The 54,403-nt window shown below is 58.9% G+C and carries 58 protein-coding genes and 1 pseudogene (1 of these 59 only partly in view); 32 read left to right on the plus strand and 27 right to left on the minus strand.

Annotated elements, in window-relative coordinates; all coding sequences use genetic code 11:
* Positions 1–105: 105 nt before the first annotated feature.
* Genes hisC through RGAI101_RS16155 form a run of 3 tightly spaced genes read left to right on the plus strand, consistent with a single transcriptional unit; the run spans position 106 to position 2,868 of the window.
* On the plus strand, positions 106–1,188 hold the full coding sequence (hisC, locus tag RGAI101_RS16145) for a histidinol-phosphate transaminase (RefSeq protein WP_037228544.1): 1,083 nt from the start codon (positions 106–108) through the stop codon (positions 1,186–1,188).
* 1 nt (position 1,189) lies between these two features.
* Positions 1,190–2,110 (plus strand): prephenate/arogenate dehydrogenase family protein, encoded by a 921-nt coding sequence (locus RGAI101_RS16150; protein WP_008226590.1) that lies wholly within the window; start codon positions 1,190–1,192, stop codon positions 2,108–2,110.
* Positions 2,107–2,868, plus strand: a complete 762-nt coding sequence (locus RGAI101_RS16155; protein WP_008226515.1) for an extensin-like domain-containing protein — start codon at positions 2,107–2,109, stop codon at positions 2,866–2,868. The genes RGAI101_RS16150 and RGAI101_RS16155 overlap by 4 nt, the downstream gene beginning before the upstream one ends.
* Positions 2,869–2,870: 2 nt before the next feature.
* Here the strand turns inward: RGAI101_RS16155 and RGAI101_RS16160 are convergent, their stop codons facing one another.
* Positions 2,871–3,875: a DUF2125 domain-containing protein gene (locus tag RGAI101_RS16160; RefSeq protein WP_008228571.1), complete on the minus strand. Its 1,005-nt coding sequence runs from the start codon at positions 3,873–3,875 to the stop codon at positions 2,871–2,873.
* A 70-nt stretch (positions 3,876–3,945) separates the two neighbouring features.
* Between RGAI101_RS16160 and RGAI101_RS16165 the strand changes: the two genes are divergently transcribed.
* The 3 genes from RGAI101_RS16165 (at position 3,946) to RGAI101_RS16175 (ending at position 7,609) form a co-directional block, all read left to right on the plus strand.
* Entirely contained in the window at positions 3,946–4,476 is a 531-nt protein-coding gene (locus RGAI101_RS16165; protein ID WP_008225725.1) for a gamma-glutamylcyclotransferase, read from the plus strand.
* 74 nt (positions 4,477–4,550) lie between these two features.
* Positions 4,551–5,753, plus strand: a complete 1,203-nt coding sequence (locus RGAI101_RS16170) for a hypothetical protein (RefSeq protein ID WP_037228546.1) — start codon at positions 4,551–4,553, stop codon at positions 5,751–5,753.
* 2 nt (positions 5,754–5,755) lie between these two features.
* Entirely contained in the window at positions 5,756–7,609 is a 1,854-nt protein-coding gene (locus RGAI101_RS16175; RefSeq protein WP_037228548.1) for a peptidoglycan -binding protein, read from the plus strand.
* A gap of 2 nt (positions 7,610–7,611) precedes the next feature.
* Here the strand turns inward: RGAI101_RS16175 and RGAI101_RS16180 are convergent, their stop codons facing one another.
* From RGAI101_RS16180 to gloB, 3 genes are all read right to left on the minus strand, one after another.
* Entirely contained in the window at positions 7,612–8,583 is a 972-nt protein-coding gene (locus RGAI101_RS16180; protein ID WP_008228324.1) for a M23 family metallopeptidase, read from the minus strand.
* Positions 8,580–10,901, minus strand: coding sequence for an ATP-dependent Clp protease ATP-binding subunit ClpA (clpA, locus tag RGAI101_RS16185; RefSeq protein WP_008225544.1), 2,322 nt, complete (start codon positions 10,899–10,901; stop codon positions 8,580–8,582). The genes RGAI101_RS16180 and clpA overlap by 4 nt, the downstream gene beginning before the upstream one ends.
* Before the next feature lie 173 nt (positions 10,902–11,074).
* The gene (gloB, locus tag RGAI101_RS16190; RefSeq protein ID WP_008225351.1) at positions 11,075–11,842 is read right to left on the minus strand and encodes a hydroxyacylglutathione hydrolase; all 768 of its coding nucleotides are present in this window, start codon (positions 11,840–11,842) and stop codon (positions 11,075–11,077) included.
* Positions 11,843–12,000: 158 nt separating this feature from the next.
* On the opposite strand from gloB, the gene RGAI101_RS16195 reads away from it, so the two are divergent.
* From RGAI101_RS16195 to RGAI101_RS16225, 7 genes are all read left to right on the plus strand, one after another.
* Positions 12,001–12,747 (plus strand): hypothetical protein, encoded by a 747-nt coding sequence (locus RGAI101_RS16195; protein WP_008226190.1) that lies wholly within the window; start codon positions 12,001–12,003, stop codon positions 12,745–12,747.
* 290 nt (positions 12,748–13,037) lie between these two features.
* Positions 13,038–13,598, plus strand: coding sequence for a F0F1 ATP synthase subunit delta (locus RGAI101_RS16200; protein ID WP_198133708.1), 561 nt, complete (start codon positions 13,038–13,040; stop codon positions 13,596–13,598).
* A complete protein-coding gene (atpA, locus tag RGAI101_RS16205; RefSeq protein ID WP_008227680.1) occupies positions 13,599–15,137 on the plus strand; it encodes a F0F1 ATP synthase subunit alpha in 1,539 nt (512 codons plus the stop codon).
* A 14-nt stretch (positions 15,138–15,151) separates the two neighbouring features.
* Positions 15,152–16,030 carry a F0F1 ATP synthase subunit gamma gene (locus RGAI101_RS16210; RefSeq protein ID WP_008226690.1) on the plus strand — a complete coding sequence of 293 codons (879 nt, stop codon included), beginning with the start codon at positions 15,152–15,154 and terminating at the stop codon, positions 16,028–16,030.
* Between the two features lie 19 nt (positions 16,031–16,049).
* Entirely contained in the window at positions 16,050–17,474 is a 1,425-nt protein-coding gene (atpD, locus tag RGAI101_RS16215) for a F0F1 ATP synthase subunit beta (protein ID WP_037228553.1), read from the plus strand.
* A gap of 12 nt (positions 17,475–17,486) precedes the next feature.
* Positions 17,487–17,924: a F0F1 ATP synthase subunit epsilon gene (locus tag RGAI101_RS16220; RefSeq protein WP_008225390.1), complete on the plus strand. Its 438-nt coding sequence runs from the start codon at positions 17,487–17,489 to the stop codon at positions 17,922–17,924.
* Positions 17,925–18,053: 129 nt separating this feature from the next.
* Positions 18,054–18,395 (plus strand): H-type lectin domain-containing protein, encoded by a 342-nt coding sequence (locus RGAI101_RS16225; protein WP_008227714.1) that lies wholly within the window; start codon positions 18,054–18,056, stop codon positions 18,393–18,395.
* A gap of 18 nt (positions 18,396–18,413) precedes the next feature.
* Here the strand turns inward: RGAI101_RS16225 and RGAI101_RS16230 are convergent, their stop codons facing one another.
* Positions 18,414–19,433, minus strand: coding sequence for a ribose-phosphate pyrophosphokinase (locus tag RGAI101_RS16230; protein WP_008227015.1), 1,020 nt, complete (start codon positions 19,431–19,433; stop codon positions 18,414–18,416).
* 108 nt (positions 19,434–19,541) lie between these two features.
* Between RGAI101_RS16230 and RGAI101_RS16235 the strand changes: the two genes are divergently transcribed.
* Entirely contained in the window at positions 19,542–20,138 is a 597-nt protein-coding gene (locus tag RGAI101_RS16235; RefSeq protein WP_008226239.1) for a 2-hydroxychromene-2-carboxylate isomerase, read from the plus strand.
* Positions 20,135–20,923, plus strand: coding sequence for an alpha/beta fold hydrolase (locus RGAI101_RS16240; RefSeq protein WP_008225079.1), 789 nt, complete (start codon positions 20,135–20,137; stop codon positions 20,921–20,923). Before RGAI101_RS16235 ends, RGAI101_RS16240 begins: the two co-directional genes overlap by 4 nt.
* A 4-nt stretch (positions 20,924–20,927) precedes the next feature.
* On the opposite strand, the gene RGAI101_RS16245 is transcribed toward RGAI101_RS16240, so the two are convergent.
* The 6 genes from RGAI101_RS16245 to RGAI101_RS16270 form a co-directional block, all read right to left on the minus strand.
* Positions 20,928–21,965: a threonine aldolase family protein gene (locus RGAI101_RS16245; RefSeq protein WP_008228230.1), complete on the minus strand. Its 1,038-nt coding sequence runs from the start codon at positions 21,963–21,965 to the stop codon at positions 20,928–20,930.
* A complete protein-coding gene (locus tag RGAI101_RS16250) occupies positions 21,965–22,435 on the minus strand; it encodes a YcgN family cysteine cluster protein (RefSeq protein ID WP_037228557.1) in 471 nt (156 codons plus the stop codon). Before RGAI101_RS16250 ends, RGAI101_RS16245 begins: the two co-directional genes overlap by 1 nt.
* Complete coding sequence (locus RGAI101_RS16255) at positions 22,432–23,364, minus strand: bifunctional riboflavin kinase/FAD synthetase (RefSeq protein WP_008228469.1); 933 nt, start codon at positions 23,362–23,364, stop codon at positions 22,432–22,434. The genes RGAI101_RS16250 and RGAI101_RS16255 overlap by 4 nt, the downstream gene beginning before the upstream one ends.
* A gap of 109 nt (positions 23,365–23,473) precedes the next feature.
* Complete coding sequence (locus RGAI101_RS16260) at positions 23,474–23,917, minus strand: MaoC family dehydratase (protein ID WP_008229038.1); 444 nt, start codon at positions 23,915–23,917, stop codon at positions 23,474–23,476.
* 91 nt (positions 23,918–24,008) lie between these two features.
* Positions 24,009–24,881, minus strand: coding sequence for a TIGR01459 family HAD-type hydrolase (locus RGAI101_RS16265; RefSeq protein WP_037229726.1), 873 nt, complete (start codon positions 24,879–24,881; stop codon positions 24,009–24,011).
* A 119-nt stretch (positions 24,882–25,000) separates the two neighbouring features.
* A complete protein-coding gene (locus RGAI101_RS16270; protein ID WP_008227069.1) occupies positions 25,001–25,573 on the minus strand; it encodes a TetR/AcrR family transcriptional regulator in 573 nt (190 codons plus the stop codon).
* 102 nt (positions 25,574–25,675) lie between these two features.
* Here RGAI101_RS16270 and RGAI101_RS16275 point away from each other — a divergent pair, with 102 nt between their 5' ends.
* Positions 25,676–26,242, plus strand: a complete 567-nt coding sequence (locus RGAI101_RS16275; protein WP_008225909.1) for a carboxymuconolactone decarboxylase family protein — start codon at positions 25,676–25,678, stop codon at positions 26,240–26,242.
* Between the two features lie 95 nt (positions 26,243–26,337).
* On the opposite strand, the gene RGAI101_RS16280 is transcribed toward RGAI101_RS16275, so the two are convergent.
* A complete protein-coding gene (locus RGAI101_RS16280; RefSeq protein WP_008227118.1) occupies positions 26,338–27,258 on the minus strand; it encodes a manganese-dependent inorganic pyrophosphatase in 921 nt (306 codons plus the stop codon).
* A 131-nt stretch (positions 27,259–27,389) separates the two neighbouring features.
* On the opposite strand from RGAI101_RS16280, the gene RGAI101_RS16285 reads away from it, so the two are divergent.
* The 4 genes and pseudogenes from RGAI101_RS16285 to RGAI101_RS16300 all read left to right on the plus strand — a co-directional run bounded on the left by RGAI101_RS16285 (position 27,390) and on the right by RGAI101_RS16300 (position 31,212).
* The gene (locus tag RGAI101_RS16285) at positions 27,390–28,070 is read left to right on the plus strand and encodes a DUF2161 domain-containing phosphodiesterase (RefSeq protein WP_008226228.1); all 681 of its coding nucleotides are present in this window, start codon (positions 27,390–27,392) and stop codon (positions 28,068–28,070) included.
* Between the two features lie 175 nt (positions 28,071–28,245).
* A pseudogene (locus RGAI101_RS16290) lies at positions 28,246–28,532 on the plus strand (co-chaperone GroES).
* A gap of 71 nt (positions 28,533–28,603) precedes the next feature.
* A complete protein-coding gene (gene groL, locus RGAI101_RS16295) occupies positions 28,604–30,253 on the plus strand; it encodes a chaperonin GroEL (protein WP_008227428.1) in 1,650 nt (549 codons plus the stop codon).
* Between the two features lie 110 nt (positions 30,254–30,363).
* Positions 30,364–31,212: a DMT family transporter gene (locus tag RGAI101_RS16300; protein ID WP_008228184.1), complete on the plus strand. Its 849-nt coding sequence runs from the start codon at positions 30,364–30,366 to the stop codon at positions 31,210–31,212.
* On the opposite strand, the gene RGAI101_RS16305 is transcribed toward RGAI101_RS16300, so the two are convergent.
* Positions 31,178–31,630, minus strand: a complete 453-nt coding sequence (locus tag RGAI101_RS16305) for an NUDIX domain-containing protein (protein WP_037228559.1) — start codon at positions 31,628–31,630, stop codon at positions 31,178–31,180. The two genes, RGAI101_RS16300 and RGAI101_RS16305, sit on opposite strands and share 35 nt — an antisense overlap.
* A gap of 71 nt (positions 31,631–31,701) precedes the next feature.
* Between RGAI101_RS16305 and RGAI101_RS16310 the strand changes: the two genes are divergently transcribed.
* Both RGAI101_RS16310 and RGAI101_RS16315 read left to right on the plus strand, forming a co-directional pair.
* Positions 31,702–32,511: an esterase/lipase family protein gene (locus RGAI101_RS16310; RefSeq protein ID WP_008226037.1), complete on the plus strand. Its 810-nt coding sequence runs from the start codon at positions 31,702–31,704 to the stop codon at positions 32,509–32,511.
* Positions 32,498–33,640, plus strand: a complete 1,143-nt coding sequence (locus tag RGAI101_RS16315) for an alpha-D-ribose 1-methylphosphonate 5-triphosphate diphosphatase (RefSeq protein ID WP_008225135.1) — start codon at positions 32,498–32,500, stop codon at positions 33,638–33,640. Before RGAI101_RS16310 ends, RGAI101_RS16315 begins: the two co-directional genes overlap by 14 nt.
* Here the strand turns inward: RGAI101_RS16315 and RGAI101_RS16320 are convergent.
* The 3 genes from RGAI101_RS16320 to RGAI101_RS16330 all read right to left on the minus strand — a co-directional run bounded on the left by RGAI101_RS16320 (position 33,630) and on the right by RGAI101_RS16330 (position 35,485).
* Positions 33,630–34,697, minus strand: coding sequence for a 5-(carboxyamino)imidazole ribonucleotide synthase (locus RGAI101_RS16320; protein WP_008225099.1), 1,068 nt, complete (start codon positions 34,695–34,697; stop codon positions 33,630–33,632). The two genes, RGAI101_RS16315 and RGAI101_RS16320, sit on opposite strands and share 11 nt — an antisense overlap.
* Positions 34,690–35,178, minus strand: coding sequence for a 5-(carboxyamino)imidazole ribonucleotide mutase (gene purE / locus RGAI101_RS16325; RefSeq protein WP_157044690.1), 489 nt, complete (start codon positions 35,176–35,178; stop codon positions 34,690–34,692). Before purE ends, RGAI101_RS16320 begins: the two co-directional genes overlap by 8 nt.
* A gap of 82 nt (positions 35,179–35,260) precedes the next feature.
* Positions 35,261–35,485 (minus strand): YdcH family protein, encoded by a 225-nt coding sequence (locus RGAI101_RS16330; protein WP_008225733.1) that lies wholly within the window; start codon positions 35,483–35,485, stop codon positions 35,261–35,263.
* Positions 35,486–35,649: 164 nt separating this feature from the next.
* Here RGAI101_RS16330 and RGAI101_RS16335 point away from each other — a divergent pair, with 164 nt between their 5' ends.
* From RGAI101_RS16335 to RGAI101_RS16345, 3 genes are all read left to right on the plus strand, one after another.
* Positions 35,650–36,066 (plus strand): Hsp20 family protein, encoded by a 417-nt coding sequence (locus RGAI101_RS16335; RefSeq protein ID WP_037228562.1) that lies wholly within the window; start codon positions 35,650–35,652, stop codon positions 36,064–36,066.
* A 1-nt stretch (position 36,067) separates the two neighbouring features.
* The gene (locus tag RGAI101_RS16340; protein WP_008226841.1) at positions 36,068–36,286 is read left to right on the plus strand and encodes a DUF1150 family protein; all 219 of its coding nucleotides are present in this window, start codon (positions 36,068–36,070) and stop codon (positions 36,284–36,286) included.
* Between the two features lie 103 nt (positions 36,287–36,389).
* Positions 36,390–37,250 carry a glycosyltransferase family 10 domain-containing protein gene (locus RGAI101_RS16345; protein WP_008225922.1) on the plus strand — a complete coding sequence of 287 codons (861 nt, stop codon included), beginning with the start codon at positions 36,390–36,392 and terminating at the stop codon, positions 37,248–37,250.
* A gap of 42 nt (positions 37,251–37,292) precedes the next feature.
* Here the strand turns inward: RGAI101_RS16345 and RGAI101_RS16350 are convergent, their stop codons facing one another.
* Positions 37,293–39,005, minus strand: coding sequence for a bifunctional sulfate adenylyltransferase/adenylylsulfate kinase (locus RGAI101_RS16350; protein WP_008226266.1), 1,713 nt, complete (start codon positions 39,003–39,005; stop codon positions 37,293–37,295).
* 168 nt (positions 39,006–39,173) lie between these two features.
* Positions 39,174–40,178: a thioredoxin-disulfide reductase gene (gene trxB, locus RGAI101_RS16355; RefSeq protein WP_008227772.1), complete on the minus strand. Its 1,005-nt coding sequence runs from the start codon at positions 40,176–40,178 to the stop codon at positions 39,174–39,176.
* A 216-nt stretch (positions 40,179–40,394) separates the two neighbouring features.
* Here trxB and RGAI101_RS16360 point away from each other — a divergent pair, with 216 nt between their 5' ends.
* Entirely contained in the window at positions 40,395–40,895 is a 501-nt protein-coding gene (locus RGAI101_RS16360) for an Lrp/AsnC family transcriptional regulator (protein WP_008226145.1), read from the plus strand.
* Positions 40,896–40,923: 28 nt separating this feature from the next.
* On the opposite strand, the gene RGAI101_RS16365 is transcribed toward RGAI101_RS16360, so the two are convergent.
* The 5 genes from RGAI101_RS16365 to lgt all read right to left on the minus strand — a co-directional run bounded on the left by RGAI101_RS16365 (position 40,924) and on the right by lgt (position 45,058).
* On the minus strand, positions 40,924–41,607 hold the full coding sequence (locus tag RGAI101_RS16365; RefSeq protein ID WP_008229079.1) for a Hint domain-containing protein: 684 nt from the start codon (positions 41,605–41,607) through the stop codon (positions 40,924–40,926).
* A gap of 318 nt (positions 41,608–41,925) precedes the next feature.
* Positions 41,926–42,069 carry a hypothetical protein gene (locus tag RGAI101_RS22185; protein WP_008226226.1) on the minus strand — a complete coding sequence of 48 codons (144 nt, stop codon included), beginning with the start codon at positions 42,067–42,069 and terminating at the stop codon, positions 41,926–41,928.
* A 291-nt stretch (positions 42,070–42,360) separates the two neighbouring features.
* The gene (gene pgeF / locus RGAI101_RS16370; protein WP_008225672.1) at positions 42,361–43,116 is read right to left on the minus strand and encodes a peptidoglycan editing factor PgeF; all 756 of its coding nucleotides are present in this window, start codon (positions 43,114–43,116) and stop codon (positions 42,361–42,363) included.
* A complete protein-coding gene (locus RGAI101_RS16375; protein ID WP_008226039.1) occupies positions 43,113–44,177 on the minus strand; it encodes a class I SAM-dependent methyltransferase in 1,065 nt (354 codons plus the stop codon). The genes pgeF and RGAI101_RS16375 overlap by 4 nt, the downstream gene beginning before the upstream one ends.
* The gene (gene lgt, locus RGAI101_RS16380) at positions 44,174–45,058 is read right to left on the minus strand and encodes a prolipoprotein diacylglyceryl transferase (protein ID WP_037229731.1); all 885 of its coding nucleotides are present in this window, start codon (positions 45,056–45,058) and stop codon (positions 44,174–44,176) included. The genes RGAI101_RS16375 and lgt overlap by 4 nt, the downstream gene beginning before the upstream one ends.
* A 96-nt stretch (positions 45,059–45,154) precedes the next feature.
* On the opposite strand from lgt, the gene RGAI101_RS16385 reads away from it, so the two are divergent.
* The 5 genes from RGAI101_RS16385 to RGAI101_RS16405 all read left to right on the plus strand — a co-directional run bounded on the left by RGAI101_RS16385 (position 45,155) and on the right by RGAI101_RS16405 (position 48,354).
* Positions 45,155–45,397, plus strand: coding sequence for an accessory factor UbiK family protein (locus tag RGAI101_RS16385; protein WP_008226651.1), 243 nt, complete (start codon positions 45,155–45,157; stop codon positions 45,395–45,397).
* A gap of 326 nt (positions 45,398–45,723) precedes the next feature.
* Positions 45,724–46,224 (plus strand): YbjN domain-containing protein, encoded by a 501-nt coding sequence (locus RGAI101_RS16390; RefSeq protein WP_008226158.1) that lies wholly within the window; start codon positions 45,724–45,726, stop codon positions 46,222–46,224.
* 36 nt (positions 46,225–46,260) lie between these two features.
* The gene (gene proC, locus RGAI101_RS16395) at positions 46,261–47,076 is read left to right on the plus strand and encodes a pyrroline-5-carboxylate reductase (protein ID WP_008229446.1); all 816 of its coding nucleotides are present in this window, start codon (positions 46,261–46,263) and stop codon (positions 47,074–47,076) included.
* Complete coding sequence (locus RGAI101_RS16400) at positions 47,069–47,407, plus strand: tRNA-binding protein (protein WP_008228994.1); 339 nt, start codon at positions 47,069–47,071, stop codon at positions 47,405–47,407. The genes proC and RGAI101_RS16400 overlap by 8 nt, the downstream gene beginning before the upstream one ends.
* On the plus strand, positions 47,404–48,354 hold the full coding sequence (locus tag RGAI101_RS16405) for a 2-hydroxyacid dehydrogenase (protein ID WP_008229391.1): 951 nt from the start codon (positions 47,404–47,406) through the stop codon (positions 48,352–48,354). Before RGAI101_RS16400 ends, RGAI101_RS16405 begins: the two co-directional genes overlap by 4 nt.
* Here the strand turns inward: RGAI101_RS16405 and RGAI101_RS16410 are convergent.
* Complete coding sequence (locus tag RGAI101_RS16410; RefSeq protein ID WP_008228937.1) at positions 48,351–48,929, minus strand: thymidine kinase; 579 nt, start codon at positions 48,927–48,929, stop codon at positions 48,351–48,353. The two genes, RGAI101_RS16405 and RGAI101_RS16410, sit on opposite strands and share 4 nt — an antisense overlap.
* A gap of 101 nt (positions 48,930–49,030) precedes the next feature.
* Here RGAI101_RS16410 and arsH point away from each other — a divergent pair, with 101 nt between their 5' ends.
* Positions 49,031–49,750, plus strand: a complete 720-nt coding sequence (gene arsH / locus RGAI101_RS16415) for an arsenical resistance protein ArsH (RefSeq protein ID WP_008227972.1) — start codon at positions 49,031–49,033, stop codon at positions 49,748–49,750.
* A gap of 3 nt (positions 49,751–49,753) precedes the next feature.
* Here the strand turns inward: arsH and RGAI101_RS16420 are convergent, their stop codons facing one another.
* The 3 genes from RGAI101_RS16420 to carB form a co-directional block, all read right to left on the minus strand.
* The gene (locus RGAI101_RS16420; RefSeq protein WP_008225309.1) at positions 49,754–50,878 is read right to left on the minus strand and encodes a beta-ketoacyl-ACP synthase III; all 1,125 of its coding nucleotides are present in this window, start codon (positions 50,876–50,878) and stop codon (positions 49,754–49,756) included.
* A 129-nt stretch (positions 50,879–51,007) separates the two neighbouring features.
* Positions 51,008–52,030: a phosphatase domain-containing protein gene (locus RGAI101_RS16425; RefSeq protein ID WP_008225353.1), complete on the minus strand. Its 1,023-nt coding sequence runs from the start codon at positions 52,028–52,030 to the stop codon at positions 51,008–51,010.
* Between the two features lie 38 nt (positions 52,031–52,068).
* Positions 52,069–54,403, minus strand: partial view of a carbamoyl-phosphate synthase large subunit gene (gene carB, locus RGAI101_RS16430; protein ID WP_008229021.1) — the 3' portion only. 998 nt of this gene lie beyond the right edge of the window; the window shows 2,335 of its 3,333 coding nt (coding positions 999–3,333); its start codon lies off the right edge, out of view — the gene reads right to left on this strand; it ends in the stop codon at positions 52,069–52,071.

The following is a 54,403-nucleotide window of genomic DNA, read 5'->3' on the forward strand; positions in this document are numbered from 1 at the left end:
GCGGCCCCTTTGCGTTTCCACCCTGTGATGTGACGCAGGGTGCAAGATCGCAGTGGCGCTGGCCGTGGCGCGCAGCTAAGGTCCGCCCGACAGGAGACATGACACATGACAACCGCAATTCGCCCCCAATCCGGCATCATGGACATCGCGCTGTATCAAGGCGGGGCGTCCCACGTGGCAGGGCTTGAAAATGTAATCAAGCTCAGCTCGAACGAGAACCCCCTAGGGCCCTCCGAGGCTGCGATGAAGGCGTTTCGCGACGCCTCATATGATCTGCACCGCTATCCGTCGTCTGACCACAGGGGCCTGCGCCACGCCATTGCAAGTGTCCACGGACTGGACCCTGACAGGATCATTTGCGGCGCGGGATCGGACGAAATCATTGCGTTTCTGTGTCAGGCATATTCGGGCGAGGGCACCGAGGTGCTGCACACCGAACACGGCTTTGGCATGTACCGCATTTCGGCGCTGGCCAATGGGGCCACCCCGGTCGAAGTCAAGGAAAACGAACGCGTCACCGATGTGGATGCGCTGTTGGCCGGCTGCACCAAAAAGACCCGGCTGGTGTTCATCGCCAACCCCAACAACCCGACAGGAACGATGATCGGCCTGAGCGAGATCGAGCGTCTGGCAAAGGGTATCCCCAAGCAGGCGATCCTGGTGCTGGACGGGGCCTATGCGGAATATGTCGAAGGGTATGACGGCGGCGCGGCGCTGGTCGAAGCGCATGACAACATCGTCATGACGCGGACGTTTTCAAAGCTGTACGGTCTTGGCGGCTTGCGCGTCGGTTGGGGCTATGGCCCGGCGCACATCATCGATGTGCTGAACCGTGTGCGCGGCCCGTTCAACGTGTCTCAGGCAGGGCTAAACGCCGCCGAAGCGGCAATAAAAGACGTGGCTTACGCCGAACATTGCCGGATCGAAAACGCCCGCTGGCGTACCTGGATGGCGGATGCGCTGGCCGAAATCGGCGTGCCGTCGGATGTGTCTTGCGCCAACTTCATCCTCGCGCGGTTCAAGTCCAAGGCCGAGGCAGAGGCCTGCGATGACTACCTTCAGACCCAGGGGCTGATCGTGCGGCGTGTCGCGGGCTACAAGCTGCCTGCCTGCCTGCGCATTACCGTGGGCGATGAAAGCGCGTGCCGCCGTGTCGTGCATGCGATCCGACAATTCAAAGGCGACTGATATGCCCGTTATCTATGAAAAAGTCGCCCTGATCGGGCTTGGCCTGATCGCGTCTTCGATGTTCTGGAGCATGAAGCGGGCCGGCAACGTCGGGACTGTATCGGGCTTTGCACGCAGTGCCGAAACCCGGGATACCGCCCGCGAGATCGGCCTTTGCGACGAGGTCTGCGATTCCATCGCTAAGACGGTCGAAGACGCCGATCTGGTGGTGCTTTGCGTGCCTGTTGGCGTCATGGGATCGGTCGCGGCCGAAATGGCGGGCTTTCTGAAACCCGGCTGTACCGTCACCGATGTAGGTTCGGTCAAGGCTGACGTGATCACCCAAGTCGGCCCGTTGCTGCCCGAAAACGTGCATTTCATTCCCGCGCATCCACTGGCAGGGACAGAACATTCCGGCCCACGCTCCGGCTTTGCCGAGCTTTTCGACAACCGCTGGTGCCTGCTGGTGCCGGTGCCGGACACCGACGCCGACGCCGTCGCGCGCCTGCGCCGCTTTTGGGAAAGCCTCGGGGCCAATGTCAAGGAAATGGACGCCGAACATCACGATCTGGTCCTAGCCGTCACCAGCCACGCACCGCATCTGATTGCCTACACGATGGTGGGCGTGGCCGATGACCTGCGCCGGGTGACCGATAGCGAAGTGATCAAATATTCAGCGGCGGGTTTTCGCGATTTTACCCGGATTGCGGCCAGTGATCCGACCATGTGGCGCGATGTTTTCCTGACCAACAAGGACGCGACGCTGGAAATTCTGGGCCGCTTCACAGAAGAGCTTTTTGCCCTGCAACGTGCCATCCGCACCGGCGATGGCGACCATCTGCATGCCTACTTTACCCGCACCCGCGCCATCCGTCGCGGCATCATCGAGGCGGGGCAGGATACCGATGCGCCAAACTTTGGGCGCGCGCCCTCCAAGAAATGATCCGCGCCGCGGTGATCTGCATCCTGCTGTCGGGCCCCTTGATGGCAGGGCCTGACAGTTCGTTGCGGCCCGTTGCGCGCCTTGGACCAATGATGCTGGACCCGTCGGGCAGTATCACAGCCACCCCGCGCCGCATTGTGGGTATTCAGGGCAACGGACCGGAGGTTTCGTTGCGTCCGTTCCTGCGCAGCGCAAGTGTCGAATCCGGCGCAACACAGCAACGCCGCCTGCTGGCGAGTGGGGCAGTTTGCGGTGATCTGTCCATTCAGGGCAAGGCAATCGGACGGGTGAAACCCAAGTATGAGGGCTGTGGCGTAGAGGATGCCGTTCAGGTGCAGTCTGTCGCCGGCGTCAGGCTGAGCCAGGCGGCCGTCATGGATTGTGTCACCGCCAAATCGCTGAAGAACTGGATTGAAAAATCAGCCAAACCCGCATTTGACCGGTCCGGAGGGCTGAAAGGGCTACGCGTTGCCGCCCACTACGTCTGCCGAACGCGCAACAACCAACCTGGTGGCAAGATTTCGGAACATGGGCGGGGGCGGGCGATTGACATATCGGGGTTCCAACTGGCCAACGGGGCAGAGGTAACCGTGCTGAAAGGGTGGCATGCCGCCGCAAACGGCAAGACGCTGCGCCGGATGCACAAAGGGGCCTGTGGTCCGTTTGGCACCGTCCTTGGCCCGAATGCGGATCGCTATCATCAGGATCACTTTCATTTCGACACGGCGCGGTATCGCAGCGGATCCTACTGCCGCTAAAGTCAGCGCAAGACTATCCGGGGGGCGCTTCCCAGCGGAATAAACCCCATCGACATGCGCCCGTCTTGCAGGCTGATGGTCAGATCAAGCCCCGTGGTCTGGCCGCTCATCTGTGCCAAAGCGCCCAGCATCTGTTCTGCTTGCGGGCGAACATTGCGCGCCAGATATCCCGACGTTTCGGCCATTTCCAACATCGCCGGCCAGTTTTCAGCCTTCAGCGATATGGTGCCCGTGGCAAGCCCGGCCTCGTCTACGGTTACATTCCCGGTTGCCAACATCTCGACTGCGCCCCAGACGAATTGCGCGCGCTCCAGGTCAATGCTGCGCGGTTGGGGGCGGCGCTGCTCAAGCGCGCGGCGGTCCCAGACGGTGTCAAACCCCACCGTCATGCTGCCGGTAAATGTGTCGAAGGCGAGGGGCCAGTCGGCGGGCAGCCCCAGAAAACCGCGTGGCAACGTGCCGGGGGTCAGCCCCGTCGCATCAATCTGGAAATCGTAAATCGGTGCCTCTGCGGTTTGCTGGATCATTGATATGGCGATGGTATCCGCACCCAGAAGATCGCCAGCAGCCGTGTCTACTTTCCATTCGCCACCGGTCAATACCATGCTTTCCAAAGGTAAGGTTGTGTCCGGGCGCAGGCGCAGATCAGCCTGCGCGTCTTGCGCCGTCAGGGTGGCCCGCAGTCCGGGGCTGGCCAGTGTGATGGGGGTGTCCGGCAGGGTGACGGTGACATAGCCGGGCCAATACGCCGGGGTGGAGACGTCGAATTGGTCCATGCGGACGGCGGTGCCGGTCTCGGGATCGGCCAAGGCGATGTGGGTCAATCGGGTCTGCAACCGCAGGGGAAAGCCACTTTCTTCGATGCTGCCGACATCTGCCTGCCAGCCCTCGGCCCGGCGCGCGTCAAACCACGTGGTACCCGCGCTCTTTAGGCCTGCTGTTGCGATGGCCCACCATCCGCCCCAAAGAAGCGTCAAAACCATGATGACCTTGATCAGCTTGCCCATAACGCTCAAACCCTTATTAACACCCTTGATATAGCCGCTTTAACCAAGCGGGCAATAAAGGACCAGAGTGATGGCGATGTGGGTGTTCGGCTATGGCAGCTTGCTGTGGAAACCGGGATTTGAAGTGGCGGAAAGCGTGATTGGCCGCTTGCCGGGATATGCGCGATCGTTTTGCATGCGTTCTATCCACCACCGCGGATCGGTCGAACAACCGGGTTTGGTCTTGGCGCTTGACGCGGTGACGGGCACCGCATGCGACGGGATCGCGCTGCGGGTGGCTCCGGGGACGGAAGGCCAAACGCTGGAGTATCTGCGCGAGCGCGAGCTGATTTCATCGGCCTATGTGGAAAAAAACCTTGATGTGCAGATGGCCGATGGCCGAACGGTGCAGGCGTTGGTCTATGTGATCGATGCGGAGCACGATCAGTATTGCGGCGGCCTGCCCCTGGAAGAGCAGGCGCAGATCATCGCAAAAGCCGTCGGCGGTATGGGGCCAAATACTGAATATCTGTTCAATACGGCCAGCCATCTGGCGCAAATCGGGCTGCATGATGCATCACTTGAGTGGTTGCACGCCCGCGTAAAGGAACTTTGTAGATAAATCCTTGGCTTATTCGTTAATATTTGGTGTAAGCTGCGGTAACAGAAGCACAAAAGTGTCAGGAGCCACGAGGCATGGCGCAGTCAGACAGAGACGCTAAACCACAGTTTTCCCAGCCGGTGCGGCAGATTACCCTTATGCTGATCGTCCTCGGCCTGACAGGGATGGGCGCGTTTCTGGCGTTGCCAAGCGTGCTGCCGATCTTTGCGGCGAACCCGTATTTGAACGGCGTGATCATCGCCGTGTTTGTCATCGGTGTCATCGCCTGTTTCTATCAGGTGGTGCAACTGATCGGGTCGGTCCGCTGGATCGAAAACTTTGCCGCCGATACGCCGGACCCTGATACGGTTGCCCCGCAACTGCTGGCCCCGCTGGCGTCTTTGCTGCGCACACGTGGCGCGCGGATGCAGGTCAACGCAACGTCGACGCGGTCGATCCTTGATTCCGTTTCCACCCGCATTGACGAGGCCCGTGAAATCACGCGCTACATTGTCAATATGCTGATTTTTCTTGGCCTTTTGGGTACGTTCTATGGTCTGGCCACCACTGTTCCCGCGGTCGTCGAAACCATCCGCAGCCTCGCCCCGCAAGAGGGGGACGGCAGCACGGATATGTTTGCACGCCTGATGACGGGCCTGGAATCCCAGCTGGGCGGGATGGGCGTTGCGTTCGGGTCGTCGCTGCTGGGGCTTGCGGGGTCGCTGGTCGTGGGCTTGCTTGAACTTTTTGCCGGGCATGGTCAGAACCGGTTTTATCAGGAACTCGAAGATTGGCTAAGCTCGATCACGCGGGTCGGCTTTTCATCGGGCGACGATGGCAGTGCCGATCAGAACGCGGTTGGCGGGTTGCTGGATCACATGACCGAACAGATGGATACGCTGACGGGGTTAATCGCGGGATCAACGCAAAGCCAGACAGCGCTGAATGACCGGCTGAATACGCTGGCCACCGCGGTCGAGGCGATGACGGCAAAAAGCGCGCAGGGTGATGCTTCGAATGACAGTCTGGACCGCATCGCACGTGGTCAGGAACGGATGATCGCCGTGCTTGAAGGGCAGGAAGCCAGCGACCAGATTGATGCTGAAAGCCGGATGCGCCTAAGGTCGATCGACGTTCAGATGCTGCGCATTCTCGAAGAAATCTCGGCGGGACGACAAGAGACGATGGCAGAGTTTCGCAAAGACATTTCGCTGTTGGCCAAGGCATTGTCCGCCCCACGCGGCACCGAACCGCGCCGCATGCGCAGCCCACATAAACCAGAGCCTGAGGACATCTAGGCATGGCCCTTTCCCGTCGCTCCGGATCGCGGTTTCAATCCTCAATCTGGCCTGGGTTTGTGGATGCGATGACCGGGCTTTTGCTTGTGTTGATGTTCGTGTTGACCATTTTCATGGTCTTGCAAGCGGTATTGACCCAGCGGATCAACGGCCAGGAGGATGAGCTGAACTCCCTTTCAGGCGAGGTTGCAGCCCTTGCCCAAGCGCTTGGGATGGAACGGCGGAACAGTGCGGATCTTGAAATGCAGGTCGGCGCGCTGAACACATCCTTGACGGCAGCACGGGATCGGGCCACCGAACAGGCATCGCTGATCGCCGCACTGACGGCGACGCGCGACAGTCAGGCCGCCGAACTTGAAAATGCACAGACGCAAATCACCAGTTTCGAAGCACAAGTCGCGACACTCTTGTCGCAACGTGATGATGCAAACGCGCAAATTGCTTCGCTTGTGTCGCAACGCGAGAATGCAGATGCACAAATCGCCGCGCTGTCAGATCAACGTGATGATGCACAGGCACGGGTTGCGACCTTGGAAGATGCCCAAGCCGCGTTGATCAGTGAACAGGATGCGTTGAATCTGGCCCTGGCCGCAGCACGCTCCGAAACGGATGCGCAAGCCGAAGCCGCCCGTTTGGCAGCTGCCCGTCGTGAGGCGTTGGACGCATTGGTTGCGGATCTGCGCGCGCGCAACGAAGATACGCAAGCGCAAGTGGCCGCATTGACCACAGCAGCGGAGGAAGCTGAAACCGCGCTGTCAGAAGCGGAATCCGCTCGGATCGCCGAAGCCGCCGCCGCCGAATTGCTGCGTAACCGGCTTGAGAATGCGGATGCAGAACTGACGGCGATGACCCTGTCGCTTGAGGCGCAACGCAAGGATGCCGAGGATGCGTTAACCTTGTTAGCTGCCGCCCGTGCCGCCGAAAAAGACTTGGACGCCATGCTGGCGGCCGCCCTCGCTGACGTTGGAAAGCTTGAAACCCAGGTCGCGGATCGCGCGGCATTGCGAGAGCAGCTTGCAGAAGCTCTTGCCGCGAAGGTTGCCGCTGAGGCACAGGCTCAAGAGCAACTGACCGATGCGCAAAAAGATGCGCAAAAACAGGCCGCATTGCTGGCCGCTGCTCAATCGGCCTTGTCCCAAGAGACCGCCACGAGTGCGGCAGCGCAGCGCCAGACCGAATTGCTGAACCAGCAGGTCGCGGCCTTGCGCGGGCAATTGGGAGAATTGCAGTCCTTGCTGGATGACGCGGTCGCGCGCGATGCAGTGAAAGAGGTCCAGTTGCAATCGCTTGGGTCGGACCTGAACACCGCCCTTGCCCGCGTTGCCGCCGAAGAACGCCGCCGCGCAGAGCTGGAAGCGGCGGAGCGCAAGCGTCTTGAGGCGGAAACCAAGAACCTTGAACAATATCGTTCGGAATTTTTTGGCCGCTTGCGAGATCTGCTGGGTAATCAGGCAGGGGTCCGCATTGAAGGGGATCGGTTCGTGTTCTCTTCCGAAGTTCTGTTTCCGCCCGGTGCGGCCCAGCTGTCGACCGATGGGCAACGAGAGATCGCAAAGGTGGCTGAAATCCTGCGGAATATCGCCGCAGATATTCCACCTGAAATCGACTGGGTGATCCGGGTGGATGGCCACACGGACAATCAGCCGCTGTCTGGCTTGGGTGCATTTGCCGACAACTGGGAGCTAAGCCAAGCGCGCGCGCTGTCTGTGGTGAAGTACATGATCAACTTTCTGGGGATCGCACCGGACCGTTTGGCCGCCAATGGATTTGGCCAATATCAGCCCGTCGCCGAGGGAGATTCAGAGAGTGCGCGGGCGCAAAACCGTCGGATCGAACTGAAGCTTACGGAAAAATAAGCCTATTCGATTGTTAGTGAAGTCGTCTGGCGGCTGATGATCTGCGTCCCCCGCAGCATCGTGACATCGCCGAGATACTCGCCCGCCGGCCAAGCCTTGCTGCGGCGTTTCTTGCCGATGGCGCGGAATGCCTGTGCCTGGGATTTCGTCAGCGTTACATCGTTTGCAACGATCATTCCGTCGGGACCGGTGATGGACAATCTCAGGATGTCGTCAGGTTGGCTGCCAAAAAGATAACCCCAAACGACCAGGGCAGGGGCATCAGGCATCAGGGAATTCATGGCAGCCGTTCCCGCTTTGATGTCGTCGAATTTGGGGACGGCGTCAGTAAAACCGATTTCAATCAGGCCGCCTGAACGGTAGTCGGGCCTGTCTGTCCATAAATTGCTGTCGCCGGGCGATGCGCAGCTGGTTTTGCCATCGGGATCGAAGGGGTCGACGACCATGCCGTCTTTGCGCACAGATAAATGGACATGCGGAAAGGCCGCTTTGCCTGATTGGCCGACAAACCCCAGCTCTTGACCCGCCGACACGTCCTGTCCGGATTTGACAAGGACAGACCCTTGTTTCAGGTGGCAATATTGGGTTTCCCATCCGTCCCCGTGATCTATGACAACGCCATTGCCGCATTCCTTGCCGTCTACGGTGTCAGCTGCTTCAGTCGAATACCCCGTATCGGCCATGCCATCGCGGATGCCTTTGATGCGGCCGGGGGCGCTGGCCAACACGCGGATGTCTTTCGCAATTTGTGCACGGTTGCGCAATGCAAAGTCGGTGCCTTTGTGGCCATCATAGCTGAGCGTTGAGCAGGTGAAATCAGAGGCGGCAGGCGTTGGGTCACTGTCAACAAATTGCTGAATGTAGCAATCGGTCGTCAGGTCACAGTCTATTGGGGGGGAAAGCAAAAAGACCTCTGCCAGCGCGGGACTGGCAAAGGGCAGGGCGACGGCAAAAACCGCGCCGGTTAGCTTCATTCGGCCGTCAGCAAAGGAGGCTTGTTGCCGGTCAGCTTCGGGTTTTCAGAGCTCAGAACAGTCAGATCAAGCTCGCCTTTCTTGACGCCGACCTTGACGACACCGCCCTTGGCCAACTTGCCGAACAGCAGTTCTTCGGCCAAAGGCTTTTTGATGTGTTCCTGGATGACCCGGCCCAGAGGACGCGCACCCATTTTTTCATCATAGCCTTTGTCGGCAAGCCATTCAGCGGCTTTGGTCGAAAGTTCGATCGTTACGTTCCGATCCATCAACTGTGCTTCCAATTGCAGGACGAATTTCTCGACCACGCGCATGATCACTGCTTTGGGCAGCGGTGCAAAGCTGATGACAGCGTCCAGACGGTTGCGGAATTCCGGCGTGAAGGTCCGTTCGATCGCGGCAGTGTCTTCGCCCGTCCGACGGTCCCGACCGAAACCGATCGCCTCTTTTGCCTGTTCGGACGCCCCAGCGTTTGACGTCATGATCAGAACGACATTACGGAAATCTACCGTCCGACCGTTGTGGTCGGTGAGCTTGCCGTGGTCCATCACCTGCAACAGGATGTTGTAGACGTCGGGATGGGCTTTCTCCATCTCGTCAAGCAGCAAGACGCAATGCGGGTGCTGGTCGACGCCGTCGGTCAACATGCCGCCTTGGTCAAACCCGACATAGCCCGGAGGCGCACCGATCAGACGTGAAACGGCGTGCTTCTCCATGTATTCGGACATGTCAAAGCGCAGAAGTTCGACCCCGAGCGTGTCAGCCAATTGCTTTGCCACTTCGGTTTTACCTACACCAGTCGGACCTGCGAACAGGTAGTTGCCGATGGGCTTCTCGGGTTCGCGCAGACCTGCACGGGCAAGCTTGATCGCCGATGACAGCGCGTCGATTGCAGCATCCTGCCCAAAGACGACCCGCTTGAGCGACGCTTCGAGGTCTTTCAGAACCACGACATCGTCTTTCGACACATTCTTCGGAGGAATGCGCGCGATCTTGGCGACGACGGCTTCAACTTCTTTGGTGCCGATGGTTTTACGGCGCTTGGAGGCTGCGATAAGGTGCTGCGCTGCCCCGGCTTCGTCGATCACATCAATGGCTGAATCCGGCAGTTTACGGTCGTTGATATACCGATGTGCCAGTTCCACGGAGGTGCGGATCGCATCTGCCGTGTATTTAACCGAGTGGTGTTCTTCGAAATAGGGCTTGATCCCGCGCAGGATTTTCACCGCATCTTCAACCGAAGGTTCATTCACGTCGATCTTTTGGAAACGGCGTGCAAGGGCCCGGTCCTTTTCGAAATGCTGGCGGAATTCCTTGTAGGTCGTCGACCCCATGGTCCGCAGCTTCCCGCCCGCTAGTGCAGGTTTCAGCAGGTTGGACGCATCCATTGCGCCGCCCGATGTCGCACCCGCACCAATGACGGTGTGGATTTCATCGATGAACAACACCGCATCCTTGTGCTCTTCCAGTTCGGTCACGACGGCTTTCAGGCGTTCTTCGAAATCACCACGGTACCGTGTGCCTGCCAACAGCGCGCCCATATCGAGCGAGAAGATGGTTGTTTTGGACAGCACTTCGGGTGTCTCGCCCGCGACAATTTTGCGTGCCAGACCTTCGGCAATGGCGGTTTTACCGACACCGGGATCGCCCACCAGAAGCGGGTTGTTCTTGCGGCGGCGGCAAAGCACCTGGATGCAGCGTTCGACTTCGGCATCGCGACCGATCAGCGGGTCGATGTCGCCTTCGCGGGATTTGGCGTTCAGATCCACGCAGTATTTCTCCAGCGCGGATTCCTTCTTGTCACCTTCGGTCACGCCTTGGGCTTCTTCCTCGTGTTCGGGCGCGCCGGAGATCGGGCGCGGCTCACCGAATGCGGGGTCTTTGGCGACGCCGTGGGCGATGAAGTTTACGGCGTCATAGCGGGTCATGTCCTGCTCTTGCAGGAAATAAGCCGCATTGCTTTCGCGTTCCGCAAAGATCGCGACCAGCACGTTGGCACCTGTCACTTCGGTTCGGCCAGAGGACTGCACGTGGATCGCAGCGCGCTGGATGACCCGTTGGAATGCCGCGGTGGGCACCGCTTCCGAGCCGTCGACATCGGTGACGAGGTTGCTCAGGTCTTCGTCGACGAATTCGACCAAGGTCTCGCGGAGTTCCGTCATGTCGACAGAGCAGGCCTTCATAACCTGAACCGCATCTGGTTCATCGATCAGGGCCAGCAATAAATGCTCAAGCGTTGCGAATTCATGACGGCGCGCGTTTGCAAGCGCCAGGGCGGAATGAATTGCTTGTTCTAGTGTAGACGAGAATGAAGGCACGTGCGTGCTCCTTTTCGATCTGTGTCGGTTCGGTATCCCGGTATAGGGTGACCGTCTCCGAACATGGCCTCATAGTATTAGAGTTTGGTTGATCACGGCAAAGCTTCAAGTTTTTTCTGCAATATTATCGTCACAATTATCGTGAACAACAATTTCGGCCATGATTGCGGCGATCAGAAACGGTCTTTGCGCGCGCGGATTTCGGCAAACACATCAGTGTCGGTGGCGTTTTTCATTCCAAGCTGCGTGCGAATACCGGGATCGCCGGGGCGCAGAAACGGATTGGTCTGAAGTTCCGTTACAAGTGTCGAGGGGACCGTCGGCACACCATTCTTTCGCGCCAGATCGATTTCTCTTGAACGAGATATAAGCGCATCGTTCTTGGGATCAACCGTCAGCGCGAATTTTGCGTTCGATTGCGTATATTCATGACCCGAGCAGACTGTGGTGTCTTCGGGCAGCTTCATCAGCTTTTGCATGCTGGACCACATTTGTGCGGCCGTGCCTTCGAACAGGCGGCCGCACCCTAGCGCCATCAGGCTGTCGGCGGTAAAGACGCATTTGGCAGCCGGCACATAAAAGGCGATATGTCCGACCGTATGGCCAGAGACATCCATGACCTGCACCTCATGACCGGCAAACTGGAACGTTTCGCCATCGCTAACAGCATGGTCCAGATCAGGCAGGCGGTGCGCGTCCGCTTTCGCCCCAATGATACGGGCAGGGTGTTCGGTGATTAGGTCAGGCACGCCCTGAATATGGTCCGGGTGATGGTGGGTCAGCCAGATTTCCGTCAGCGTCCAGCCAAGGTCGTCCAGCTTGGCCGAAATCGGGGCCGCTTCCGGCACGTCGATCAGCGCAACTGCGCCGCTGGCCTGGTCGCGCAGCAGAAAGGCGTAATTGTCGGACAGGCAGGGGATGGTCACAAGATCAAATGGCATGGTGGCTCCTGTACGCGTTGATGGGGTTGGTATGACGCTAGCCTGCGCGGCGTTGGCCTGCAAATCGGTTTGTCGGTCTTGGGTCTGTGTCATGTCTCTTTTTCATATGGCGGGTTTGGGTTAACGTTACCTCAGCAACCGGACGAAAGGCGACGCCCATGCATCTTGATGTGCAAGATCTGCGCAACTTTTACTATCGCAGCGCGCTAGGGCGGGCGGCACAGCACGCGTTGCGCAGCCGGATGCTTGAGTTGTGGCCCGAGGCAAAAGGGCAAACCGTTGTCGGGTTCGGCTTTGCCGCGCCGTTGCTGCGGCCTTATCTGGCGGATGCGCGGCGGGTCATGACGTTGATGCCCGGCCCGCAGGGGGTGATGCCCTGGCCTGCGGGCATGGCGAATACTTCGGTGCTGACCGAAGAAACGCTGTGGCCGATCGAGACAGGGCATGTGGACCGGCTGGTGCTGCTGCACGGTCTCGAGACATCCGAGCGGCAAGGCGATCTGCTTGAGGAATGCTGGCGCGTGTTGGGGCCGGGGGGCAGGGCGTTGTTCATCGTGCCGAACCGTGCGGGGCTGTGGGCGCGGCGCGACATCACGCCGTTTGGCTACGGGCGGCCCTATTCGCCCGGCCAGCTGGAAACGCAGCTGCGCAAGCATCAGTTTCTGCCCGAACGCCAACTGGGCGCACTGTACCAGATGCCGTCGAACCGGCGGGTCTGGATGCGGTCGGGGAAATTGTTCGAAAAGATCGGGCGGCACATGCCGACGATGATGGCGGGCGGTGCCTTCATGGTCGAGGTGACAAAGCTGGTCTACCCGCCAAAAGGGAAGGCATCACGCGTGCCCAAGCGCAGGTCGATCCGCATGCTGGACGGTGTCGGGTCGAATGTGCCCAAACCGGTCTGATCTAGCAAAACATCGGCAAGAACACGGGCAAGAATCGCCTGAAAACGATAAATCTTGCCAAATTGCCCCCGTGTCGTGCTGTTCTGGTGGTGTCAAACGGTCGCAGGTAAACCGAGTATTAAGAATAAGGGGCAGTTTCGCGGCCCTCAGTCACTATACTGTGTTGCGGCAGGCGAACCTGTCTGCTACATCCGCCCTGATTTAGACGTCTTGGGTAAATTCAAGCCGCGCCAACACCCCGGTGACGCGATGTATTCGCATATCCGGCACAGACGTACGAGAGGATGGACGTGTCCGAAACAGCATCGATCTCTACTGGCATCGCAAAACGCTACGCGACTGCTGTGTATGAATTGGCCCAAGAGGCCAAAGCCCTTCCCCAGATCGAGAAAGATCTTGATGCGCTCGAGGCCTCTTTGGCCGACAGCGAAGATTTTCGCGACCTGATCCATTCGCCGATCTACACGCGTGACCAGCAGGCCGCATCGATCAGCGCCATCGCCAAGAAGATGGGTCTGTCCGACATTATGTCGAACACGCTGGAACTGATGGCAAACAAGCGTCGCTTGTTCGTGATGCCACAGTTGATCGAAAACCTCCGCGAGATCATCGCGGTGGAAAAAGGCGAAGTCACAGCTGACGTGATTTCCGCCAAGGCGCTGACCAAGGCGCAATCTGACAAGTTGTCCAAGTCGCTTGCCGCGACCACGGGCAAAACCGTAACGTTGAATGCGACCGTTGATGAATCCCTCATCGGTGGTCTTATCGTCAAAGTGGGCTCCAAGATGATCGACACGTCGATCCGCGCAAAGCTCAATTCCCTCCAGAATGTAATGAAAGAGGTCGGATAAATGGGTATCCAAGCTGCAGAAATTTCTGCGATCCTGAAGGACCAGATCAAGAACTTTGGTCAAGAAGCAGAAGTCGCCGAAGTTGGCCGGGTTCTGTCCGTCGGTGACGGTATCGCTCGTGTTTATGGTCTGGACAATGTTCAGGCCGGCGAGATGGTCGAATTCCCCGGTGGCATCATGGGCATGGCCCTGAACCTTGAAACCGACAACGTCGGTGTGGTTATCTTCGGGTCCGACCGGGACATCAAAGAAGGCGACACCGTAAAGCGCACGAACTCCATCGTGGACGTGCCAATCGGCAACGGCCTGCTGGGTCGTGTTGTTGACGGTCTTGGCAACCCAATCGATGGCAAAGGCCCCATCGAATCCACCGAGCGTGGCCTTGCAGACGTCAAAGCCCCCGGCATTATCCCGCGGAAATCGGTTCACGAACCAATGGCGACGGGCCTCAAGTCCGTTGACGCGATGATCCCCGTTGGCCGTGGACAGCGCGAATTGATCATTGGTGACCGTCAGACCGGCAAGACAGCCGTCGCACTTGACGCGATCCTGAACCAACAGCAAGTAAACGCAGCCGCTGGCGACGACGAGAGCAAGAAAATGTACTGCGTGTACGTTGCAATCGGTCAGAAGCGTTCGACAGTTGCACAGCTGGTGAAAAAGCTCGAAGAAACCGGTGCGATTGAATATTCCATCGTTGTTGCCGCCACCGCGTCCGAGCCTGCGCCCATGCAGTACCTCGCACCTTACTCTGCGACAGCCATGGCGGAATTCTTCCGCGACAACGGCCGTCACGCCCTGATCGTTTATGATGACTTGTCCAAACAGGCCGTTTCCTACCGTCAGATGTCGCTGTTGCTGCGTCGTCCACCCGGTCGTGAAGCCTACCCTGGCGACGTTTTCTATCTTCACTCCCGGTTGCTGGAACGCTCCGCCAAGCTTGGCGATGAGGCTGGCAACGGCTCCTTGACGGCGCTGCCGATCATTGAAACCCAAGGTGGTGACGTTTCGGCGTTTATTCCGACAAACGTGATTTCGATCACTGACGGTCAGATCTTCCTTGAAACCGAATTGTTCTACCAAGGCATCCGCCCCGCCGTGAACACTGGTCTGTCGGTTTCGCGTGTTGGTTCCTCGGCTCAGACCAAGGCGATGTCCTCGGTTGCGGGTCCGGTCAAGCTGTCCTTGGCTCAGTACCGCGAAATGGCGGCCTTTGCCCAGTTCGGTTCCGACCTTGATGCTTCCACACAGCAGTTGCTGAACCGTGGTGCGCGTCTGACAGAGCTGATGAAGCAGCCCCAGTATTCGCCGCTGACCAACGCTGAAATCGTCTGCGTGATCTATGCGGGTACAAACGGTTTCCTTGACAAGATCGACGTCAAGCAAGTTGGCCGCTTTGAAGCAGGTCTGCTGGCGCATCTGCGCAGCAAGCACGCTGATCTGATGACCGACATCACCGAAAACGACCGCAAGGTGAAGGGTGAGCTGGAAGACAAGATCAAAGCAGCTATCCAATCTTTCGCCGCTGACTTCGCTTAAGGGAGGGAGGGCACATGCCAAACCTCAAGGACCTAAAAAACCGGATCGCGTCGGTGAAAAACACCCGCAAGATCACGAAAGCCATGCAAATGGTTGCCGCGGCGAAACTTCGCCGCGCGCAGGAAGCTGCCGAACAGTCACGCCCCTACACAGAGCGTTTTAACGCTGTGATGTCGCGGCTGGCCGCCTCGGTCGGTGGATCGGATTCCGCGCCCAAACTGCTAAGCGGTACAGGCGAGAACAAGGTTCACCTGCTGGTGGTTATGACCGCTGAACGCGGTCTGTGCGGTGGTTTCAACGCCAACATCGCAAAGCTTGCCAAAGTCCACGCCCGCCGCCTGATTAGCGAGGGCAAGGAGGTCAAGATCTTGACCGTCGGCAAGAAGGGTCGCGACAGCATTCGCCGCGACTTTGCCAAGAACCTCGTGGGTCACGTTGACCTGACCGACGTCAAGCGCCTTGGCTATGCCGACGCGCAGGGCATCGCGAAAGATGTACTTGGTCGTTTCGATGCGGGCGAGTTTGACGTGGCCACGATCTTTTACGCAAAGTTCGTGAACGTCGTCAGCCAAACGCCCACGGCGCAGCAGATCATCCCGGCGTCTTTCGACACGGAAGAGGCCAAGGACGAGGCATCGACATTGTTCGACTACGAGCCCAGCGAAGAGGCCATCCTGGCCGACCTGCTGCCGCGCGGCGTCGCAACGGCGATCTTCTCGGCTTTGCTGGAAAATGCGGCCTCGGAACAGGGCGCGCGGATGTCGGCAATGGATAACGCGACACGGAACGCCGGTGATATGATCGAAGATCTGACCATCGAATATAACCGTTCCCGTCAGGCCGTCATCACCAACGAGCTGATCGAAATCATTTCCGGCGCGGAAGCGCTGTAAGGTATTGGAGAAAAACGACATGGCACAAGCTGTCGGTAAAGTTACACAAGTCATCGGCGCGGTCGTCGATGTGCAGTTCGAGGATCACCTGCCGGAGATTCTGAACGCGATCACGACCGAAAACCAAGGCAAGAAACTGATCCTCGAAGTGGCTCAGCATCTTGGCGAAAACACAGTGCGCACCATTGCGATGGACGCGACCGAAGGTCTGGTACGCGGTCAGCGCGTCGAAGACACAGGCGCGCCGATCTCGATCCCGGTTGGCAACGCCACATTGGGCCGCATCATGAACGTTGTTGGCGAAGCCATCGACGAAAAAGGCGAAATCGCATCGGCCGAGCGCCGCTCGATCCACGCGGACGCGCCGGAATTCGCGGAACAGTCGACATCTTCCGAAGTACTGGAAACCGGCATCAAGGTTATCGACCTTCTGGCCCCTTACGCCAAGGGTGGTAAAATTGGTCTGTTCGGCGGTGCCGGTGTTGGCAAAACCGTTTTGATCATGGAATTGATCAACAACATCGCCAAAGTACACTCCGGCTATTCGGTTTTCGCCGGTGTTGGTGAACGTACCCGCGAAGGGAACGACCTTTATCACGAGATGATCGAATCCAACGTTATCAACCCTGATGACCTTGAGAAATCGCAGGTTGCGCTGGTGTACGGCCAGATGAACGAGCCTCCAGGTGCGCGTATGCGTGTTGCCCTGACCGGTCTGACATTGGCCGAGCAGTTCCGCGACCAGTCCGGTACAGACGTTCTGTTCTTCGTCGACAACATCTTCCGCTTCACACAAGCGGGTTCCGAGGTTTCGGCTCTGCTAGGCCGTATTCCTTCGGCGGTTGGCTACCAGCCAACGCTGGCGACAGACATGGGTGCGATGCAGGAACGTATTACATCGACCAAAGCCGGTTCGATTACATCGGTGCAAGCCGTTTACGTTCCAGCGGATGACCTTACCGACCCTGCGCCTGCGACATCGTTTGCGCACCTTGACGCGACAACCGTTCTGGACCGTTCGATCTCGGAAAAGGGTATTTACCCTGCCGTTGACCCGCTGGGTTCCACATCGCGTCTGATGGACCCGTCCATCGTTGGCGAAGAGCACTACAATGTTGCCCGTGACGTTCAGGGTGTTCTGCAGCGCTACAAGTCGCTTCAGGATATCATCGCTATCCTCGGCATGGACGAATTGTCGGAAGACGACAAATTGGCTGTCGCCCGGGCCCGCAAGATCGAACGTTTCCTGAGCCAGCCTTTCGACGTTGCGAAGGTGTTCACCGGTTCCGACGGTAAGCAGGTTCCCTTGGAAGAAACAATCCAGTCGTTCAAGGCTGTTGTTGCAGGCGAATACGATCACCTGCCCGAAGGTGCCTTCTACATGGTTGGCGGCATCGAAGAAGTGAAGGCGAAAGCCGAAAAAATGGCGGCAGACGCCGCTTAAGGAGCGCTGAAAATGGCAGACACAATGCAATTCGACCTCGTTTCGCCCGAGCGGCGGCTGGCCTCGATGCAGGTGACGGCCGTTCAGATTCCGGGTGCAGACGGGGACATGACAGCAATGCCTGATCATGCTCCCACCCTCACCACGTTGCGCCCTGGCGTGCTGCGTGTTGAAGGCCCGGAAGGTGCTACGGAATATGTGGTTACTGGCGGCTTCGCTGAAATCTCGGCTGCTGGTGTGTCGGTTCTGGCCGAACGCGCCGTGCCCAAGGGTGAAATGACCCAAGAGCATCTGGACGAGATGATGGAAGAAGCCAAGACGATGTATTCCACGGCAAAGTCCAATTTCGTCAATGAACCCGGCCCCGTGGATGATGCAGCCAAGCTGCTGTCCGACATGGTTGCCATGGGGGATCAGATCGGATTGTCGAGCAAACAGCCGTCTCTTTAACGCGTCCTTGCAAGATCTATCGAAGGGGCCTCGCTTTTGCGGGGCCTTTTCTATTTAAATTATGCCTTGTAGGATAAAAACGCGTTGAAGGTTAGCGAGTGATCGGAATACAACCCCAGAATGAAGCGAATGAATGGAAACACCGTTGGCGTAGAAAGCGGCGAAACCGTTCTCTTTTCCGACTTTGAAGATGGTGGCGAGATGTGGACCGGAACAGGTCAGCGCGAACGCCGTCAACGTGTTGTCTTTTCAACGCCGTTCAAAGAGGCCCCGACTGTCCAGTCGTCGCTGGCGCTGTGGGACGTGGACAATGCAACGGTCATGCGCGCAGACCTGAGGTCAGAGGATATCACCGATGAGGGCTTTGATCTGGTGTTTCGCACGTGGGGGGACACCCGCATCGCGCGGGTTCGGATCGCGTGGTTTGCAATCGGTCCGCTGCACCAGGAAGAAGACTGGGACATCTACTAGACGTCCCGGTCCAATGGTTCAGAGGGCCTTGTACATCCCGTCATAGATCGGCTCAAGGGATTCAGCATCGAACAGGGATGATACGGAAGTGCCGTTCCAGATGTTCAGGATCGCCTGGGCAAAGATCGGTGCCGTCGGCACAATCCGGATGTTCTGGGCCTGTTTGACCGCGTCCGTCGGCTGGATGCTGTCGGTGATGACCAAGGATTTCATAACGGAATTGCTCACCCGCTCAACAGCGGGGCCGGACATTACGCCGTGGCTGATGTAGGAATGAACTTCCTTCGCACCGTTCTCCAGCAATACCTCGGCAGCCTTGCACAGTGTGCCGGCAGTGTCGCAAATGTCATCGACGATCAGGCAGATCTTGTCAGTGACGTCCCCGATCACGGTCATTTCAGCAATCTCGCCGGGCTTTTCGCGACGTTTGTCGACAATGGCGAGGGGGGAGTTGATCCGCTTGGCCAGTTCGCGGGCGCGTGCAACGCCGCCCACATCCGGGGATACGACCATTAGTTCGCCCATCCGGTCTTTGAATTCGTTCTTGATATCCAATGCAAAGACGGGCGACGCATAAAGGTTATCCACCGGAATGTCGAAAAATCCCTGAATCTGCGCGGCGTGCAAATCCATGGTCAGGATCCGTTCGATCCCGGTGCCAACCATCATGTTGGCGACCAGCTTGGCTGTGATCGGGGTGCGTGCCTTGGTGCGGCGGTCCTGGCGGGCGTACCCGAAATACGGCAGAACGGCGGTGACCCGCGCTGCTGACGACCGGCGCAGGGCGTCGGCCATCACCAGCAATTCCATCAGGTTGTCATTGGCCGGGTTCGACGTTGGCTGGATGATGAACATGTCTTCACCGCGCACGTTCTCGAACACTTCGACAAAGACTTCGCTGTCATTGAAACGTTCGACCCGGGCATCGACCAACCCCACATTGACACCGCGGTGCAGCGACATCCGCCGCGCAATCGCTTTGGCCAGTGGCATGTTGGCGTTGCCTGAGATGAGTTTGGGTTCAGATGTTTGAGCCATGTGCAAGGAGTCCCCGGTTGCATAACATGTGACAGAATCGTGACGTTGACACCGCTTAACATGGCCTTACGGTCGGGCAAAGCTGCACACGGAGGATCGGAGCGCCAAATGGCCCATATCGACTATTTTTTTGCGACCTTGTCGCCTTATGCGTATCTTGCTGGCAACCGGCTTGAGGAAATCGCAGCCAAACATGGTGCCACGATCACCTATAAGCCGTTTGATCTGATCTCTGGGTTTGGCCGGACGGGAGGACAGCCCCCTAAGGATCGGCATCCCAGCCGGCAGGAATACCGCGCGATGGAACTGGCCCGTCAGGCCAAGAAACTGGGCATGCCGTTCAAGCTGCAACCGGCCTTCTGGCCCACCAATGGCGCACCTTCATCGTATGCGATTATCGCGGCGCAGGCGACCGGCGGCGACGTGGGCAAGCTGTGCCAGCTGATCATGCATGCTGTCTGGGCCGAAGATCGCGACATTGCCCAGGATGACGTGGTCCGGGACTGTCTGGTCAAGGCTGGCTTTGATCCTGCGATCGCCGACAAGGGCCTGCTGCAAGGGGCCGACACTTTTGCCCGCAACCTCGAAGAGGCGGTCGAACGCGGTGTCTTTGGCGCGCCGTTCTATATTCTGGATGATGGGCAGAAGTTCTGGGGACAGGACCGTTTGGAAGATCTCGACTTGCATCTGGCGGGCCGCCTGTGACGCTAAAGACGTTTACGCGGAAATTTGGCCATGGCCCGCGCCAAGCCTTGGCGATCCATTGCACGCTTGCCCATTCAGGTGCGTGGCGCGGGATCGGCGAAGCGCTTGGCGATGATCTGACCCTGCTTGCCTATGACCTTCCGTCGCACGGAAAATCTGGTGATTGGGACGGGCAGGGCAATGTGCATGATGTGGCCACCGACATGGCCCTCGCGCTGCTGACCGAACCGATGGACATCATCGGCCATTCCTTCGGCGCGACCGTCGGGCTGCGTCTGGCAATCGAAAGCCCCGAACTTGTGCGCAGCCTGACCATGGTCGAACCGGTCTATTTCGCCGCCGCTATGGTCGATGACCCAAAGGGCGCGTCATCCGACATGGGCAACAACACGGCCTTCAACGCCGCCTACGCCAGTGGTGACATGATGGAGGCCGCGCGGGTCTTTAACGTCGGTTGGGGTGATGGCAGCGGTTGGGAAAAGACGCCCGAAAAGCTGCGCCACTATATGGCCGACCGCATCCATTTCGTCCCCGCCAGCCAACCGTTCCTGCGCGAAGACAGCGCCGGATTGCTGGAACCGGGCCGCTTTGCCCGTGCCGCGATGCCGGTTTTGTTGATGGACGGGGCAACCTCGGGCGATATTGCGGATGTGATCAGCAGGTCGTTGGAAAAACGTCTGCCCAACGTCACCCGCCGCGCCATCGCGGGGGCAGGGCACATGGCCCCGCTGACTCACCCGACCGAAGTCGCAAACGAAGTGCGTGCGTTTCTGGCGGCCTGCTAATCGTTTAGAAATGCGACAGAAACTGGTCGATCGCAGGCTTGCCGATCGACCAGTCACAGACCAGACGCGCGCCAAGATATTCTTCGGGATCATCGCCCTCAAGCGACCCGTTCCAGATGTAATATTTCGCGCCTGCCTCGTGCAGCTTTTGGTGGATGCGGCGCGGCCAGCTGGCGAAGATCATGTTGGCGTCGGGCTGATGCAGAAACGTCGCCCCCGCCGCACGCAGCCCTTGGGCCAGATGCGCGGCGTTGTCATTGGCTTGCTGCGCCATCACCTTGTACAGGTCATCCTGCATATATCCGGCCATCTGTGCTGACAGATAGCGGTGTTTGGAGAACAGATGCGCCCCGCGCTTGCGCCGCAATTCGAATTCCCATGCCTTGGCCGGGTCAAAGAACACGACCGCCTCGACCCCCATGCAACCGTTCTTGGTGCCGCCAAAGCTGACAACGTCAACGCCTGCTTTCCACGTCATCTCGGCCGGGGTGCAGCCTAATGCGACCATCGCATTGGCAAAACGCGCACCGTCCAGATGCACCGGCAGGCCGTAATCCTTGGCCACGGCAGTCAGCGCGCGGATTTCGTCCAGCGTATGAACGGACCCGCGTTCGGTCACCTGGGTGATCGACACCGGTCCGCGCTGTGCGCCATGCACATTCCCATCGGCCTGCTTTTCAATCGCGCGGCGCAACGCGTCGGGCGACATCTTATCATCTGTCTCAAGCGCCGTCAGCTTGGCCGCACCGGCGTAAAATTCAGGTGCGTTACACTCGTCTTCGTTGATATGCGCGGTGGTCGAACAGAAAATCGTCTGCCAGGGCTGCGTGTAGCAGGCCAGCGCCAGCGCATTGGCCGCCGTGCCGGTGGCCACCAGATAAACCGCTGCCTCGGGTGCCTCGAACGCCGTGCGGATGGCATCGCGCACCTCGTCCATGATCGCGTCCTTGCCGTAAGGCATGGCATGGCCTTCGTTGGCCTGCGCCAGCCGTGCCATGATTTGCGGATGAACTGGGCCTGCATTGTCAGAGGCAAAAAACATCAGGTGGGCTCCTCAATGATGTGGTCTTCCCATTCTTCGAACGGGGTGTCGAATTCCGATACGGTGTCATATTGCACCGATATCCCGGCGGTATGGACGGTTTCGGGATCGCCAGAGATCAACGGATGCCAGTCGTAAAGCGGTTTGCCCTGCCACAACAGCCGGTATGCGCAGGTCAGCGGCATCCAATAGGCGTGGGTATCCAGATTCTCGGGTTTCAGAACGATGCAGTCGGGCACGAACTGGTGGCGGTTTTCATAATGTGTGCAGCGGCAGGTGGAATCGTCAAGCAACCGGCAGGCGACACGGGTCAGGGCGACCTCCTGTGTGTCCTCGTCTTCCAGCTTGTTCAGACAACATTTACCACAGCCGTCACACAGCGCTTCCCATTCTGCGGGCGACATCTTGTTCAGCGGCTTCTTTTCCCAGAACCGCTCTGCCAATCCCCTGGGAGCAATCGGATCGGTCATAGCGCGGCCAGAATGGCGCGGGCCTGCGCACTGTCGGCATCCATCTGGGTGATCAATGTGTCAATCCCATCGAATTTCTCCTCGCCCCGCAAATGCTCAATCAGGGCGACCGAAATATGCTTGCCATAAAGATCACCTTTGAAATCAAAGATAAATGTCTCGAGGTTGGCTTTGTTTTCACCGAACATCGGCCGCACGCCAAGGCTGGCGACTCCGTGGTAGCGTCCGGCCTGCGGCCCTTCCAGCACGTCCACCAACACGGCATAGACGCCAAAGGCAGGGGGATGCAGACCATCAATCGACATATTTGCCGTGGGGTAGCCCAGCTCGCGCCCGCGCTTTTCCCCATGCAGGACAGGCCCTTCAAGGCGATGCCAGTGACCCAGCATGGCGGCTGCCTCGCGTGGCTTGCCATTGGTTAACGCGGCCCGAATGGCCGTAGACGACACGGTGCTTTCACCCTGTGCCATCAGCGGTGCAACTGTCACGCCAAAGCCCAATTGCGCACCGAATTCCACCATTTGTGCCGCGGTTCCGGCCCGGTTCTTGCCAAAGCAGAAATCGGCACCGACCACGACATGCCGTAACCCCAAGCCCTCGACCAACACGTTCTTGGCAAAATCATAGGGGCTCAGACCTGCCAGCGCGGCGTCGAACTTCACCTCATAAAGCTTATCAACACCGATCTTTTCCAGCTGATGTGCGCGGGCTTCCGGCCCCATAAGCCGAAACGGTGCCGCGTTCGGCGCAAAAAACGCACGCGGGTGCGGCTCGAACGTCACGACGCCCAAGGGCGCTTCGGGCAGGGCTGCACGGGCAAGGTCGATGACCGACCGATGCCCCAAATGCACACCGTCAAAGTTGCCGATCGCTGCGGATGCACCCCGATCGGACTCTGCTACAAACTGATAGTCACGTATGATTTCCATGGGCTAGGTCGTAGCCCTGTCTGACCCTGCTGACAAGCAGCCGACATGCTTCTCTGGCTGTTAAATATCCCGGGGGTCTGGGGGCTGGCCCCCAGCCTTGCCCGAGGGTTCAGTCGAATTTGCGCGAAGGAGCCAGAACCGTTGCTTCGCCGATCAGGACTTTCTTCCCATCAACGGCGCAATGGCAGTCCAGCTTCACACGGCGCTTGGTGAAATCGATGTAGGTCACCTTGACCTCGGCATAAACCAGATCGCCGGGGCGCACCGGGGCCAGAAACTTGAGCGACTGCCCCATGTAGACCGTTCCATGCCCGGGCAGTTGCTCTCCGATCACGGCCGAGATCAGGCCGGCGGTCAGCATGCCATGCGCAATACGCCCTTCGAAAATTGTGTCGCGGGCATAGTCGTCATCCAGATGCACCGGATTCCGGTCTGTTGAAATCTGCGCGAACATCTCGATGTCTTCGTCCGTCACAACCTTTTGCAGATGGCGGGACATGCCCATTTCGATGTCTTCGATACAGATCGTTCCGCGCGGAAGGTTATCCAACATGCTACACCCTTCGAGTAATTATATGACGTGCCCGAAGGCATTTGAGACACTTAATTACTTTGCAGGTGCAGAAACGCAAGCTAAAAGTGGGTCAGCGAAGGTGCCCTATCGTATAGGTCGGAGAGGACATTTCCTTTTCCAGATAACGGGTTAGCGCCTCTGAATCCGGTTGAGTCTTGGTGTCGGTTTCTGCGGCTGCCAGCCCGCCAGAGATAAAGAGCGAATCAATATCCTCGCCCATCGCCCCTTTGACGTCGGTTTGGGCACCGTCACCGATGGCCAGAATATCGCGGTCGGCCACGTCCACGCCCAATGCAAAAAGCCTGCGCCGCGCCAGATCATAGATCGGCGGATGCGGCTTGCCGAAATAAAGGCTCTCGCCGCCCATCTCGGTATAGAGCGCGGCCACGGCCCCCGCACACCATTCCCGTTTGTCGCCACGGTCCACCACGATGTCAGGGTTCGCGCACAGCAGCTTCAGCCCCATTTGCTTGGCCATCAACAGTTGCGGGCGCAGAACACTTGGATCAGCCGTCGCATCAAAGGGGCCGGTGCAGACGATCCCTTCGGCATCCTCCAGCGCGACGCGAGTGATGTCGACCGGGTTTTCCAGAATGTCGATGGGGTCAAAAAAGCTTTTGTCGCTGGGCGGACCCAAGTGCCAGACATTGCTGCCAACGGTGCCCCGGTACATGGCCGCGCGTGCCGAATCACCCGAGGTCGCAATGTCGTCCCATGCGTCATCCGGCACACCGAAATGCGCCAGTTGCTTGACCACGCCTGCGCGGGGGCGGGGGGAATTGGTAACCAGCACGACCTTGCCGCCGCCCTTGCGGTAGACTTGCAGGGCCGTGACCGCGTCGGGCAACGCCTTGACGCCGTCATGCACGCAGCCCCAAAGATCGACGAACAACGCCTCGTAGCGGTCTGAAACTTCAAACAGGTTGTTGATGATCTGGGTCATGATGCGGTCCAATCGGCAAGGGGTTCATGTGCAGAAAGCATACATCCCAAGGCGGGGCAACAACGCGCGCTGTTCTTTTGATCAAGGTGCGAAATGCAGGTGCTGGACCTGACTTTGCGTCACAGCCGCGTCAGCCCTTCGGCGATTTCCGCAGCTATGGCATTGGCGTCGACGCCGTCCCGTTCCGCTGAAACCCGCAAGCCCAAGACATCGGACTGGTATCTGCGCGCGAGCGTGCGCGGATCATGGCTGCCGTCAATCGCGCCGTCCGATTGTGCCTGCTGGAACAGCTCGGCAAACTGCTGTTCCATGCGCAAAAGATGCAAGTTCGCCTCGTGGGCCAAGGGGTGACGATGTGCCTGAAGCTCAAGCAGGGTCTTGGAAAGCATGCAGGCCTTGGCGGGGGCAGATTTGTTCCGGATCGCCATGGCCGGAAAGCGTTGGAGCGCCTTGATCGGGCCGTGCTCCTGTGCCAGCGCAATCAGACGCTCTAGCCCGTCTGATGCATATTTCTTCAGGGCAAGTTCGAACAAGGCATCCTTTGATCCGAAGGCCGCATAGAAACTGCCGGGTTTCATCTGCAAGGCGGCTTCGAGATCCTTCAAGGACGTGCCGGCCCAACCGCGCTGCCAAAACAGGTCGCGGGCGCGGTCGATCAATTCGTTTCGGTCATAGTTCGGTTTGCGCGGCATGGGGTCCTCTGATCTTGAGCAGTCGCTCATTTATATACTTGAGTGATCGCTCAATAAAGCCTAAAGAATGGTAACTGACATATTTTAAAGGATGCTCCCGACATGACTTTCCCTTCCCATGATCTTGATTCCGCACCTGAAGCGTCAAAGCCGCTTTTAGAGAAATCGCAAAAGGCGTTTGGCCGTCTGCCCGGACTGCACAAGGTTCTGGCCGAAAGCCCGCAGGCCTATGAAGCGTATCAGGTGCTTCACAAGCTTTTCACAGAGACCGATTTCAATGCAGAAGAACTGACAGTCGTTTGGCAGGCCATCAATGTGGAGAACGAATGCCATTACTGCGTTCCCGCACATACGGGCATCGCCAAGATGATGAAGGTGTCTGAGGAAATCTCCGAGGCGCTGCGCAATGAAACAGCGCTGCCTACACCCAAGCTCGAGGCGCTGCGCAGCTTTACGGTGCAGATGGTGCGCAACCGTGGCAACGTGACAGACGCGCAGATGCAGGCCTTCTTTGATGCAGGATACGGCCACCGTGCTGTGCTGGATGTCATTCTGGGAATGGCGCAGAAAACCATGTCAAATTACGTCAATCACGTCGCGCAGACACCCGTTGACGAGGTGTTCAAACCCCTTGCCTGGGAACGGAGCGATACACATTTGAAGGTCTGATCGATGCACCCTCGTGGTGCGCCAAAATGAAAAAAAGGCCCCCTTTTTTGAAAGGGGGCCTTTTGTGTTCTAAGCCTTCTGAAAGTCTGGCGTGATCAGACCTTGAGGTTCGGGATGATCTGTTTTTTGCGACTCATCACGCCGGGCAGCACGACGGTGTCACCGGTGACTGTCGCGCCAAAGCTTTTTTCGGCAACCGATTTGGTCAGTTCGTTGGGGATCAGCATCGTTGCTTCTTCATTCAGGATGTCGACCACGAACAGCAGAACCTGGTCTGCACCGTCTTCCGTCGCGACGCCGGGCATCGCGGCCATCAACGCATCCTTCCGGTCCAGCACGGTTGCAGGCGATGTGGTTTCCAGAACCGACACGCGGAACTGCTTGCCGCCGACTTCGTATTCCTTGCTGTCCATGCGCAGCAATTCAGCTTCCGAGAACGACGACACGTCGGATTTCGCGGCGAACATTTTTGCGGCATAATCCGGAATGTCGATGCCCAGATCCTTGGCCAGCGCATGTGCGATCGCCATGTCTTCCTGCGTCGTGGTCGGGCTGCGGAATTCCAGCGTGTCGGACAGGATGCAGGTCAGCATCGCGCCTTTGATGTTCTCTGGCATCTGCGCCATGTCGTCGCCGATCATCTTGTACATGATTGTGGCGGTGCAGGCCAATGGCTCCATGACGATGTGGATCGGGCCTTTGGTTTCAAGGCCGCCGACCAGTTTGTGGTGGTCGATGATCGCCTTGATGTCGGCGTTGTTGATGTTGTCGGGCAGTTCTGCCGGGTTGTTGGTGTCGACGATCACAACGGGCTGATCCTCTTCGACATCAGAGATGATCTGCGGTTTGTCCAGCTTCCAGTGGTCCAGCATGAACAGCGCTTCGGTGTTGGGTTCACCCAGCAGGGCAGGGGCGGCATCGACGCCTGCAATCTGGTTCAGGTACCAGGCCCAGATGATCGGGCTGCCGGTGCTATCGGTGTCGGGGGATTTATGGCCAAAAACAAGCGTTGTCATATGCGGTATCCTGCAAAGGGAGTGTTGATTTGCGCGCCTTATAGGGCGCGGTGCGGCACTTGTCACCACCTTGAGCATCGCAGATGTCTTGGGGGTTCTCAGCGCCAATGAAATGCTGCTAGCAAGGGGTCATGACCAACCCGCGCGAAACCGATCTTTACCAACCCGTCAAATCCTTTCTCGAGGATCAGGGCTATGTCGTGAAGTCGGAAGTCGGTGCCGCCGATGTGGTGGCGATCCGCGGGACGGAGCCGCCCGTGGTGGTAGAGTTGAAGCTGGGATTTTCACTGGCGTTGTTCCACCAGTGTATCGAACGGCTGAAAGTCAGCGATGACGTGTATCTTGCGGTGGCCCACAAGCCGGGCAAACCGTTTTACAAGGCGGTCAAGGCGAATACCGTTTTGGCGCGGCGGCTTGGGCTGGGGCTGATGACTGTGCGGATCAAGGATGGACTGGTGGCGGTGCATTGCGATCCCGGCCCTTACGCCCCGCGCAAGAACGCCAAGCGCAAGACATCCTTGTTGCGGGAATTCGCACGTCGTCAGGGGGACCCCAATGATGGCGGGCAGACGCGGGCGGGGCTGGTGACGGCCTACCGTCAGGACGCGCTGAAACTTGCCATGTATCTGTTCGAGGCCGGTGCCAGCAAAGGGGCCGACGTCGCCCGCGAGACGGACGTGAAGCGGGCGACGGTCATGATGCGACATAACCATTATGGGTGGTTTGAAAAAGTTGAAAAAGGCGTATACGGGCTGACACAGGAGGGCGCGCAGGCGGTCGAAACCAGCGCACGCGTCCTTGGGTCCGGCTGATATTGGCCGTCAGATCGGTACCCTTAAAGTTTTTCACATGACACTGGTTGACTAGGGCAGATGACATCCTTAGCTACAGATCGTTAGCACTCGAACCTGTTGAGTGCTAACGGCTGCATCCCCGGGGCTGGGGAGCGTGGCTTGGAAGAATAACTTTGAGCTTAAGAGCTGAAAGATGGCATTGAAACCGCTTCACGACCGCGTGTTGGTGCGTCGCACGAAAGCGAAGAAAAAACCAAGGGTGGCTTGATCATCCCTGATTCCGCGAAAGAAAAGCCCTCCGAGGGTGAAGTCGTTGCATGTGGCGAAGGCGCACGCAAAGACAGCGGTGAGCTGATCGAGATGGCTGTAAAGCCCGGTGACAAAATCCTGTTCGGCAAATGGTCCGGCACGGAAGTCACGCTTGATGGCGAAGAGCTGCTGATGATGAAGGAAAGCGACATCATGGGGATCATCTCCTGAATTCAGGACGATCCGGGCCTTGCGCCTACATGACACGCTGACATCAACACAAGAATTTAGGAGAAGACACTATGTCTGCTAAAGACGTAAAATTCGGGACCGACGCCCGCAACCGCATGCTCAAGGGTGTGAACATCCTTGCCGACGCGGTCAAAGTCACGCTGGGCCCGAAAGGCCGTAACGTGGTTCTGGACAAATCTTTCGGCGCACCGCGCATCACCAAGGACGGTGTTTCGGTAGCGAAAGAAATCGAACTGGAAGACAAGTTCGAAAACATGGGCGCACAGATGGTCAAGGAAGTTGCTTCCCGGACCAATGACGAAGCAGGCGACGGTACAACAACCGCGACTGTTCTGGCCCAGGCCATCGTCAAAGAAGGCATGAAATCTGTTGCTGCCGGCATGAACCCGATGGATCTGAAGCGCGGCATCGATATGGCCACGCACAAGGTTGTCGAAGCCATCCGTGCCGCAGCACGTGACGTGACAGACAGCGACGAAGTTGCTCAGGTCGGTACGATCTCTGCCAACGGCGAAGCTGAAATCGGTCGCCAGATCGCGGACGCGATGCAGAAAGTCGGCAACGAAGGTGTTATCACCGTCGAAGAAAACAAAGGTCTGGAAACAGAGACAGATGTTGTCGAAGGCATGCAGTTCGACCGCGGCTACCTGTCGCCCTATTTTGTCACCAACTCCGACAAGATGACTGTAGAACTGGAAGACGTGATCATCCTGCTGCACGAAAAGAAACTTTCGTCGCTGCAGCCAATGGTTCCCCTGCTCGAGCAGGTCATCCAGTCGCAAAAGCCACTGTTGATCATCTCGGAAGATGTTGAAGGCGAAGCGCTTGCAACACTCGTCGTGAACAAACTGCGCGGCGGTCTGAAAATCGCAGCGGTCAAGGCACCTGGTTTCGGCGATCGCCGCAAAGCCATGTTGCAGGACCTTGCAATCCTGACCGGTGGTCAAGTGATCTCCGAAGATCTGGGCATGAAGCTTGAGTCCGTTACAATGGACATGCTGGGTTCCGCCAAGAAAGTAACCATCACCAAAGACGAAACAACAATCGTTGATGGCGCTGGCGAAAAGGCCGAGATCGAAGCACGTGTTGCACAGATCCGTAACCAGATCGAAGAAACCACATCCGACTACGACCGTGAAAAGCTGCAAGAGCGCGTTGCCAAACTGGCTGGCGGTGTTGCTGTGATCCGCGTTGGCGGCATGACCGAAATCGAAGTGAAAGAGCGTAAGGACCGCGTCGACGACGCCCTGAACGCGACACGCGCTGCGGTTCAGGAAGGTATCGTTGTTGGTGGTGGTGTTGCCCTTATTCAGGCAGCAAAATCGCTCGACGGTATGACTGGCATGAACAACGATCAGAACGTCGGTATCTCCATCGTGCGCAAGGCACTGGAAGCACCGCTGCGTCAGATCGCTGAAAACGCCGGCGTGGACGGTTCTGTTGTTGCGGGCAAAATCCGCGAAAGCAGCGACCTGACATTCGGCTTTAACGCGCAGACCGAAGAATATGGCGATATGTTCAAGTTCGGCGTGATCGACCCTGCGAAAGTTGTTCGTACTGCTCTGCAGGACGCGGCATCCATCGCCGGTCTGCTGATCACCACCGAAGCCATGGTTGCCGATCGTCCGTCGAAAGACGGCGGTGCAGGCGGCGGCATGCCCGATATGGGTGGCATGGGCGGCATGGGCGGCATGATGTAAATCACGCCGTAGGGTTTTCGAACCCTTCGCTGAAACACTTGGGGGCGCATCTTATCCAGATGCGCCCCTTTTCCATTGGCGCGCACCGTTGCAGTGGCCTAGATAAACCCATGCGAATTTTCCTTCTGACCGCCCTCGTGATGATCGCCTTTGCCGCGAATTCACTGCTGACGCGCTTTGCCATCATCGGTGGCCATATTGATCCGACCGGCTTTGCCCTTGTGCGGGTCGGGGCGGGGGCCGCCGTCCTGACCGTTCTTCTTTGGGTGCGCGGCGGGGCGTTGAACCTGCTGCATCGTCAACGTGCCTTGGGGGCGGTTACCTTGGCGCTCTATATTATCGGCTTTTCACTGGCCTATCTGACCTTGGATGCAGGGCTGGGCGCGCTGATCCTGTTCGGGGTCGTGCAAATTGCGATGTTCGCTTATGGCGCGGTCTTTGGCAGCCCGCCGACACTCCGCCAGATCACCGGTGCCAGCCTTGCCTTTGCCGGTCTGGCCCTGGTGCTTTGGCCCGGCGCACAGACACAGGTGAACCCGGCAGGCGCAGCGCTGATGGTGGTCGCCGGTTTGGGCTGGGCGGCCTATACGATCATCGGCAAGGGATCGGCTGACCCCTTGGCCAATACGGCGGGGAATTTTCTGATCTGCGTGCCAATTGTGGCGTGTCTGCTGCTGGTCCAGACCACGCAGATCACGGCAACGGGCCTGGTGTTGGGGGCCATCTGCGGCGGGATCACATCGGGGCTAGGCTATGCCTTGTGGTATGCGGTCTTGCCCAGACTGGCGCAATCAACGGCGGCGGTGGTGCAGCTATCGGTGCCCGTTATCGCCATCCTTGCCGGCGCGGCCCTGCTGTCAGAGCCGTTAAGTCCCAAGGTCATCCTTGCCACGGTGCTGGTTCTGGGCGGGATCGGCTTGGCCGTCAGCGCAAGATCAACTCGAGCGGGTCATAGGTGATACCCGCACCGCCAAATGCCACATCAATCAGCGTATCCGGCTTGACCCGCAAACCTGCCATCTGATCGCGGGTGACCCAGCGGCGGTCGGTGACGACCCGGTCGACATCCTGCCAGTCCGCGTCGATCAGGGGCGACCCGATGATCCGGCAGTGAAAATACACATCCACCTGATGAAACCCGCGGTCGGGATCATGAAATTCATTCACCAGACAGGGCAGGCCGACATCGACCCGCAATCCTGTTTCCTCGAACACTTCGCGCATCAGGTTGTCATGCAGGGATGCGCCAAGTTCGACCCCGCCGCCGGGCGCGCACATCAGATCGCTTTGCCCGTCAGGATAGGCATTCACCAACAGCAGGCGGTCTTGGTGCAGGATCACCGCGCGCACCGCCAGTCTTGGGCTGTTTGGGGCCATTTGCGAAACTTTCCATTCCAGATATCGCCAAACCATTTCACACCACGGGATTTCAGTCTATCTGATCGTTCATGAAAACACGATTTGCCCCGCTGATCTTCCTGTTGGCCATCTCAGGCCAGGCGACCGCGCAACCGACCCTGGAAAATGCAGGCGTCGGGCGCTGCGTGGTGCTGTTGCACGGGTTGGCGCGCACCGAAACATCCTTTGCGGTGATGGAGGCAGCGCTCGAGACCGAGGGCTATAAAATCGTCCGCCCCGGTTACCCCTCGACAGAGGCTCCGGTCGAGGCATTGACCCGCCAAACCCTGCCCGACGCCGTCGCAGCCTGCGGGACAGACAAGGTCGACTTCGTGACCCATTCCATGGGCGGCATCCTCTTGCGCCAATGGGTGGCCGAAGAGGGGGATGCCCGCGTCGGCCGTGTCGTGATGTTGGCACCCCCAAATCAAGGCAGCGAGGTGGTCGATGCCTTGGGGGATTTCCCCGGGTTCGACTGGCTGAACGGCCCTGCGGGTGCGCAGATGGGGACAGGGGCGGATTCGTTGCCGCGCAAGCTGCCGCCGGTGACCTTCGATCTTGGTGTGATTGCAGGCACGCAGTCGCTGAATCCTTATTTCTCTTCTCTTTTGCCGGGACGTGACGATGGCAAGGTTTCGGTGAAATCGACAAGGGTGAAGGGCATGCGTGACTTCTTGATGCTGCCTGTGACCCATACTTTCATGATGCTGAACCCCACGGTGATCGCCCAGACCATGGCCTATCTGAACACTGGAAAGTTTGACCGTTCGTTGACCTTTGTGGACGCCGTTCTTGATTCCATCGGCTGCCCCACGGGGGATTGCCTGCCGGGTGCGGAGGATGACAATGCTAAGCCTTGATTTAACCGGTGCGCAGGTCTTGGGCCAAGGCGGGCTGGACCGGCGCGCGCTGTCCATTGCCGAGGGTATGATCGTCGACGCGCCGCAAAAACGCGCGGTCGATCTGGGCGGTTACATGATCCTGCCGGGCATTGTCGATGTGCATGGCGACGGGTTCGAACGTCATCTGGCCCCGCGTCGCGGCGCGATGAAGACGCTCTCGGAAGGGTTGGTCGCTGCCGAGGCTGAATTGGCCGCCAACGGCATCACCACCGCCGTGCTGGCGCAATTCGTCAGTTGGGAAGGCGGTTTGCGCGGGCCAGAATTTGCGAAACAGGTGTTTGAAGCGATGCGCGCCACGGCCCCCGGATTGGTGACCGACCTGCGCGGGCAATTGCGTTTCGAGACACACATGCTTGATCTGCACGAGCAAATCCCCGGTCTGCTGGCAGATTGGGGGCTGTCGTATATCGTATTCAACGACCATCTCCCCCACGCGCGGCTGGCTGAAGGGCGCGTGCCGAAACGTATGGTAGCCCAAGCGTTAAAGGCGGGGCGTAATCCGGATGCGCATTTGAAACTGATGCAGGAGCTGCATGGTCAAAGTGCTGATGTGCCTGCGGCCCTGGACGCGCTTTGTGCGACCCTCGCGGCGCAAGGCGTACAGATGGGCAGCCATGATGACACAACGGCCGACGGGCGTGCAGCATGGCGCGCGCGCGGCGTGATGGTCGCGGAATTCCCCGAAACGCTCGCGGCTGCCGAGGCTGCAACGGCGGCCGGTGATCTCGTTGTGCTGGGATCGCCGAACGTGGTTCGGGGCGGGTCGCATAACGGGAATGTTTCAGCGGTCGATCTGATCATGATGGGGGTCGGTGCGGCCTTGGCGTCGGATTACCACTATCCGTCGCCACGGCGTGCGGCATTCATGCTGGCCGACAGCGGGGTTTTGCCGCTGGCCGATGCATGGCGGCTGGTGTCAGCAGGGCCTGCCGCCGTTCTGGGGCTTGCCGATCGCGGCGATTTGTTGCCCGACATGCGTGCCGATCTGGTGGTTCTGGATGCAAAGACGCGCCGCGTCGCCATGACGATGGCAGGCGGGCGCGTCAGCTATATGTCAGGCGATATTGCGCTGCGCTTTACCGCTTGATGATATTGACGTGGCCCATCTTGCGGCCCGCCTTGACGTCCGCCTTGCCATAAAGATGCAAGGCCGTGTCACGCTGTTTGGCCAGCGCCGGAACACGGTCCATATCGTCGCCGATCAGGTTTTCCATAACCACATCCGCATAACGGCTGCCGTCGCCCAAGGGCCAGCCGGTGATCGCCCGGATGTGCTGTTCGAACTGGTCGACTGTACAGCCGTTTTGCGTCCAATGGCCCGAGTTGTGCACGCGCGGCGCGATTTCATTGACGATAAAACCTTGCGGCGTCACGAAAAGCTCGACCCCGAGCACACCGACATAGTCCAGCGCGTTCAATATCTTGGCGGCCAGCAACACGGCATCGGTGCGCTGCGCTGCGCTGAGGCGGGCAGGGACGGTGGTTGTGTGCAAAATCCCGTCGCGGTGCACATTTTCGCCGGGATCGAAACACGCTACATCGCCCGACGCACTGCGCGCGGCAATCACGGAAACCTCGATCGAGAAATCAACAAAGCCTTCCAGCACGGCAGGGCTGCCGGCCATATCGGCCCAGGCCGTCGCCGCATCATCGACACTGCGCAGGCGGGACTGTCCCTTGCCATCATAGCCGAAACGGCGGGTCTTCAGGATAGAGGGGGCCCCGATGGTCTGCATCGCCGCCTTAAGATCGGCGGCATTGGCGATGTCGGCAAAGGGGGCGACGTTCAGGCCCAACCCCTCAAGAAAGGTTTTTTCGGTCAGGCGGTCCTGGCTGGTGCGCAGCGCCTCGCGGTTTGGGTGGATCGGCGTGATGGCTTCGATCACATCCAGCGCATCGGTGGGGATGTTCTCGAATTCGAACGTGACGATATCGACGGCTTTGGCAAAGGCGGTTAGCGCCGCCACATCGTCATAGGCTGCGGTGGTCACCGCGTGGGCAACATCTGCGGCGGGCGGGTTTGCACCGGGTTCAAAGATATGGGTGCGAAAGCCAAGGCGTGCCGCGGCGACCGACAGCATGCGCCCCAACTGGCCGCCGCCCAGAATACCGATGATGGCCCCGGTGGGAAGTGGATCAGTCATCAGAAGGCTCCTGCGGGATGGAGGCGCTCAGTGCGGCGCGCCAGTCGTCCAGACGTTTTGCAAGGGCAGCGTCTTGCAGGGCCAGAATACCCGCCGCCATCAAGGCAGCGTTGGCGGCACCCGCCGCGCCGATTGCCATGGTCGCAACGGGAAAGCCGCGGGGCATTTGCAAAATGGAATAAAGCGAATCGACCCCTGACAGCGCCTTGGTCTGGACCGGCACGCCGATCACCGGCACGCGGGTCTTGGACGCCATCATGCCGGGCAGATGCGCGGCCCCGCCGGCACCGGCAATGATCACCTGCAAGCCGCGATCCACGGCCGTCTTGCCATAGTCCCACAGCCGGTCGGGTGTGCGGTGGGCGGACACGATCTTGGCCTCGTAGGCGATGCCCAGTTCATCCAGCAGGGTTGCTGCCTCGCGCATGGTGCTCCAGTCAGATTGGGAACCCATAATAATGCCGACGGGGGGATTTTCCATTGAGGGGAAGCCTTTGTAAGATCGCGTTTAAAGCGCGCACTATAGCCATCATGGATGGGGTGGCAATCCGCGGTTGCGGCACTTAGGCGGTAATATCAGGGGTCAGACGATCTTCGATCTGGGCAATCAGGTCTTTCAACCGCAATTTACGCTTTTTCCAGCGCTGCAGGGTCAGTTGATCACCGGTGCCTTTTTCCGCCAGCGCATGGATTGCTTCGTCAAGATCACGGTGTTCGCGGCGGAATACTTCAAGCTCCACGCGCAACACGTCATCGTTTTTCATCGACAGGTCAGAGGGGGCGTTCATAAGGCTTGCTGATTCTTTCGCTACTTAGGACTGTTAACATAAGCGTTAGCCTTTCGTTGGCATAGCCCTTGCGTCTGACACGACTGCTCCCCATATTTGACACAGAGGTCGCCAATACTGGGGCCAACACGATTGACTGTCGCTTGGTTTAAAGGACGTGTCTTATGACGAAATTAACGCTGGCTTCTTATCCCCATATGTTGGGATTCGAGCAACTAGAGCAAGTGCTGGAACGCAGCGCGAAGGCCGGTAACGAAGGTTATCCGCCGTTCAACATCGAACAGACGTCGGATTACAGCTATCTGATCACACTTGCGGTTGCGGGCTTCGCCGAAGAAGACCTCGCGATTACGGTGGAAGATCGCCAGCTTGTGATTCGCGGCAGGCAGGCCGAAGGTCAGGACGGGCGGATTTTTCTGCACCGCGGGATTGCGGCGCGCCAGTTCCAACGGTCCTTTGTCTTGGCGGATGGTGTCGAAGTGGGCGAAGCCTTGATGGAAAACGGTCTGCTGCATGTGGACCTGACCCGCGCCAAGCCGGAAAAAGTAGTGCAGACGATTAAAATCAGAAAAGGGGAATAAGATGCATAACGAAGATACTCATATTCAGGACCGGACGGTTTACGTGAAGATGATCGCTGTCTCTGATCTGCCCCGCGAAGTGCGTGATCAGGCCGAAGGGCTGGAACAGCTTTATGCGGTTCACGATGCCGAAGGGCAGCAGTTGGCGCTGGTGGGTGACCGCAAGCTGGCGTTCAGCTTGGCGCGGGATCATGACTATGCGCCTGTGATGGCGCACTAAACCCACTCATGCTTGTTTGATTTTGGAAGGCCGCGCGAGAGTGCGGCCTTTTCTATTGAAAGGGTCGGCGCTAGACCCTTGGTGAACAAGAAAAGGTGCCCGCATGTCTGATCCCGCAATTGCCGTCCTGCCGTATGGCAGCAAGCTGGGCAAGGCACTGGCGGCGCGGCCTCTTGATGATCTGATCTGGCCGTTGGGGCGGCCGGACCGGCTGGGGCAGGGGGGTGTGGCCGACCTCACCTGCGATGACCATCTGATCATCTACCCCAAGACCAACATGCATTTCCTGCCCGATCTTGGAACGCGCGCCCGTGTCACCGCCATGGTGGTTGAACCGTCAATTATCCACGCGCGGCATCTGCGCTGGCTGCGGCTGACATATCGGAGGTTTTTTCGGGTGATGAGCTATCACCAGCAGCTGTTGGACAGGATTCCCAACGGGTTGTTCCTGCCCTATGGCACCACCTGGGTGCCAGACTATCAGGGGCTGGACGTCAGCAAGACGCAGCACATGTCGCTGATCGCCTCGGCCAAGCGGGATCACATCGGACATCAGCTGCGCCACCGTCTGGTCGAACATGTTCAGGCGTCTGGCGCAGACGTTACCGTGCTGGGGCGCGGCTATGCGCCCTTCGACGACAAAAGCGACGGCTTGGCCCCTTACCGGTTCTCGATCGTGATCGAGAATGTGCGCGAACAGAATTACTTCAGTGAAAAGCTGGTGGATGCGGTGCTGTGCGAAACCGTGCCGATCTATTGGGGCTGCCCGAATATAGGCGACTTTATCGATACCGGCGGGATGATCCTGTGCCAGACCGAAGAAGATGTGCAGCGCGCCATCGCGGGCGCATCTGTCGCGCAATACGACACCTTGATCCCGGCCCTGCGCGCGGCGAAACCGCAGGCCGCGGGCTTTGTCGATCTGGAAAGGCGGGCGGCTGAAACGTTAAAAGCCAGCCTGTGAGGGCTGGCTTTTCTGTCAGTTTCAGTCGTCTTCAGGCTGTGATCACGCTTTGATCAGGCCCATGCTTTCCAGCTTGAGCAGTACCTGATGCGCGCAGTTGTCGACATCAACATTCTCTGTCTCGACGCTGAGTTCGGGGTTTTCCGGAACGTCATAGGGGTCTGAAATCCCTGTGAATTCCTTGATCTTTCCTTCGCGGGCCAGCTTGTACAGGCCTTTGCGATCCCGGCGTTCGCATTCCTCGATCGAGGTCGCGACGTGAATTTCCACAAAGGCACCGAAGTCTTCGACGTCTTCGCGCACGGCGCGGCGGGTGGTGGCATAGGGCGCGATCGGTGCACAGATCGCGATGCCGCCGTTCTTGGTGATTTCACTTGCCACATAACCGATGCGGCGGATGTTGAGGTCGCGGTGTTCCTTGCTGAAACCCAGTTCGGACGACAGGTTTTTGCGCACGATGTCGCCATCCAGCAAGGTCACGGGGCGGCCGCCCATTTCCATCAGCTTGACCATCAAGGCATTGGCGATGGTGGATTTCCCCGAGCCGGAGAAGCCGGTGAAGAACACGGTAAAGCCTTGTTTGTTACGCGGCGGCTTGGTGCGGCGCAGTTCTGCCACAACCTCTGGAAAGGAGAACCATTCCGGAATTTCCAGACCTTCTTGCAGGCGGCGGCGCAGTTCGGTGCCCGAGATGTTCAGGATGGTGACGTCTTCTTTGTCCTTGATTTCGTCCATGGCTTCGTACTGGGCACGCTCTGCGACCCAGACCATGTGTTTGAAGTCGACCATCTCGATGCTCATTTCTTCCTGATGTTCGCGGAACAGGTCCTGCGCATCATAGGGGCCGTAGAAATCTTCGCCTTTGGAGTTGTTACCGGGGCCCGCGTGATCGCGACCCACGATGAAATGCGTGCAGCCGTGGTTCTTGCGGATCAGACCGTGCCAGACCGCCTCGCGGGGGCCGGCCATGCGCATGGCAAGGTTCAGCAGGCTCATCGACGTGGTCGCGGCGGGGTATTTGTTCAGCACGGCCTCGTAGCAGCGCACGCGGGTAAAGTGGTCGACATCGCCGGGCTTGGTCAGGCCAACGACAGGATGGATCAGCAGGTTGGCCTGCGCTTCGCGGGCGGCGCGGAACGTCAGTTCCTGATGCGCGCGGTGCAGCGGGTTACGGGTCTGGAACGCGACAACCTTGCGCCAGCCCATCTTGCGGAAATAGGTGCGCAATTCGTTGGGCGTGTCACGACGCGCCTTGAAGTCATAGTGAACAGGCTGCTGGATGCCCGTGACCGGACCGCCCAGATAGACGTTGCCAGCAGTGTTGTGCAGGTAGTTCACGGCAGGGTGGGCGCTGTCATCGGCACCGAATACTTTTTCCGCTTCATTCGCCTTGTTGGGCGTCCAGCGGTCGGTGACGGTCATGATCGCAAGGATCACGCCTTCCTGGTCGCGCAGCGCGATGTCCTGGCCAATCTCCAGACCTTCGGCGAACTTATCGGACACATCCAGGTTGATTGGCATCGGCCACAGCGATCCATCTGCCAGACGCATGTTTTCCACGACGCTGTTGTAGTCTTCTTCGGTCAGAAACCCCTTGAGAGGATTGAAGCCGCCGTTCATCAGCAATTCGAGATCGCAAATCTGGCGGGGTGTCAGATCATGGCTGACCAAATTGCCAGCCTCAACCTTCAGTTTCTGGGCCGAATCGTAAGACACATAAAGTTCGGGGATCGGGGCAAGGTTGGACGTCTGCATGAGATTCTCGCAATTAATTAGGGTCAATGAACAGTTGAGGCGGGTCATAAACCCGCCCCGCTCCGCTAATCAAGTCTTGCGACCTGTTTACGGCAATTTACGGACAAAGGCGTGGATTTTGTCCCAATCCGGCAACGCTATTCCAGCAAAGGGGGTCTACCCCGAATGTTATGCGTCGGTTTTGACCTCTGCACCGTAACCCAGGGGCAAAGAGGTGTCCTTTCCTTCGTCGTCGCCTACTTCGGCCAGGAAACGTTCCGCCTCAAGCGCGGCCATGCATCCCATGCCTGCGCTGGTGACAGCCTGGCGGTATTTGTGGTCAGTCAGATCGCCCGCCGCAAACACGCCGGGGATGGATGTTTCGGTGCTGTCAGGCTTGGTCACGACATAGCCGCCCATATGGGTTTCCAGCACATCCTTGACCAACTCATTCGCGGGCGCATGACCAATGGCCACGAAAACACCTTTGCACGCGATATCCGTAATCTCGCCGGTGTTTACGTTCTTCACCTTGACGCCTTCGACCCCAAGCGGGGCATCGGTGCCATAAACTTCCTCGAGCTGGTGGAACCACAACGGCTCGATCTTGGGGTTTTTCATCAACCGGTCGATCAGAATTTTTTCGGCACGCAGTTCATCGCGGCGGTGGATCAGCGTGACCTTCGAGGCGAAGTTGGTCAGGAACAGCGCTTCTTCCACGGCTGTGTTACCGCCGCCGATCACGACGATTTCCTGATTGCGATAGAAAAATCCGTCGCAGGTGGCGCAGGCCGAGACGCCGAAGCCCTTGAACTTTTCTTCTGTTTCAAGGCCAAGCCACTTGGCGCGGGCACCGGTGGCCAAAATCACCGCATCCGCCACATAGGTGGTACCGCTATCCCCCTTGGCATGAAACGGGCGGCTTGACAGGTCCAGATCGGTGATGATGTCGCCGATGATCTCGGTGCCCATCGCCTTGGCGTGATCCTGCATCCGGATCATCAGGTCGGGACCTTGGACTTCGCTGTCGCCGGGCCAGTTCTCGACTTCGGTGGTCGTTGTCAGCTGGCCACCGGGTTCGATGCCCTGCACCAGGATCGGATCCAGCATGGCGCGGCTGGCATAGACGCCGGCGGTATAGCCCGCAGGGCCTGAGCCGATAATCAAAAGCTTGGTTTTGCGTGTTTCGGCCATGTGAAGCCCCTTGATGGATAAATGAAAGAATTGAGGTTTATATAGCGCTCCGACAGGTTGCCTTAAACCCCAAGTTTGCATATCAGCCCTGCATGCACCGCCGGGATCGCCCGCACACCTATTTTCTGGATATCGTCGGGGTATTGCACCCTAACGAAAGAATATTGCGCCTAGCAACGGTAGTGCTATAACAATCGAAAATATACTGGGGGCTTTATGGCGGGGACGCGGCTTGATCCGATTGATCGGAAGATTTTAGCCGAATTGCAGGCAGACGGTCGGATGACCAACGTCGAACTTGCAAAACGTGTTGGGATTTCTGCACCCCCTTGTCTGCGGCGTGTGCGCACCCTTGAGGAAAGCGGCTATATCCGCGGCTACCACGCTGACGTGAATGCCCGTGAACTGGGGTTCGAAGTACAGGTCTTCGCGATGGTTGGCTTGGCCAGCCAGGCAGAATCGGACCTGACCGCATTCGAGGCCAAATGCCGCGAATGGCCCTTGGTCCGCGAATGCCACATGCTGAACGGTGAGGTCGATTTCATCTTGAAATGCGTGTCACCGGATCTGTCGAGCTTTCAAAGCTTCCTTACGGGGCAGTTGTTGACCACGCCCAATGTTGCCAGCGTAAAGACCAGCCTGGTGATCCGCCCGGCCAAGGACGAACCCGGCGTGCCGTTCGACGTATTGGAAACCCGGCTCAGCACCAAGGCCTGACGTAGGCCCCATCTAATGCAAGGGCTGGTTAAGCCGGCTGATCGAAGGTTTCGGGCGCACGGGGAAACGCGAGCGGGCCGAAGTCCTCTTCGCGTTCGATGTGCGGGAACAATCCCAGAAACTTGTCGCGCAGGTGGATCGGCAGGTGGCGCAACGTGTTCAGGCCGGGATGGAAGGTTTCGACCTCAATCCCGCTGACATTGATCGCCGCATGCTTTTGAAGGCAGATGTGATACAGGCGCACAGGGGTCGGGGGGGTGATTTCGATTATATTCACACCATCTACAAGATCGCGCATCAGCGTCAGCATCTGCTGGTTGTGGATGCCCCCGCGTAGGCGTGAGGGCGTATGCAGTATGCGGGCCGAAGGGCCGAAGGTCAGAAACCCCAAAGGCCGCCCTTGGCCAAGACTGTCTGCCATGGTGCGCACAAGCGGGACGCGCTTGCCTGATTCAGCGGGTACGAAGTTGCTTGAACCGATCCAGACCAGCGGCGCGGCTTTGCCGTTTGATTTGATGATCATGTCGCCGGGCTGAAGGTCTTCTACGGCAATGTCGCCCTTGTCCGTTTGTATCGCCGTGCCATGGGCAAAGGCGGAAAACGCGTTTTCGAAAAGGGGGATCGCAGGCGCGCGGTCCTGACCAATAAAGACGGAGCCATCCAACCGCGTTGCGACAACCTCGTAGCTGCGGTGTAGGATATCCGTCTGCATCCGCGCCTCTCGGGGTGATGTGGGGCCAAGTCGGTTTGCCGTTCTTCCCGCATTAGAGGGATAAACGTGCTTGGATACAATCGAAGATGCCGCATTCGGTGACATGTTTTCACTTTCACTCTTTGCGCGCGATTTCGTGCCCCAGAGAAATCGGCCCGGTTCAGTGTCTGCGTGCCTTCACGGAACGCAGCTTTGAATTTGGACGCGGATGGTCAAGGCGATCCTGCGTTTGGCCCGGCGCGGTCAAAATACTTCCCGAGCACTGAAAACATAGTCGAAATGGCGGACTGCTTTTCGGCCTTTGACTGTGGCCAGCGGTCAGGCTGTCTTGCGGGTCGCCGCAGGTGCGTTGCGTTTGGCGATGAACGCGGCACGGCGCGCGCCACGGGTCCAAGGCATGACGGTGTCTTCCTTGGCGGCAGTTTCAACGACGGATTTGATGAAGCGTGTTTTGATTTTCATGGTCTTTATCCTCTGATCTGTCGGGCTGTGCCCTTTGCCTGAGGATGAATATGGGATCGGTTTCGGGCCTTCATTGGGCAATGCGCCGATTTCTTTAGGAAAAGATCATCATGCGCGGCCGGATTTGTGGCATCCCTGCCGTAATCCGTTTCGGGCCTTGTTTTTATGGTTAATTGGCCTGTGCAGCTGGGGTCGGGCAGCCCGTCCCATACCCCGATGCAGGAAACTTTGGGGCAAGATCAAGGCAGTGGTTGGCCGCATAGTTGCCCCGATCAGACGGAATCGCGGCGATCAAAGGGTGATGGTTGCAATCAACCGCCCGTAGTCGGCCTCTTTGGCGTGAGTCGTACGCCGGTAGGAATAGAATCGATCCGGATCGCTATAGGTGCAGTGGCGCGTCCACTCTGCGTGGCCCACACCAGCCGCGCGCAGACGGTTCAAGCCAAAGCCGGGCAGGTCGAACTGCATCCGGTCGTCCATGCCGTTTGCAAAGTATCGCGCGAAATAGGGGTCTTCCGCCAGAAAACTGTCGATGAAATCCGGGCCAACCTCGTAGGCGCGCTGGCTGATGCAGGGGCCGATCACGGCGGTGATGTTGTCACGCTTGGCACCCAACGCCTCCATCGCGTCGACGGTAGCGGCCAGCACGCCATCCAGCGCGCCGCGCCAGCCCGCATGGGCCGCCCCGATCACGCCAGCATCCGCATCGGCAAACAGGACCGGCTGGCAATCTGCTGTCAGCACCGACAAGGCCAGCCCGGGCGTCGCCGTCACCAGCGCATCCGCACGTGGTTTTTCGGACAAGGGCGCATCAACGGTCACGACGGTGGCAGAATGGATTTGGTGGACACCGACCAGATGGCTGGGCGGGACGTTCATCGCCGCTGCGACACGGGCGCGGTTGATTTCAACGATCTCGCGCTGATCCGAACTGCCGCTGCCGCAATTGAGCCCCTGAAAGACCCCCGACGACGCACCGCCACGGCGGGTAAAGAACCCGTGCCGCACGGTGCCCAAGCTGTCAGAGGTCAGAATTTCTAGTGTCATGGATCCAATCCCGGTGGCGGGTTTTGCGTTGGTGGAAACAGCCCTATCACCTTGAACAGGTTTCCCATTTCTGACGGGTGCGTCAAGCGCCGATGTGCCGCAACGTGACCCTCGAGCACCTTTCCGGTCATTGTGGTGGCAAGGGTTTGCGCACGCTGTGTAATGCCCAGCCGTTCCAGGAACACGCCTTGGGGGGTGATGCGGCTATGCTGTGCGGGCGCTGCGGCAATGGCCAGTTTTTCAAAGTCGACATGCGCCGTCAGGTCACTACTGCCGGGCGCGGACAGGGGATCGACCGTCTGGTGGCCACGCAGGGCCTGAAACGTATCGCCAAGGCTGCGCCAGTCGCCATAGTCGATGATCAGCGCGGCCCCGCCATGGGTTGAAATACGGTTCGCGATCGCCTGCACCGTGGGGGCAAGCTGCGCGCAATCCTCGATCAGATCGCCGTCCTGTGTGTCCTCCAGCCGGTCGGCAAAAGCAGGTTGCGGCAACATCGGCCCAAGACCAAAGCTGAGTGCGCCGTCGGTCAGGCCGATCTGGCGTTCGCGCCAACCGGTGCCGTCGCGGACAAACTGGCGGATCGGCAGGGCGTCGAAAAATTCGTTCGCGACAAGGTAAAGCGGCTGATCGGGCAGGGCATCCGCGCTATCGCACCACTGCACCTGATGCCCTGCAAGCGTGGTGCGTTGAACGTCGCGCAAGGTCTGCGATGCTTCGACCAGCGTGATTTCAGCGGCTTGCGCGAAGCCCGGCACGGCGCGCGTGGCGCGCAGGATATCGGCCATGAGTATGCCGCGCCCGGGGCCAAGCTCGGCTAGGGTGAACCGCGCGGGTGCGCCCTGGGACAGCCATGTCTGCGCCAGACACAGACCGATCAATTCCCCAAACATCTGGCTGATTTCGGGGGCGGTGACGAAATCACCTTCGGCCCCGAAAGGATCGCGGGTTGTGTAGTAACCCCGGGTCGGATGCAGCAGGCACATCGCCATGTATTCGTCGATGCGCATCGGACCAGTGGTGTGGATGCGTTCAATGATATGGTCGCGCAGAGATGTCATGCCAGACGTCTGGCCCGTACGATCAGGGCCGCACCGACGGCGATCATCGGCAGGCACAGCAATTGTCCCATGGTCAGTCCATAGCCGCCGACATGCCACGCCAGCCCCAACGGATTGCCCGGGCTGACGAACTGCGCATCCGGCTGGCGCACGAACTCCACGATAAACCGCGCGATGCCGTAGCCCGCAAGGAAGGTGCCGCAAATCAGCCCTTGGTATTTAAGGCCACCGCGACGCCATGCCAGATAGACCAGCAACGCCCCTAGGATCAGCCCCTCCAGCAGCGCCTCATAGAGTTGTGAGGGATGGCGGGCACAGATCCCGACCACCTCGGGGCAGGTCTGGGCGGCAACGGTGGGAAACGCCACGCCCCACGGCAGGTCGGTGGGGCGGCCCCAAAGCTCTGCGTTGATGAAGTTCGCGACGCGTCCCAGAAACAAGCCGGGGGCGAGACCCAAACAGACCATGTCACCCGTCGACAACGGGCTGATCTTGTGCCGTCTGGTGTAATACAGCCCCGCCAGAATGACGCCGATGGCCCCGCCGTGAAACGACATCCCGCCTTCCCAGATGCGCAGGATCTGCAACGGATTGCTGAGGTAATAAGACGCCTGATAAAAGAACACATAGCCCAGCCGACCGCCCAGGATCACGCCCAGAATGACCCAGAACAGCAAATCCTCGACCTGCGCTTTGGTCATCACGGGCTTGCCCTTTGCCCACAGGTCATCGCGGCTGACCGCGCGCACGACGATGCGCCACCCAATGATAATGCCGACGATATACGCCAGGGCATACCAGCGCAGCGCGAAGGTCATGCCAAACAAATTGATCGAGAAAATCTCGGGCGACATATCGGGAAAGGGGATCATGGCCATCATGATGCCGATTGACCCTGCCCGCGAACGGAAGTCAACCTTGCGAGATTGGCAATTGAACACCATATAGAGAGCAACTGCCGTTCAGGAGAAACAGATATGCAAACGCGCAACAAGATTTTTGACGATATTTCGCAGATGATGACCAATGCCATGGGCGTCGCCCAGGGGGCCAAGACCGAGGCGGAAACCGCCATGAAGGGAATGATGGACCGCTGGCTGGCGGACCGCGATTTCGTGACCCGCGAAGAATTCGACGCCGTGCGCGCGATGGCGCAGAAGGCGCGCGAAGAAAACGATGCCCTCAAGGCGCGTCTGGACGCACTTGAGGCGAAGGGCTGAACCAAGCCTTTCCACCCGATCAAAGACCCTTTAGGAAGCACCCGAATGCAAGTTCGGGTGTTTTGCTTTTGCCCTGTTTCGGCAGGTTTGCCCGATCTTCAAGCAATCGGCCTACAAAATTTGGTGCACTTGGTGATCTTATCCACAAGATACTGAGGTTATCCCCCATCTTTCGTGGTTACCCCCAGAAAAAGACTTGCCACATGGCCCGCATATGCGCACCATATCTGGTATGGGACGCTGGCAGGATCAGCGAACTATAGTAGATACCCCCAAGCGTTGCGGTGCCGATGCACCCAAGCGCCCGGAACAAATGAGGTGGCGAAATGGCCCTGACTGAGCAGTATCTGGACGAAGACATTCACCCCATCGACATCGTCGAAAATCTGGCAGCTTTTAATGACTGGGATTTCGACCGGATTTCCGATGAACAGATCGCCATGGCCGTCGAAGGCCAGTGGCGCACCTATTCGATCACCCTCGCGTGGTCTGCCTATGATGAAACCCTGCGGCTTGTATGTTCCTTCGAGATGGACCCGCCCGCCGAAAAGCTGCCCGTGCTTTATCATCTGCTGAATGACGTGAACGACCAGTGCTGGGGCGGGGCCTTTACCTATTGGGCCGAACAAAAGCTGATGGTGTTCCGTTATGGTCTGGTGCTGAGTGGCGGACAGGATGCGACCGCAGCGCAGATTGATACCATGATCGGGGCCGCCGTACTAAGCGCCGAACGCTATTATCCCGCCGTGCAGCTGGTGCTGTGGGGCGACCAAACGCCAAGGCAAGCGATACAGGTTGCCATTGCAGAGGCCTATGGCCACGCGTAAGTGTTGTCCCCAATAGTAAAAATTGGGGACGCTGACATGGAAAATACACGTATTGCAAAAGATGGCCTGGTTCTGTTGGGCTGCGGCAAGATGGGCTCTGCCATGCTGGCAGGCTGGCTGGCACGGGGTTTGCCAAAGTCTTCGGTCTGGGTCATTGACCCGCATCCGTCGGACTGGCTGAAAGATCAGGGCATCCAGTTGAACGTCGATCTGCCAGCGGCACCCGCCGTGGTGCTGGTGGCGGTAAAGCCGCAGATGATGGGCGATGCCTTGCCGACGTTGCAGGCCATGGGGAATGGCAAGACAGTCTTTGTCAGCGTCGCCGCCGGGACCACAATTGCAACATTTGAAAAGACGCTCGGGGCACAAACGCCGATCGTGCGCGCCATGCCGAACACGCCTGCGGCCATCAGCCAGGGCATCACCGCGATTGTCGGCAACGCGCATGTCGATGCGCAGGCGCTGGACGAGGCCGAAGAGTTGTTGAGCGCGGTAGGCGATGTTGTCCGCCTGGACGAAGAAGCGCAGATTGACGCTGTGACCGGGGTCAGCGGGTCAGGCCCGGCATATGTTTTCCACATGATCGAAACGATGGCAGCGGGTGGCGTGGCGCAAGGGCTTAGCCCGGAACTGGCCTTGCGACTGGCGACGGCGACTGTCGCCGGGGCAGGGGCCTTGGCCAAATCGGCAGACGAAGACCCGACACAGTTGCGCAAGAACGTGACCAGCCCGAATGGCACGACCCAAGCTGCGCTGGATGTGCTGATGAATGAAGAAGACGGCTTTCCTGTGTTGCTCAAACGCGCTGTGGCCGCTGCGGCTGACCGCTCAAGGGAGCTTTCGCGTGACTGAGATCAGCTTTGACGATTTTCTGAAGGTTGATATCCGGGTTGGCACGGTCAGCCGCGCCGAACCGTTTCCCGAGGCGCGCAAGCCCGCGATCAAGATGTGGATCGACTTTGGCCCCGAGATCGGAGAACGGAAAACCTCGGCCCAGATCACCGTGCATTACACCCCCGAAGACCTTGTCGGCACGCAGGTCATGGGCGTCGTGAACTTTCCTCCGCGCCAGATCGGGCCGTTCATGTCCGAAGTTCTGGTGCTGGGGGTGCCGGATGAAAACGGGGCAATCGTGCTGATGCGCCCCACACAGCCCACCCCGAACGGAGGACGCATGCATTGACCAAGCTTCTGATCGCCCGCCCCGCCCCCGACGAAGTGCACGCCGCCCTTGCGGGGTATGACGTGACCTACCGCGACACGTCGGCCCCGCTTGGCCCCGATGAAATGCTGGCAGCCTTGCGTGACTATGACGGCGTGTTGCCGACGCTTGGGGATCAATTCTCGGCTGAGGTGTTCGCACAGGTGACTGACCCGCGGTGCAAGATCTTGGCGAACTTCGGGGTTGGCTATAACCACATCGACGTTGATGCCGCGCGCAAGGCGGGCGTGCAGGTCAGCAACACCCCCGGTGCCGTGACCGACGCCACCGCAGATATTGCCATGACGCTGATGCTGATGGCCGCGCGCCGCGCGGGCGAGGGCGAAAGGCTGGTGCGTTCAGGCAAATGGACAGGCTGGCACCCCTCGCAGCTTTTGGGGATGCACCTGACGGGCAAGACCGTCGGCATTATCGGCATGGGCCGTATCGGGCAAGCGGTGGCACAGCGGTGTCATTTCGGGTTTTCGATGAACGTGAAATACTTCAACCGCAGCGCCAAGGATCTGGCCTATCCGGCCGAGCATATCAATGACCTCAAGACCTTGGTCGGGGCTGTTGATGTGGTCGTGATCGCGGTGCCGGGCGGGGATGACACCCAGCATCTGATTGATGCAGATGTGCTGGCAGCGATGCAGCCTCATGGTCTGCTGATCAATATCGCCCGTGGCAATGTGGTGCAGGAAAGCGCGCTGATCGAGGCGTTGCAAAGCCGGACAATCGGCGGCGCAGGTCTGGATGTCTACGAATTTGAACCAAATGTTCCCGAAGCCATGCGGGCGTTGGACAATATCGTGCTATTGCCGCATTTGGGCACGTCCTCCCAGGAGGTGCGTGTGGATATGTGGATGATGGCGGTTGAAAATCTGCAAGCCGGAGTAGAGGGCCGCAGCCTGCCGAACGGCGTCTAGCGCCCGACCGCCAAACGCCAATGACGGCGGCAGAGGGACACGTAAGTCTCGTTGCCGCCGATCTGGACTTGTGCACCTTCCCTGATCGCCTTGCCTTCTGCATCAAGGCGTACGACCATCGTGGCCTTTTTCCCGCAATGGCAGATCGTGCGGACTTCGCGCATTTCGTCGGCCAATGCCAACAGCGTTGCGGAACCGGGAAACAGCATTCCCTGAAAATCAACTCTCAGACCGTAGCACATGATCGGCACGCCCAGATCGTCGACCGCACGGGCCAGCTGCCACACCTGATCGTTGCTTAGAAACTGCGACTCGTCGATGAAGATGCAGGCGCACGGGCCTGATTGCAGACGGGTTTCGATCTTGTCGAACAGGTCCTCGTCCGGGCTGAAGGTGTCGGCATCCTGACCGATGCCGATGCGCGACGCGATGCGGCCATCGCCCGCCCGGTTGTCGAACTGAGCTGTGATCAGATAGGGGGTCATCCCGCGTTCGACATAGTTGTGCGCAGCTTGCAGCAGAACGGTGCTTTTGCCCGCATTCATGGTCGAATAATGAAAATATAGCTTTGCCATGGGTCTCTTTACAGTCAGCAGCGCGGGACGATCAAGATCGGCTTGCCGATTTGCAGGGCAAACTTTATCTACCCCCCAAGCCGCATAGCAAGGATACCCCGATGACCCAATCTGATCTGCCCGCCCTGGTGGCTGACCAACTGCCGCAGATCGACGTCGAGGCGTTGAAAGCCCCCGGCGACCCCGGCCACAAGCCCAGGATTCTGTTGCTGTACGGGTCTTTGCGCACAACCAGCTATTCGCGCTTTGCCGCCGAAGAATGCGCCCGAATTCTTGAGCTGTTGGGCTGTGAAACCCGCATGTTCAACCCGTCGGGACTGCCCTTGCCTGATGACGCAGAGGCTGATCACCCCAAAGTGGTCGAGCTGCGCGAGATGGCAAGCTGGGCCGAAGGCATGGTCTGGTCCAGTCCCGAACGCCATGGTGCCATGACGGCGATCATGAAGTTGCAAATCGACTGGCTGCCCCTGTCGCTGCAAGGTGGCATACGCCCGACCCAAGGCAAGACCTTGGCGGTGATGCAGGTGTCAGGCGGGTCACAATCGTTCAACGCGGTCAATCAGATGCGGATCCTGGGGCGCTGGATGCGCATGATCACGATTCCGAACCAGTCCAGCATACCAAAGGCTTGGCTGGAGTTTGGCGACACGGGCCGCTTGCCCCAAGGGCCATTTTACGCCCGCATCGTGGACGTCATGGAAGAGCTGGTAAAGTTCACCTGGATGACGCGTGGCCGCAGCGCCTATCTGACCGACCGTTATTCGGAACGGGTCGAAACAGCCGAAGAGGTCCACAAGCGGGTATCGCTGAAAAACCTCTGACCCTTAGTCGTGCCGCTCGACCAGCACCGATCCAACGGAATATCCTGCACCGAAAGAACAGATCAATCCTGTTTCACCCTCTTTCAAGTCGCTGGAATACTTCGAAAATGCGATGATTGATCCCGCCGAGGACGTGTTGGCGTAGTCTTGCAGGATATTTGGCTGTTCACCGGGTTCGGGCACGCGGCCAAGGACCTTGCGGCCGATGAAGTCATTCATCGACTTGTTTGCCTGATGCAGCCAAAGCCGTTTCAGATCATCAGCTTGCACGCCTTCGTCGGCCATGTGTCCCGCGATATGGTCGGCGACCAGAGGCAAAACTTCCTTGAACACCTTGCGGCCGTTTTGCATGAACTGCATGTCCCGGCGGTCTGCCACCCCGTCCGGGCGCGACCGGCGCAGAAATCCGTTGTTGTTGCGGATGTTGTTCGAAAACTGTGTGGCACAGCGCGTTGATTTGATTTCGAAACACGGGCCTGCCGCGTCTTCGATCCGTTCGATCAGGACGGCTGTCGCGACGTCCCCGAAGATGAAATGGCAATCGCGGTCGCGCCATTCCAGATGGGCCGAACAAATCTCGGGGTTCACGACCAGCGCGGACCGGATCGACCCCGACCGCACCATATCCGCTGCCGCCTGAATGCCGAAGGTGGCGGAGGAACACGCGACGTTCATGTCGAAGGCGAAACCATTGATTTCCAGCAGATCCTGTATCTCGATCGCGACCGCCGGATAGGCCCGTTCAAGGTTCGATGCGGCACAGATCACCGCATCCACGTCCGCAGCCGTCTTGCCTGCATCCGCCAGCGCCTTGCGCGCGGCGTCCAGCGCCATTTCGGCCATCAAGCTGGGTTCGTCATCCGACCGTTGGCGCAGCAGCGGGTGCATCACATGGGGGTCCAGAATGCCGGTTTTGTCGATCACATAGCGCTGTTCGATGCCTGACGCCTTGACGATGAACTCTTCCGAGGAATGGTCCTTGGGGGTGATCGCACCTGCCGCAATCGCTTCAGCATGTTCCGCGTTGTACAGATCGGCATAAGCGTTGAATGCGGTCACCAGTTCGGCGTTGGTGATGACTTGATCCGGCGTGAAGATACCGCTACCCGTAATGGCTGGCGTATACATGAAAACCTCTTTCTAAGCGTTCTCGGATAAGGTCAAAAAAGCAGGCCAAGGTCAAGCGGATGCCCATTTTCCAGGCATCAGGTACCTCTGTGTGTCTAGGGCTGCTTCGCGCAGGTACTGAAGTATTTCCTAGTGCGGTGGTGTAGGGCGTTCCATGAGATCAGGATGCACTTTGCGCATCAGTTCCACGAATCCGCTGAAATCTTGCGCGGCGAACGTGGGGACCTCGCTTTGCTCAAGCGCGTCAAGATCCCGCTGATCGGCTGCATCGATACCGTTTTCCGGAATGCGCAATCCTACTGCCAAAATGCGGCCCGGATGCCGGTTGATCGCTTCAAGATAGATATGTGCGTCGTGCTGCCCTGTATCCCCCAGCAGAATGACCGGAAGATCTGGTGAGGCTCGCAATATCTGATCAATGCTGCCCCCCTTGTGACCCCCGTGCCCTTCGGTGATGAATTTCGTTTCGCTGATCCCCAAATCGCGCAGAAACATAGGTCCGCGGACAAGTCCGGCGTTATTGAACACATTCCCCAGAAAATTATGCAGGTTCCACGGTGAGGAGGAGACGTAGTACACCGGATTGCGCGCCCCATCCGACAGCGTTTCCATCAGCTGCTTTGCATCGGGGAAAATGATACGCGACAGCGCATTTCCAGTCAGAGAGGTCCAAAGGTTACGGGTCAGAGAATAGGCCCCTGTCAGCATCATCGTATCGTCAATATCCGAAACCACCATAAAGCGGGCATCGGCGGGCGGTACAAAATAGGGGCAATTGAATATTTCTGTACTGCCTTCGACGGTAAGCGCGGCGCTTTGCCAGCCGGTTTTCCCATCGTGGGGAAGCATGAGGGTGAAATAGCCCTCTTCATCAGAACGGGCCGTCAAATCGCCATAGCTGACCGTAGCATCGCGGACCTCGTCAGTCAGGAACATGCCGATCATGTTGCGCAGATTGTCCAGCCGTGACTGTCCTTTACCCGCCTTAGCGTGCCGCAGCTTGCTGAGTACACGCCCGCGCAGGACAACCCCTTCCGGTGTCGCAAAGCCGATAAAGGGATCGATGTGACGGCCTGTGCCACTGCGCCCAAAGATCGGATCCAGCAGTGTTTCTGCTCGCAAGACAAGGCGATGTACCAACCGCTTGATCATACGCGGGCTCCTTTTCAGACCGGCTGCATCGGCTTGCTTCACCCCTGAAGCGCTTTGACCCCTACATCGCCCTCTGCCTGGGCCTTGATCGCCAAAGCGGCTGCGTAGGACCCGGCTGCCGTCGTGAAATACGGGATCTTGTCGTACAGCGCGATAGAGCGGATGGATTTGCTGTCCTCGACCGCCTGCGCACCTTCGGTGGTGTTCATCACCAGCTGGATCGCTTCGTCCTTCATCATGTCGGTGATGTCGGGGCGGCCTTCGTAGACTTTGTTGACGACCTTGCAGGCGATATCGTGCGAGGTCAGCCAATCCGCCGTGCCACGGGTGGCGACGATGGTGAAACTCTGCTCGAGCAGAATTCGCGCGGCGGTCAGCATGTCATCGGTCTTGTCCATGTCCTTGATCGACAGGAAAGCGCAGCCTTCGCGTGGCAGCGGGTTGCCCGCGCCCATCTGCGCCTTGAGGAAGGCCCGCGGGAAATCGCGGTCCCAGCCCATGACTTCGCCGGTTGAACGCATTTCCGGCCCCAGCAGCGTGTCGACACCGGGGAAACGGGCGAAGGGCAGAACCGCTTCCTTGACCGAGAACCACGGCATGTTCGGGTCGGCCAGCGTCATCGGATCACCCAGCGGCAGCACATCATCATAGGCCGCATCGGCATCATAGGCTGCACGCAGCGGGAAGTTCGACAGCGGTTCGCCTGCCATGATCCGCGCGGCGATGGAGGCGATGGCACTGTCCGTCGCCTTGGCCACGAACGGCACGGTGCGCGAGGCGCGGGGGTTGACCTCGATCAGGTAGATGTCACCATCCTTGATCGCAAACTGTATGTTCATCAGGCCAACGACGTTCAGCGCAAGGGCAAGGGCCTTGGTCTGTTTTTCGACTTCGGCAATGATCTCGCGTGACAAGGAATAGGGCGGCAGGGAACAGGCGCTGTCACCCGAATGCACGCCGGCTTCTTCGATGTGCTGCATGATGCCCGCGACATGGACGTTCTTGCCGTCACACAGCGCATCCACGTCAAGTTCAACCGCGCCGGACAGGTAGTTATCCAGCAACACGGGGCTTTTGCCCGATACCACGACGGCTTCGCGGATGTAGCGCTCGAGGCTGGCTTGATCGCGGACAATTTCCATCGCGCGGCCGCCAAGGACGTAGGACGGGCGGATCACCAGCGGGAAGCCGATGTCGGCCGCGATTTCCAGCGCTTCGGCGTCGGAATGGGCGATGCCGTTGTGGGGCTGCTTGAGGCCGAGTTTCTGGATCAGATCGGCGAAACGTTCGCGGTCTTCGGCAAGGTCGATCATGTCGGGCGTGGTGCCGAGGATCGGGATGCCCGCGTCTTGCAGGGCCTGCGCGATTTTCAGCGGGGTCTGGCCGCCGAATTGCACGATGACGCCGTGCAGCGTGCCATTTTCCTGCTCGACCCGAAGGATTTCCATGACGTGTTCGAACGTCAGCGGTTCAAAATACAGGCGGTCCGAGGTGTCATAGTCGGTGGACACGGTTTCGGGGTTGCAGTTGACCATGATGGTCTCATAGCCCGCGTCCGTCAGCGCATAGCAGGCGTGGCAGCAGCAATAGTCAAATTCGATGCCCTGACCGATGCGGTTGGGGCCACCGCCAAGGATGACGACTTTCTTGCGGTCCGAGGGGCGTGCTTCACATTCGACTTCGCCGAAGGCAGGAGCCTCGTAGGTGGAATACATGTAGGGTGTCTGCGCTTCGAATTCGGCAGCGCAGGTGTCGATGCGTTTGAACACGGCCTTTACGCCGATCCGAAGCCGGGCATCGCGCACGTCCGCTTCGGTCTGGCCGGTAAGGGTGGCAAGGCGCGCGTCGGTAAAGCCCATCATCTTGAGCTGGCGCATCGCGGCTTCATCCGTCGGCAGGCCTGCGGCCCGCACGCCTTCTTCGGCGTCGACGATTTCGCGGATACGGGCCAGGAACCAAGGGTCGAACATGGTGACGCCGTGGATGTCCACGTCGGACATGCCGTGGCGCATGGCCTGGGCGATGGTGCGCATGCGGTCGGGGGTTTGTTTGCTGATCGCCTTGATCACGGCGGCCTGGTCGGGGGCCCCGGGGATTTCGATTTCGTCAAATCCGGTCAGGCCGGATTCCATCGAGGCCAGCGCTTTTTGCAGGGATTCGTGGATCGTGCGGCCAATCGCCATCGCTTCGCCCACGGATTTCATCGCCGTGGTCAGGTAGGGTTCGGAGCCCGGAAATTTCTCAAAGGCGAATTTCGGGATTTTGGTGACGACGTAGTCGATTGTCGGCTCGAACGACGCGGGCGTGACGCCGGTGATGTCGTTGTCGAGTTCATCCAGCGTGAAGCCCACGGCCAGTTTCGCCGCGATCTTG

Origin of the sequence: Roseobacter sp. GAI101 (assembly GCF_000156335.1) — a bacterium.
Taxonomy (GTDB): domain Bacteria; phylum Pseudomonadota; class Alphaproteobacteria; order Rhodobacterales; family Rhodobacteraceae; genus Sulfitobacter.

Excerpts from the sequence above, each read along its gene's own strand:
- hisC (WP_037228544.1), top strand. The coding sequence starts at position 106 with ATGACAACCGCAATTCGCCCCCAATCCGGCATCATGGACATCGCGCTG.
- RGAI101_RS16150 (WP_008226590.1), top strand. The coding sequence starts at position 1,190 with ATGCCCGTTATCTATGAAAAAGTCGCCCTGATCGGGCTTGGCCTGATC.
- RGAI101_RS16155 (WP_008226515.1), top strand. The coding sequence starts at position 2,107 with ATGATCCGCGCCGCGGTGATCTGCATCCTGCTGTCGGGCCCCTTGATG.
- RGAI101_RS16160 (WP_008228571.1), bottom strand. The coding sequence starts at position 3,875 with ATGGGCAAGCTGATCAAGGTCATCATGGTTTTGACGCTTCTTTGGGGC.
- RGAI101_RS16165 (WP_008225725.1), top strand. The coding sequence starts at position 3,946 with ATGGCGATGTGGGTGTTCGGCTATGGCAGCTTGCTGTGGAAACCGGGA.
- RGAI101_RS16170 (WP_037228546.1), top strand. The coding sequence starts at position 4,551 with ATGGCGCAGTCAGACAGAGACGCTAAACCACAGTTTTCCCAGCCGGTG.
- RGAI101_RS16175 (WP_037228548.1), top strand. The coding sequence starts at position 5,756 with ATGGCCCTTTCCCGTCGCTCCGGATCGCGGTTTCAATCCTCAATCTGG.
- RGAI101_RS16180 (WP_008228324.1), bottom strand. The coding sequence starts at position 8,583 with ATGAAGCTAACCGGCGCGGTTTTTGCCGTCGCCCTGCCCTTTGCCAGT.
- gloB (WP_008225351.1), bottom strand. The coding sequence starts at position 11,842 with ATGCCATTTGATCTTGTGACCATCCCCTGCCTGTCCGACAATTACGCC.
- RGAI101_RS16195 (WP_008226190.1), top strand. The coding sequence starts at position 12,001 with ATGCATCTTGATGTGCAAGATCTGCGCAACTTTTACTATCGCAGCGCG.
- atpA (WP_008227680.1), top strand. The coding sequence starts at position 13,599 with ATGGGTATCCAAGCTGCAGAAATTTCTGCGATCCTGAAGGACCAGATC.
- RGAI101_RS16210 (WP_008226690.1), top strand. The coding sequence starts at position 15,152 with ATGCCAAACCTCAAGGACCTAAAAAACCGGATCGCGTCGGTGAAAAAC.
- atpD (WP_037228553.1), top strand. The coding sequence starts at position 16,050 with ATGGCACAAGCTGTCGGTAAAGTTACACAAGTCATCGGCGCGGTCGTC.
- RGAI101_RS16220 (WP_008225390.1), top strand. The coding sequence starts at position 17,487 with ATGGCAGACACAATGCAATTCGACCTCGTTTCGCCCGAGCGGCGGCTG.
- RGAI101_RS16225 (WP_008227714.1), top strand. The coding sequence starts at position 18,054 with ATGAATGGAAACACCGTTGGCGTAGAAAGCGGCGAAACCGTTCTCTTT.
- RGAI101_RS16230 (WP_008227015.1), bottom strand. The coding sequence starts at position 19,433 with ATGGCTCAAACATCTGAACCCAAACTCATCTCAGGCAACGCCAACATG.
- RGAI101_RS16235 (WP_008226239.1), top strand. The coding sequence starts at position 19,542 with ATGGCCCATATCGACTATTTTTTTGCGACCTTGTCGCCTTATGCGTAT.
- RGAI101_RS16245 (WP_008228230.1), bottom strand. The coding sequence starts at position 21,965 with ATGTTTTTTGCCTCTGACAATGCAGGCCCAGTTCATCCGCAAATCATG.
- RGAI101_RS16250 (WP_037228557.1), bottom strand. The coding sequence starts at position 22,435 with ATGACCGATCCGATTGCTCCCAGGGGATTGGCAGAGCGGTTCTGGGAA.
- RGAI101_RS16255 (WP_008228469.1), bottom strand. The coding sequence starts at position 23,364 with ATGGAAATCATACGTGACTATCAGTTTGTAGCAGAGTCCGATCGGGGT.
- RGAI101_RS16260 (WP_008229038.1), bottom strand. The coding sequence starts at position 23,917 with ATGTTGGATAACCTTCCGCGCGGAACGATCTGTATCGAAGACATCGAA.
- RGAI101_RS16265 (WP_037229726.1), bottom strand. The coding sequence starts at position 24,881 with ATGACCCAGATCATCAACAACCTGTTTGAAGTTTCAGACCGCTACGAG.
- RGAI101_RS16270 (WP_008227069.1), bottom strand. The coding sequence starts at position 25,573 with ATGCCGCGCAAACCGAACTATGACCGAAACGAATTGATCGACCGCGCC.
- RGAI101_RS16275 (WP_008225909.1), top strand. The coding sequence starts at position 25,676 with ATGACTTTCCCTTCCCATGATCTTGATTCCGCACCTGAAGCGTCAAAG.
- RGAI101_RS16280 (WP_008227118.1), bottom strand. The coding sequence starts at position 27,258 with ATGACAACGCTTGTTTTTGGCCATAAATCCCCCGACACCGATAGCACC.
- RGAI101_RS16285 (WP_008226228.1), top strand. The coding sequence starts at position 27,390 with ATGACCAACCCGCGCGAAACCGATCTTTACCAACCCGTCAAATCCTTT.
- groL (WP_008227428.1), top strand. The coding sequence starts at position 28,604 with ATGTCTGCTAAAGACGTAAAATTCGGGACCGACGCCCGCAACCGCATG.
- RGAI101_RS16300 (WP_008228184.1), top strand. The coding sequence starts at position 30,364 with ATGCGAATTTTCCTTCTGACCGCCCTCGTGATGATCGCCTTTGCCGCG.
- RGAI101_RS16305 (WP_037228559.1), bottom strand. The coding sequence starts at position 31,630 with ATGGCCCCAAACAGCCCAAGACTGGCGGTGCGCGCGGTGATCCTGCAC.
- RGAI101_RS16310 (WP_008226037.1), top strand. The coding sequence starts at position 31,702 with ATGAAAACACGATTTGCCCCGCTGATCTTCCTGTTGGCCATCTCAGGC.
- RGAI101_RS16315 (WP_008225135.1), top strand. The coding sequence starts at position 32,498 with ATGCTAAGCCTTGATTTAACCGGTGCGCAGGTCTTGGGCCAAGGCGGG.
- RGAI101_RS16320 (WP_008225099.1), bottom strand. The coding sequence starts at position 34,697 with ATGACTGATCCACTTCCCACCGGGGCCATCATCGGTATTCTGGGCGGC.
- purE (WP_157044690.1), bottom strand. The coding sequence starts at position 35,178 with ATGGAAAATCCCCCCGTCGGCATTATTATGGGTTCCCAATCTGACTGG.
- RGAI101_RS16330 (WP_008225733.1), bottom strand. The coding sequence starts at position 35,485 with ATGAACGCCCCCTCTGACCTGTCGATGAAAAACGATGACGTGTTGCGC.
- RGAI101_RS16335 (WP_037228562.1), top strand. The coding sequence starts at position 35,650 with ATGACGAAATTAACGCTGGCTTCTTATCCCCATATGTTGGGATTCGAG.
- RGAI101_RS16340 (WP_008226841.1), top strand. The coding sequence starts at position 36,068 with ATGCATAACGAAGATACTCATATTCAGGACCGGACGGTTTACGTGAAG.
- RGAI101_RS16345 (WP_008225922.1), top strand. The coding sequence starts at position 36,390 with ATGTCTGATCCCGCAATTGCCGTCCTGCCGTATGGCAGCAAGCTGGGC.
- RGAI101_RS16350 (WP_008226266.1), bottom strand. The coding sequence starts at position 39,005 with ATGCAGACGTCCAACCTTGCCCCGATCCCCGAACTTTATGTGTCTTAC.
- trxB (WP_008227772.1), bottom strand. The coding sequence starts at position 40,178 with ATGGCCGAAACACGCAAAACCAAGCTTTTGATTATCGGCTCAGGCCCT.
- RGAI101_RS16360 (WP_008226145.1), top strand. The coding sequence starts at position 40,395 with ATGGCGGGGACGCGGCTTGATCCGATTGATCGGAAGATTTTAGCCGAA.
- RGAI101_RS16365 (WP_008229079.1), bottom strand. The coding sequence starts at position 41,607 with ATGCAGACGGATATCCTACACCGCAGCTACGAGGTTGTCGCAACGCGG.
- RGAI101_RS22185 (WP_008226226.1), bottom strand. The coding sequence starts at position 42,069 with ATGAAAATCAAAACACGCTTCATCAAATCCGTCGTTGAAACTGCCGCC.
- pgeF (WP_008225672.1), bottom strand. The coding sequence starts at position 43,116 with ATGACACTAGAAATTCTGACCTCTGACAGCTTGGGCACCGTGCGGCAC.
- RGAI101_RS16375 (WP_008226039.1), bottom strand. The coding sequence starts at position 44,177 with ATGACATCTCTGCGCGACCATATCATTGAACGCATCCACACCACTGGT.
- lgt (WP_037229731.1), bottom strand. The coding sequence starts at position 45,058 with ATGATGGCCATGATCCCCTTTCCCGATATGTCGCCCGAGATTTTCTCG.
- RGAI101_RS16385 (WP_008226651.1), top strand. The coding sequence starts at position 45,155 with ATGCAAACGCGCAACAAGATTTTTGACGATATTTCGCAGATGATGACC.
- RGAI101_RS16390 (WP_008226158.1), top strand. The coding sequence starts at position 45,724 with ATGGCCCTGACTGAGCAGTATCTGGACGAAGACATTCACCCCATCGAC.
- proC (WP_008229446.1), top strand. The coding sequence starts at position 46,261 with ATGGAAAATACACGTATTGCAAAAGATGGCCTGGTTCTGTTGGGCTGC.
- RGAI101_RS16410 (WP_008228937.1), bottom strand. The coding sequence starts at position 48,929 with ATGGCAAAGCTATATTTTCATTATTCGACCATGAATGCGGGCAAAAGC.
- arsH (WP_008227972.1), top strand. The coding sequence starts at position 49,031 with ATGACCCAATCTGATCTGCCCGCCCTGGTGGCTGACCAACTGCCGCAG.
- RGAI101_RS16420 (WP_008225309.1), bottom strand. The coding sequence starts at position 50,878 with ATGTATACGCCAGCCATTACGGGTAGCGGTATCTTCACGCCGGATCAA.
- RGAI101_RS16425 (WP_008225353.1), bottom strand. The coding sequence starts at position 52,030 with ATGATCAAGCGGTTGGTACATCGCCTTGTCTTGCGAGCAGAAACACTG.